Origin of the sequence: Sphingobacterium gobiense, assembly GCF_002980575.1 — a bacterium.
In the GTDB taxonomy this organism is placed as follows: Bacteria; Bacteroidota; Bacteroidia; order Sphingobacteriales; family Sphingobacteriaceae; genus Sphingobacterium; species Sphingobacterium gobiense.
On record NZ_PVBS01000006.1, the window covers coordinates 57,672 to 102,679 of the forward strand.

At 42.7% G+C, this 45,008-nt stretch carries 30 protein-coding genes and 3 tRNA genes (1 of these 33 only partly in view); 31 read left to right on the plus strand and 2 right to left on the minus strand.

The genetic code is table 11. The features are described 5' to 3' along the window. The 12 genes from C5749_RS18985 to C5749_RS19040 all read left to right on the plus strand — a co-directional run. On the plus strand, nt 1-958 hold the end of the coding sequence (locus C5749_RS18985; protein ID WP_105727803.1) for a bifunctional glycoside hydrolase family 9 protein/polysaccharide deacetylase. It extends 1,502 nt beyond the left edge of the window; only the last 958 of its 2,460 coding nucleotides appear in the window; the start codon falls outside the window, past its left edge; it ends in the stop codon at nt 956-958. A gap of 76 nt (nt 959-1,034) precedes the next feature. Then, entirely contained in the window at nt 1,035-1,850 is an 816-nt protein-coding gene (gene murQ / locus C5749_RS18990) for an N-acetylmuramic acid 6-phosphate etherase (RefSeq protein ID WP_105727804.1), read from the plus strand. A 9-nt stretch (nt 1,851-1,859) separates the two neighbouring features. Continuing rightward, nucleotides 1,860-3,329: a sodium:solute symporter gene (locus tag C5749_RS18995; RefSeq protein ID WP_105727805.1), complete on the plus strand. Its 1,470-nt coding sequence runs from the start codon at nt 1,860-1,862 to the stop codon at nt 3,327-3,329. Between the two features lie 56 nt (nt 3,330-3,385). Then, a tRNA-Val gene (locus tag C5749_RS19000) sits at nt 3,386-3,460 on the plus strand. 74 nt (nt 3,461-3,534) lie between these two features. Beyond that, on the plus strand, nt 3,535-4,350 hold the full coding sequence (locus C5749_RS19005) for a purine-nucleoside phosphorylase (protein ID WP_105727806.1): 816 nt from the start codon (nt 3,535-3,537) through the stop codon (nt 4,348-4,350). 52 nt (nt 4,351-4,402) lie between these two features. Next, nucleotides 4,403-6,403, plus strand: coding sequence for a putative porin (locus C5749_RS19010; protein WP_245893849.1), 2,001 nt, complete (start codon nt 4,403-4,405; stop codon nt 6,401-6,403). Between the two features lie 332 nt (nt 6,404-6,735). Beyond that, nucleotides 6,736-9,903, plus strand: a complete 3,168-nt coding sequence (locus C5749_RS19015; protein WP_105727807.1) for a SusC/RagA family TonB-linked outer membrane protein — start codon at nt 6,736-6,738, stop codon at nt 9,901-9,903. Nucleotides 9,904-9,920: 17 nt separating this feature from the next. Next, nucleotides 9,921-11,345 carry a RagB/SusD family nutrient uptake outer membrane protein gene (locus C5749_RS19020; RefSeq protein ID WP_105727808.1) on the plus strand — a complete coding sequence of 475 codons (1,425 nt, stop codon included), beginning with the start codon at nt 9,921-9,923 and terminating at the stop codon, nt 11,343-11,345. A 60-nt stretch (nt 11,346-11,405) separates the two neighbouring features. Then, complete coding sequence (locus C5749_RS19025) at nt 11,406-14,570, plus strand: SusC/RagA family TonB-linked outer membrane protein (RefSeq protein WP_105727809.1); 3,165 nt, start codon at nt 11,406-11,408, stop codon at nt 14,568-14,570. A gap of 5 nt (nt 14,571-14,575) precedes the next feature. Beyond that, complete coding sequence (locus C5749_RS19030) at nt 14,576-16,177, plus strand: RagB/SusD family nutrient uptake outer membrane protein (RefSeq protein ID WP_105727810.1); 1,602 nt, start codon at nt 14,576-14,578, stop codon at nt 16,175-16,177. Nucleotides 16,178-16,193: 16 nt separating this feature from the next. Next, nucleotides 16,194-17,096: a DUF5017 domain-containing protein gene (locus C5749_RS19035; protein WP_105727811.1), complete on the plus strand. Its 903-nt coding sequence runs from the start codon at nt 16,194-16,196 to the stop codon at nt 17,094-17,096. After that, complete coding sequence (locus C5749_RS19040) at nt 17,093-19,471, plus strand: cellulase family glycosylhydrolase (RefSeq protein ID WP_105727812.1); 2,379 nt, start codon at nt 17,093-17,095, stop codon at nt 19,469-19,471. Before C5749_RS19035 ends, C5749_RS19040 begins: the two co-directional genes overlap by 4 nt. Nucleotide 19,472: 1 nt before the next feature. Here the strand turns inward: C5749_RS19040 and C5749_RS19045 are convergent, their stop codons facing one another. Next, nucleotides 19,473-20,213, minus strand: a complete 741-nt coding sequence (locus C5749_RS19045) for a GntR family transcriptional regulator (RefSeq protein ID WP_105727813.1) — start codon at nt 20,211-20,213, stop codon at nt 19,473-19,475. Nucleotides 20,214-20,313: 100 nt separating this feature from the next. Between C5749_RS19045 and C5749_RS19050 the strand changes: the two genes are divergently transcribed. From C5749_RS19050 to C5749_RS19130, 17 genes are all read left to right on the plus strand, one after another. Next, a complete protein-coding gene (locus C5749_RS19050) occupies nt 20,314-21,516 on the plus strand; it encodes an MFS transporter (protein WP_105727814.1) in 1,203 nt (400 codons plus the stop codon). A gap of 97 nt (nt 21,517-21,613) precedes the next feature. Continuing rightward, the gene (locus C5749_RS19055; protein WP_105727815.1) at nt 21,614-23,095 is read left to right on the plus strand and encodes an L-fucose/L-arabinose isomerase family protein; all 1,482 of its coding nucleotides are present in this window, start codon (nt 21,614-21,616) and stop codon (nt 23,093-23,095) included. A gap of 4 nt (nt 23,096-23,099) precedes the next feature. Then, on the plus strand, nt 23,100-25,622 hold the full coding sequence (locus C5749_RS19060) for a hypothetical protein (protein WP_105727816.1): 2,523 nt from the start codon (nt 23,100-23,102) through the stop codon (nt 25,620-25,622). Nucleotides 25,623-25,637: 15 nt separating this feature from the next. Next, the gene (locus C5749_RS19065; protein WP_105727817.1) at nt 25,638-26,351 is read left to right on the plus strand and encodes an SGNH/GDSL hydrolase family protein; all 714 of its coding nucleotides are present in this window, start codon (nt 25,638-25,640) and stop codon (nt 26,349-26,351) included. Nucleotides 26,352-26,391: 40 nt separating this feature from the next. Next, on the plus strand, nt 26,392-28,719 hold the full coding sequence (locus tag C5749_RS19070) for a glycoside hydrolase family 3 C-terminal domain-containing protein (protein WP_219848034.1): 2,328 nt from the start codon (nt 26,392-26,394) through the stop codon (nt 28,717-28,719). Nucleotides 28,720-28,749: 30 nt separating this feature from the next. Then, on the plus strand, nt 28,750-30,171 hold the full coding sequence (locus C5749_RS19075) for a glycoside hydrolase family 140 protein (protein ID WP_181151532.1): 1,422 nt from the start codon (nt 28,750-28,752) through the stop codon (nt 30,169-30,171). A gap of 21 nt (nt 30,172-30,192) precedes the next feature. Further along, nucleotides 30,193-30,675, plus strand: coding sequence for a gluconate 2-dehydrogenase subunit 3 family protein (locus C5749_RS19080; RefSeq protein WP_105727820.1), 483 nt, complete (start codon nt 30,193-30,195; stop codon nt 30,673-30,675). Between the two features lie 30 nt (nt 30,676-30,705). Further along, entirely contained in the window at nt 30,706-32,421 is a 1,716-nt protein-coding gene (locus C5749_RS19085; protein ID WP_105727821.1) for a GMC oxidoreductase, read from the plus strand. 200 nt (nt 32,422-32,621) lie between these two features. After that, nucleotides 32,622-32,696, plus strand: a tRNA-Val gene (locus tag C5749_RS19090). Between the two features lie 12 nt (nt 32,697-32,708). Next, a tRNA-Val gene (locus C5749_RS19095) sits at nt 32,709-32,783 on the plus strand. Between the two features lie 213 nt (nt 32,784-32,996). Beyond that, nucleotides 32,997-33,551, plus strand: coding sequence for an RNA polymerase sigma factor (locus C5749_RS19100; protein WP_105727822.1), 555 nt, complete (start codon nt 32,997-32,999; stop codon nt 33,549-33,551). A 65-nt stretch (nt 33,552-33,616) separates the two neighbouring features. Then, nucleotides 33,617-34,528, plus strand: coding sequence for a FecR family protein (locus C5749_RS19105; protein WP_181151533.1), 912 nt, complete (start codon nt 33,617-33,619; stop codon nt 34,526-34,528). 31 nt (nt 34,529-34,559) lie between these two features. Beyond that, nucleotides 34,560-37,916 carry a SusC/RagA family TonB-linked outer membrane protein gene (locus tag C5749_RS19110; RefSeq protein WP_105727824.1) on the plus strand — a complete coding sequence of 1,119 codons (3,357 nt, stop codon included), beginning with the start codon at nt 34,560-34,562 and terminating at the stop codon, nt 37,914-37,916. A 6-nt stretch (nt 37,917-37,922) separates the two neighbouring features. Beyond that, nucleotides 37,923-39,821, plus strand: coding sequence for a RagB/SusD family nutrient uptake outer membrane protein (locus C5749_RS19115; protein ID WP_105727825.1), 1,899 nt, complete (start codon nt 37,923-37,925; stop codon nt 39,819-39,821). Nucleotide 39,822: 1 nt separating this feature from the next. After that, nucleotides 39,823-40,737: an endonuclease/exonuclease/phosphatase family protein gene (locus tag C5749_RS19120; RefSeq protein WP_105727826.1), complete on the plus strand. Its 915-nt coding sequence runs from the start codon at nt 39,823-39,825 to the stop codon at nt 40,735-40,737. Nucleotides 40,738-40,748: 11 nt separating this feature from the next. Then, nucleotides 40,749-41,876, plus strand: a complete 1,128-nt coding sequence (locus C5749_RS19125; protein ID WP_105727827.1) for a SusE domain-containing protein — start codon at nt 40,749-40,751, stop codon at nt 41,874-41,876. Nucleotides 41,877-41,878: 2 nt separating this feature from the next. Further along, a complete protein-coding gene (locus C5749_RS19130; protein ID WP_105727828.1) occupies nt 41,879-42,991 on the plus strand; it encodes a discoidin domain-containing protein in 1,113 nt (370 codons plus the stop codon). Between the two features lie 126 nt (nt 42,992-43,117). On the opposite strand, the gene C5749_RS19135 is transcribed toward C5749_RS19130, so the two are convergent. Next, the gene (locus C5749_RS19135; protein ID WP_105727829.1) at nt 43,118-43,576 is read right to left on the minus strand and encodes an Lrp/AsnC family transcriptional regulator; all 459 of its coding nucleotides are present in this window, start codon (nt 43,574-43,576) and stop codon (nt 43,118-43,120) included. Nucleotides 43,577-43,728: 152 nt separating this feature from the next. Between C5749_RS19135 and C5749_RS19140 the strand changes: the two genes are divergently transcribed. Further along, the gene (locus C5749_RS19140) at nt 43,729-44,805 is read left to right on the plus strand and encodes a PLP-dependent cysteine synthase family protein (RefSeq protein ID WP_181151534.1); all 1,077 of its coding nucleotides are present in this window, start codon (nt 43,729-43,731) and stop codon (nt 44,803-44,805) included. Beyond that, nucleotides 44,802-45,008 (plus strand): hypothetical protein (locus C5749_RS19145; RefSeq protein ID WP_146113796.1); only part of this gene is annotated, 207 nt, incomplete at its 3' end. The genes C5749_RS19140 and C5749_RS19145, both read left to right, overlap by 4 nt.

The window sequence follows — 45,008 nt, forward strand, 5'->3', positions numbered from 1 at the left end:
GGGAGACACGCCTGTAGATCCACATTCTGCTTTCACGCATCTACATCATTATCCTATTGATGGAGGATTGGTGGATGGCCCGGTATACACCTCCATATATAATAACTTAATCGGTATACAATTGCACGAAGAAGATGAATACGAGGCATTCCAGAGCGATCTAGCCGTCTATCACGACGACTATGGAGATTATAGTACGAATGAACCCACCATGGATGGTACGGCTTCCCTGATTTATTTATTGTCATCGCAGGAATCGTCACATCACGTAAAAGATGAATATGGAGCAGTCGTACGAGGAAATAGTGATAAGAAACATGTCAGTCTCGTATTTACTGGCCATGATTTTAATGATGGAAAAGAAGTGATAGAGCGTACGTTGCGAAAGCAGCAAGTTAAGGCCGGCTTCTTCTTGACAGGTGACTTCCTACGGAATAAGGAGAATCATGATTTTATCGATAAGATAAAGAAAATACATTACATCGGGCCACATTCAGATAAGCACTTACTTTATGCACCGTGGGAAAAAAGAGATAGTACGTTGATAAGTCAGGAAGATTTTCTCAAAGACATAAACGATAATTATGTCGCTCTAGCGGCCCATGGTATTCGAAAGGAGGAAGCTGCGGTGTTTATGCCTTCCTATGAATGGTATAACCACGATATTGTCCGTTGGACGAATGCCGAGCGTGTACAGGTGGTAAATTATACCCCGGGTTTACGAACAACAGCGGATTATACCTACCCTCAAATGGGCGCGAGGTATATATCTTCGGACAAAATTTTTGAACAATTATTGCAAACAGAGGACGAGAAAGGACTAAATGGTCATATAATTTTGATACATTTAGGCGTTGATACACGGAGGGAAGACAAGCTGTACAATCGGTTGGAAGATGTTGTTAAGATGCTGAAGAGTAAGGGATACGAGTTTTTGCGCATCGACGAAGTGATTTAATTAATAGAATTTATGCATGTTTATGCGTGTTTTAGATTAAAATTTGCACTTTTGTGTTGGAAGTAATAGAATTTAAATGGTAAGAGTTACGGAAAAGGAGTCGAACTATCAAGACTTAGATAAAATGTCGGTCAATGCGTTATTGACCAGCATGAACAAAGAAGATAAAACAGTGCCGTTGGCCGTAGAACAAGCGATTCCGCAATTGGAAGCATTGGTGAAAATTACGGTCGAGAAAATGAAAAAGGGAGGACGCTTGTTTTATATAGGGGCAGGAACGAGCGGTCGTTTAGGAATCTTGGACGCTTCGGAATGTCCACCGACTTTTGGCGTTCCGTTTGACTGGGTAATCGGATTGATAGCTGGTGGAGATTCGGCCATCCGTAAAGCTGTGGAGTTTGCTGAAGACGATATGGAACAGGCTTGGAAAGATATGGAAGAATATGATGTCGATAAAAACGATGTGATCATCGGTGTCGCAGCCTCTGGAACGACGCCCTATGTCATTGGTGGATTGCGGCGCGCAAATGCGGAAGGACTGGTAACGGGTTGTGTGGTATGTAATAGTAGTTCACCTATCGCAGAAGAAGCACAGTATCCAGTAGAAGTGATCGTAGGTCCCGAATTTGTTACGGGATCAACACGTCTGAAATCAGGTACAGCACAAAAGCTAGTGCTCAATATGCTAAGTACTTCCGTCATGATCCAGCTTGGACGGGTAAAAGGAAACAAAATGGTCGATATGCAATTATCTAATATCAAATTGGTTGCCCGCGGAGTACGGATGGTCATGGAAGAGACAGGTCTCGACCAAGAGGCAGCTTCGGCATTGTTGGAGCGTTATGGCAATGTACGCAAAGCGATTGAAAGTTACCAATCTTTAAAATCTTAAAAACCACGCATGTCGCCAATCACACTTTTAATATTTTTGTTTGTGTACTTCGGTATATTACTGGGCGTATCTTATTTTACATCGCGTAAAACTTCCGATAATGCTACATTCTTCGTGGCGAACAAAAACTCTAAATGGTACATGGTCGCTTTTGGGATGATCGGGACCGCCTTATCGGGCGTGACATTTATCTCCGTTCCAGGAGCCGTAGGTGTTTCAAACTTTAGTTATTTTCAATTCGTGTTGGGGAATGCCCTTGGTTTTTTGGTGATTGCCTATGTCTTATTACCGCTGTACTATCGGATGAATCTTACTTCCATTTATACTTATTTGGAGGACAGGTTGGGGCATAAAAGCTACAAGACAGGTGCGATGATTTTCTTGGTGTCCAGAACTATTGGATCAGCATTTCGTTTGTATTTAGTGGCCATTATTTTACAGAAATTCATTTTTGATGCGTGGAACGTGCCATTTGGTGTAACAGTAGCAGGCTGCCTGATATTGATATGGTTATACACGAACAAAGGCGGGCTTAAAACCATAATTATCACCGATATGCTCCAAACATTCTGTTTGTTGTTAGCGGTAATGCTATCGATTTATTTCATGGCCGACGGGTTGGGTATTTCTGTTTTAGACGCATTTGAGAGCGTGAAAGAAAGTTCTTATTCGCAGATTGTCGTGTGGGAAGATTTATTGGGGGATCGAAATCATTTCTGGAAGCACATCATCGGTGGTGCATTTGTAACCATTGCCATGACTGGGCTCGACCAAGATCTGATGCAGAAAAACTTAAGCATGAAGACGATTGGTGAAGCACAGAAAAATATGCTTACGTTTACGGGAATATTTGTTGTTATCAACTTATTCTTCTTAGCCGTCGGTGCATTGCTTTATATTTATGTGGCGGAAAAAGGGATTGATATCAGCATGTTTCGCACACCGGATTACCTCTACCCGGAGATAGCGCTAAACCACCTGTCTTTAGCAGCAGGGGTTATCTTTATGATGGGTTTAACGGCCGCAACCTTCGCCACGACCGATTCCGCTTTGACGGCATTGACAACCTCATATTGCGTGGATTTTCTCGGATTTAATAAAACTATAGATCCGAACGCCAAAGCATTGGTGCGCAAACGGAATATCGTGCACTTGGCATTTAGTATCGTGATGCTGCTGGTTATCTTGATATTTCGTTTATTGAACGATGATTCCGTGGTCACTGCTATTTTTACAGCGGCAAGTTATACCTATGGCCCGCTGTTAGGTCTATTTGCCTTTGGCATCCTCACCCGAAATAAGGTAAAGGATAACTTGGTGCCTTACTTCTGTATCTTATCGCCGATTTTATGGTATGTGTTAAACACGTATTACGTTATTCCGCATACAAACTATCGTATAGGCTTTGAATTGATTGTTTATAATGGGTTGACGATATTTCTGATGTTGTGGGCTACTTCGCCCGGTAAAGTGAAATAAATTTTAATTTTGATTTCACATTAACTATCTTTGAGCCACTCAAACAACTTCGATCAGGGAAATTAGCTCAGCTGGTTTAGAGCACTACCTCGACAAGGTAGGGGTCACTGGTTCGAACCCAGTATTTCCCACAAAAGAGAGAGACTTTTAAAGTCTCTTTTTTTGTTTTCACTTTTTGATTTTTACTTTATACCTTTAGACCTATATGTATCATTTAATAGCAGAAACCGTAACCACCATTCGTCGTAAAATTGGGGATTTCTCACCAGAATTTGGCATTATTTTGGGGACAGGCCTTGGAAAACTGGTCGAAGAAATAGACATACACTTTCAGATGATGTATTCCAATATTCCGAATTTCCCTATTTCCACCGTTGAATTTCACAGCGGAAAATTAATTTTCGGTGTGTTGAATGGGCGTCGGATAGTAGCCATGCAAGGGCGGTTTCATTATTATGAAGGGTATGATATGCAGACGATAACATTTCCTGTTCGGGTTATGAAAGCTTTAGGTATCCAAAAGCTATTTGTATCGAATGCATCGGGATCCCTTAGTTCCAGCATTCTCAAAGGCGACATCGGTATCATAGAAGACCATATCAATTTACTTCCTGATAATCCGCTGCGTGGACATAATGATGATGATATGGGTCCGCGTTTTCCCGATATGAGTGTGCCATATAACAAGGACATGATACAGCAGGCATTGGAGATCGCTGACCGTTTAAAATATAGAGCACACAAAGTTATCTACGTATCAACGACTGGCCCTAATTTGGAAACAAAAGCGGAGTATCGTTATATGCGTATCATTGGGGGCGATATTGTAGGCATGAGTACGGTGCCGGAAGTTATCGTGGCAAATCACATGAGCTTGCCGGTTTTTGCTATTTCGGTTGTGACAGACGAAGGATTTCATGCGGAGCTAAAACCGGTTTCTTTTGCCGAAATAGTGCAAGTAGCAGCAGAGGCAGAACCAAAAATGACAAAGATTCTAAAAGAATTGATAGCGTTGCAATAAATGTCAATTTTAGCTTTATTTTTGCTCTAAGATATAGAACAAATTGGTATTGATGGACAGTTACTTGAAGAAGGTTTTCCTTTTAATTTCTTTTATCCTCGTAGCGACGACGTATGTTTCTGCACAGATGGAAGAGGAGTTTAGCAGTGCGTTGGATTCGGCTCGTGCCAAGGAAGACAATAAGAAGGACTCTGTTGTGTTTACGGCAAAATACGTGCGTTATGCTACGCTCGATATGCTAAAGAAGAGCACGCGTACCGTACAGATTGATACTACGCACGTTAATTTTCAATATTATAACAAACAAAACGTTCCATGGGATCCTACAATTAATCTCGGGTCTTATGGCTTGGCCTCCCGCGACTTGTTGTTCAACCCGAACAAAACGATAGGTTTCCAGCCCGGATTCCATGCACTGGAAAGATATTTGATAAAATCTGATTCTATTCAATATTTTCGCGCAAGAGCGCGCTATTCCGAATTATATGCTGTAGGTTTCTTTTTCAACGATCAGGTTTTTCGGGCCCGAATAGCGCAAAATATCAATCCACAATGGAACGTCGGTGCGGAATATTACGCCACCAATACGGATGGTTATTATTTCAATCAGGCATATAATGATCGGAAGGCGGCGGTATTTACCTGGTATGAGTCAAAAAGTCTGCGTTACAACTTGTTGATGAATGCCACATTCAATAACTTAAACTCGCCCGAAAATGGATCGGTTGTAGACCGGAATGTGTACATGCAAGATGTTTTTAAAGACACCTCCAGTATGTCCAATATGGGTTACCCAGTCAGATTGCGAGGACAGCAAGCAAATCGGCCTCACCATAAATGGAAAGACAACGGTGTCTTTCTGCGGCAATCTTACTATTTAGGTAGATTAGATACGCTAAACCAAGGAACTCCGGATATGGAGGTACGCCCTACGAATACGGTTGCACACAACTCATCTTTTCGTCAAAGGAGATTTACGTTCTTCAAAAATGAAGCGGACCCAGAGGGAGCATTCCCTTATGGCGATTTTATCCACGTGGAAGATACCACAACAGTCACCAACATTACTAATGAATTTACCTACAGCTTTTATTTGCGAGGCAAGGGAGTATTTAAAAATGAAGCTAAACTTGATCTAGGGTTTCAGAACGACCTAATCTGGTATAGGGATAGTCTGACGAACGAATTTTTCCAAAACAGTATGCTAAAGGGTACGCTAGGTTATCAATTTAGTGACCGTGTTCAATTGCAAGGGGATGTAAACCAGGTTGTTGTAGGTCGTCATGCGGGGGATTTTCTGTATGAAGCGAACGCCGATATTTTGTTGAGCGAAAATGTGGGTAGGGTGCGGATCGGTGCCTACTCGCAAAATAAATCGCCAGAAATGGTGTTTAATCTGATGAACTATACGTATCATCAGTGGGATCATAGCTGGGAAAAAACCAAGACGCAAAATCTCTCTTTTGCCTACACCAACAATAAGCTTGGTTTTTCAGGTAAAGCGGAATACTTTTTAATGGATAAATACCTCTATTTTCGCGAAATCGATAACCCTGATAATGATGAGTTATATATGCGGCAGATCACCCCGGAGCAATCTGGCAATATGAATTTATTGAAAGTCTCCGTCAGTCAGAAATTTCGTTTGGGACGCTTCCATTTTGATAATATGGGCGTATATCAGAAAACAGATGCACAAGATGTGCTGGCCATCCCCGAATTGTATACTTGGCACAGCTTCTACTACGCCAATAAGTTATACAACGTGATGGATTTCCGGTTGGGGACCGATGTTCGGTTCAATACGCCGTTCCGTTCGCCTTCGTACGCCATTAACGTTGGGCAATTTTACAACGATAATGTGGGCATAGAGTATTCTACCTACCCCATCGTGGATTTTTGGTTTACGGGTAATATCGATCGTGTGAACTTATTTATCTCGTATAATTTTGCTAATCAGTTTGTTTATCCTAAGGGATATTACACGGTACGTCGTTACCCTATGCAGGATGCGAACTTACGGTTCGGGGTGTCTTGGAAGTTTTATGATTAATCGATAGCTCTTTTCTCCTTCTAAATATTCTTTGCTTCCGAACTATCGTCGGGCGGATGCCCCATGATAATATTATGATAACGCGTTAGGGCAAGATATGTATTTATTACCCTTGTAGCCATTCTCCGCAATCTGTCATTATATTTTTCAAAAAATTTTTGTTTTCTAAAAAAAAGCTATATGTTTGTTTTATATTAACATAGTGCGTTAAGCTAATGTAGCCTTAATGCCTTGTTAATATATGATTATAAACTTTCGGAGACTTTAAAAGATAGCTTAAAATATAATTTTAATCTAGATAGTGCGTAAACCTATTCATGTTATAAAACGTTATGGACAAAAAATATTTTATCAAATCGCTGTTTGGATGCCTCCTAATATGTGTTCTTTCTAGTTTTGCTGCAAAAGCACAGTTGAGGACAATTACAGGAAAGGTGGTGGACGCCGGCATGTTAGTCCCTTTGCAGGGTGTAACCATTAAAGTTAGTAGTGGCAGTCAGGCAGTGAGTACGAATAATTCCGGGGAATATTCGATAGAAGCAAAGACGGGCGATTTGCTACAGTTTAATTTCTTGGGTTACGACCCTGTTGAAATTGTTGTTGGAAAAGAAAGTGTCTACGATGTAAAGTTAATTGGATCTGCTGAGAGTCTGGATTCTGTGGTGGTCGTAGGTTATGGTACACAGCGGAAAAGAGACATAACAGGCTCGGTAACTAGTTTATCTCCACAAGACCTGCAACCGGGACCCGCGGCTAGTTTCGATCAGATGATGCAGGGAAAAGTAGCGGGCGCACAAATTACACAAACGACCGGAGCCCCTGGAGGAAATGTCAATGTTGTTATTCGCGGAATTAATTCGATTACGGGCGGAAACCAACCTTTGTATGTGATCGATGGATATGCTATCGGTGCAGGTGGAAGTGGATCAGATGTGTCTAGTTTTAACGGAAATTCCTATTCATCAGAAGGAATGGCCAATAACACCGCCTCTAAAATTAATCCGTTGAGTAGTATCAATCCTGCTGATATTGCATCCATTGAAATTTTAAAGGATGCCTCCGCCACTGCTATTTACGGATCGAGAGGAGCCAATGGTGTAATTATCATTACCACAAAGAAAGGAAAAAGAGGAAGTCCTACCGTTCATATGGAAGCGGCGGGAGGTTTTCAGAACGTGGCTAATAAGCTGAAAATGATGAATGCGCAGCAGTTTGCAGAATTTCATGCGGAGGGACGAGACAACGCGTGGGTTTATGCGGGAGGGAATGCGTCAGATCCGAATGATGTAAGAACGGGAGGGACGCGGGTACGCCCGGAGTTTCGTAATCCCGAATCATTGACTACAAATATAGATTGGCAGGATCAGATTTTTAGAACGGCCCCATTGCAAAATTATCAACTTTCGACGACGGGGGGAGGTGAGTCGGTAGATTACATGGTTTCTTTAGGCTATTATAATCAACAAGGAATAATCAAAAAGTCCGATTTCAATAAATATAATATGCGTTCTAATATAGATATTAGGTTATCTAATCGCTTGTCTCTTGGTGTATCCTTGGCGGGCTCCTATACACATGGGAATTTTGCACGTGCCGAAGGGCATTTGGGAACAAGGGGGCTCGTTGCCGCTGCTTTGGCAAATTCGCCTGCGATGCCTATTTACCAAGCAGATGGTTCCTATAGCTCAGAGTTATTGGATCCATTAGGTGTACCGGTGGAGAATCCCTATTTAATCCTTGATGAATTTAGTGATAAGCGGAATTCCGCGAATATTTTTACCAATAATTATCTTCAGTATAATCTTTTAGACGGATTGTCGATAAAAACGTCCATAGGGGTGAATTATGTGACTGGGTCGACCCGCCTCTGGAAATCATCGCAGATTGGTGAGTGGGGGGCTAAAACGAGCCCGGCAACTGCTGGCGCTCACAACAGTGCTTTATTAAATTGGTTAAATGAAAATACGGTGAACTATACGACGAACTTCGGAGAGGACCATAAAGTAGATGCAGTTGTAGGGTTTACGGCGCAGAAAGAAAGCCTAAATATGCTGCGGGCTGGGGCGATGGATTTTCCGACGGATTTGATCCCTTATTTGGCCGGTGGAAATGTGAATGCGGGAACGAATTATATCACAGAATGGGCCATGTTGTCGTGGTTAGCTCGGGCCAACTATAGTTTTAAAGGAAAATGGTTATTAACAGGTACCGTGCGTCGGGACGGAAGTTCAAGATTCGGGATTAACAATCGTTGGGGTACCTTCCCCTCCGCGTCTTTAGGGTACAGGCTATCAGATGAAGAGTTTATGAAATCGCTTTCATTTATAGATGACCTGAAACTGCGCGTAAGTTATGGTGCGTCGGGTAATAATTTGATAGGAAATTATGCACATATCGGGCTGTTGGGTATTGTTCCTTATGTCGGTAATGGGCAACCATTGCTTGGTGTAACACCGCAAACCCTCGCCAATGAGAACCTAACGTGGGAGCGATCTTTACAGACCAACCTGGGGCTCGACTTGGCACTATTTAATCATCGTATAGTCTTGACGGTGGATGCGTACCGCAATATGAAAAAGGATTTGTTGTTAAATACTTTATTGCCCGCAGCTACTGGGTTTAGTTCCGTGACACAAAATATCGGTGAGCTTGAAAATAAAGGTTTGGAGATTGCATTAAATACACGGAACATAGCGAGCGGATCTTTTCAGTGGAATACCGATTTTAATATAAGTTTCAACAGAAATAAGGTTCTGGCTCTAAATACTTCATCAGCCAGGATATTAAGTTCGGCTTATCAAGCAACAGAAGTAGGGCAGCCCATTTCCAGTTTCTTCTTGCTGGAAGCAACTGGTGTATTTAAAAACTGGGATGAAGTGCACGCCAGTCCATTGCAGCATCCGAACACGCAACCGGGAGATCTCAAATTTAAGGACGTAAACGGTGATGGGCGGATCACAGACGATGATAAAACCTTTGTTGGCACGCCGTGGCCAAAATATACTTTTGGATTCAATAACCAATTTACCTATAAAAATCTTTCTTTGGGTGTGAGCTTAACAGGTTCGTATGGTCAGAAAATGTATTTTCAAGGCGCAGAGATTATCATGAATTCCGCTGGCGTCCAAAATCAATTGGCTGTAGTCAATGATCGTTGGAGATCAGAAGAAAATCCCGGCAACGGTTTTGTGCCAAGAGCGATACGTAATGATTATGCCAGGGGGATTGGTATTAATTCCAGGTATCTGTTCGAAGCTTCATTTGTCCGGATTCGGAATGTTAATTTAGCATATAAGTTGCCGTCCAATATATTCCGTTCTAAATTGCCCGCAATCGATATTTTTGCCGATGTCTCGAATGTGTATGCGTTTACGGATTACCCTGGTTATGACCCCGAAGGAAGCTCTACAGGAGATAACATTGCTGCGAGTGGTATAGATTATTTTTCATATCCATTACCTCGAACCTTTACGTTAGGCATTAGAATGAATATACGTTAACAAATAATCTGATCAAGATGAAAAAATATATCGTTTGTATTATGTTGCCGCTGTTTTTTTTGAGCTCCTGCAACAATTTTTTAGAACTTTCGCCCGAACATCAAATCAACGAAAACAATTTCTATAAAACGGAAGCTGATTTTGAAAATGCGCTGGTGGGCGTTTATGCATCTTTTCGGGGAATATATACGCATGAGATTTTCTATCTCGTGGAATTGACTTCGGATAATACTGAGGTATCTATATCTTCCTCTTCCGTTGCTGAAATGGAATTTGATGAGATTAATATGACACCCTCCAATACGATCGTTCAGGGGTTTTGGACAAAGGTGTTGTTTACAATCGCACGTGCAAATATCTTGCTCGAACGATTGGAACAGGCTAGCTTAAGTACGGTAAGCAAAGCAAGGATTGCCAGTGAAGCAAAATTTATTCGTGCATATAGCTATTTTTTGATGGTGCAAATTTTTGGGCGATCTCCTATTACTTACGGAGAATTTAGGAGCCCTGAAGATATAGCGGATACCGACTTGTCGCTGAAATCTTCGGAAGAGGTGTATGCACAGATTATTAAAGACTTAAAAGAAGCAGAAGAATTAGTAGTTGATGATTCCCAAGAAGATAAAGGAAAGGTTTCTTTGGGTGCCATACAAGGATTGTTAGGCAAAGTCTATCTAACTCGTCATCAATATGCAGATGCTATACGTACGTTGGGAAGTCTGATTGAAGCAAATACATATAGTTTAGAACCTAATTACAAAACCCTTTTTAGTCCAGGAAATAACAATACCAAAGAATCCCTATTCGAATTAAAGTTCATCTCCGGTTTTAACCAAGGTAACGAATATTCGGTATTATTTACACCAGCTTCAACAGGGCTATTAGCGAATAATCAGCAGGGCTCCGGAAGAATTACACCATCGCTCGATCTGATGGAGGCTTACGAGGAAGGCGATGCAAGAAAGCAAGCTTCCATAGGGGATACGATTCGACCCAATGGGGTAAAGGAATACAGCCGTCACGGGTTGAAGTTTGTGGATCTAAATGCAGAAAATCCAAGAGATGGCTCTGTTAATTTCACCGTTTTACGCTATGCTGATGTTCTTCTCATGTATGCTGAAGCATTGAATGAAGATGATGATATAGATAGAGCACAAACGTATCTTAATATGGTTCGTTCCCGCGCAGATCTGGAAAAGCTGGAAATAAGCGATAAAGAGGATATGCGTGAATCCATAGCGAAAGAAAGAAGACTGGAATTGGCGTATGAGGCGCATCGTTGGTTCGATTTGTTGCGAACAGGAAAAACTCAGGAAACCATGAATGCATTTTTTGTGGGCAAGGGCTTAAATTTTACAGTGCAAAACCATGAATTGCTATTTCCTATTCCACGTAGAGAGATCGATATCAACCCAGAATTAGGGCAAAATGACGGCTACTAACTTGTATAAGACATTAACCTATGAGATTATGAATAGATTTATTACACCAAATATAGCTAAATGATGAAGAAAATAATATCATTAATAAGTTGCAAACTGATACTTTTTGTTCTGTTGTGCAACAGTTTGGCGTATGCCCAGCAAACGTCAGGTTTAATTCCGATTTCCGGAAAAGTAGTCAATCAACAAAATGAAGTATTGGAGGGAGTAAGTGTCTCTGTTAAGGATCGCACTACTGCTGTGAAGACGGACGCGGGGGGCTTGTTTTCTTTGTTTATAGAGGGTGAGGAAGCTGTTCTAGTCTTTTCCTCTTTAGGCTATGAGAGACTGGAAATAACAGTAGGGCAGCAACGCTTTTTTAATGTTATCCTAGCCGCCAAATCCACCGCGCTGGATGATGTGGTAGTCATCGGTTATGGAGAAACGACCCGGCGAGATGTGACCGGGTCGGTAGGTTCTGTTAATATGAAAGATCTGGCGCAGGCGCCCGTAAAATCCTTTGATGAAGCTTTAGCCGGTCGGGTGGCAGGTGTCACTGTAACGGCAAATGACGGACAGCCTGGATCAAATACTAATATCGTTATACGGGGATCTGGTTCAATCACGCAAAATACGGCTCCACTCTATGTAGTAGATGGGTTTCCCTTGGAAGATGCCAATAGTAACAGTATCAATCCCGGAGATATTGAATCTATTGAAATACTCAAGGATGCTTCAGCTACGGCAATATATGGAGCACGGGGAGCAAATGGAGTTATCATGATCACTACAAAAAAAGGGGTGGCTGGAAAACCGGTTGTAAACTACAATGCATATGGTGGTTTCGCCGAAAACCCGAAGCCTCTTAAATTGATGGGGGCTTATGAATTTGTAAAGTATCAGTATGAACTGGAGCCTCAATTTACGACCGATTATTATTTGGCAGGGCGTACATTGGAAAGTTATCGGGACGAGCCTAGTATAGATTTGCAGGATCAGATATACAAACAAGCATTTGTACACAATCACGAATTGTCTGTACGGGGAGGGAGTGCCGGCACGACCTACTCACTCTCCGGAAATTTGTTAAAAAACAATGGATTGGTTACCAATTCGGGATTTGATAGAAAACAGCTTCGATTTCAGTTTGATCAACAATTGGGTAAAAAACTTAAGATCGGAACAATTGCAAATTATAGCGCGAATAAAACGTATGGTATCATCGTCGGAGAACCTTCGATGCGCATTACCTATAGTGGTTTAAGCTTGTTGGCTTCGGTGTGGGGATTCCGGCCAGTAAAAGGTCTGAATGAATCGCTATTGGAAGATCTGTTTGATCCGACGGCTCCCGAAAATGACTTCCGTGTAAACCCTATTTTATCTACCCAAAATGAGCTCCGGGAGACTTTTGTCAATACCTTGACTTTAAATGGATACGGCGAATATTTGTTTAATCCGAATCTCGTTTTCAGATCTTCGGCTGCTTACACCAATGTGATGGTTCGGCAAGATATGTTTTTCAACTCCCTAACAGCAAACGGAAACATAAGACGTAACGAAGGCGTAAACGGCTCTATTGCGTTTCGCCCAAGAACGACTTGGGTGAATGAAAATATTCTTACCTACAAAAAGTCCTTCAAACAAGGACATACACTCAACGCGGTCGGTGGTTTTTCTTTGCAGCAATACGATAGTGGAGATTACGGTTTCCAGGGATTGAATGTGTTAAATGAATCACTAGGGATAGATGGCTTGGATGAAGCCGGAACGAATGTTGGATTCTCATCATCTTCCAGATGGGCTTTGATGTCGTTTTTAGGAAGATTCAACTATGGATATAAAAACAAATATAGATTAACCTCTTCCTTTAGGTATGACGGCTCTTCGAAATTTGCACCGGGTAAGCGGTGGGCCTTTTTCCCGTCAGCAGCATTTGCCTGGACCGTGTCAGAAGAAGATTTTTTAAAAGATGTTTCTTTCTTGCATAATGCCAAAATAAGAACGAGTTATGGGGCTACTGGGAATAACCGGGTATCCGATTTTCCGTACATCACACAGTTAAGTGTTCCAAGATTTGGAGGGTATTCCTTTAATAATGCCGCTCCTACACGTGGAGCATTGCTTTTGCAATATGGTAATCCCGATTTAACATGGGAAACTACTGTCCAGGGCAATATCGGTTTAGATCTCTCCTTTTGGGAAGGAAGAATTGAATTTGTAGCAGATATCTATAGAAGAAATACAAAAGATTTATTGTTAGACGCAACACTTCCATATGCTACAGGTTTGACGAGCAGTGCCACTAACTTAGCTACGGCTTACAAGAATATTGGTGAGCTGCGCAATCAAGGTTTGGAACTGACGTTAAATACAACCAATATCGATAATGGCAGATTTAAGTGGAGTACAAATTTCAATATCAGTTTTAACCAAAATAAAATTATCGCTCTCAACGAAAACCAAACAGCGTTACTGAGCCCGGTAGCATTTGATACCGATTTTAGAAATGTATTCCCTTACATTTCTGTTTTAGACGGCCCTTTAGCACAGATGTACGGATTGGTATGGGATGGCGTCTACCAATATAATGAATTTGATCAAGTGCTGGGAAACTATGTATTAAAGGATTATATTACTACAAATGGTCAACCACGGGAGAATATTCAACCTGGAGATATCAAATATAAAGATATAAATGGTGATTTGGTCGTCAACGAGATGGATTTTACTGTAATCGGAAGAGGATTGCCTATCCACGTGGGAGGTTTTACCAACCGTTTTGATTATAAGGGTTTTGACTTGAATGTATTCTTTCAATGGTCTTACGGAAATGATATTCTCAATGCGAATAGATTGATTTTCGAAGGAAATGCAAAGAGACATCGTTCCTTAAATCAATATGCGAGTTATGAGAATCGATGGACACCTGAAAATCCAAGCAATGAACTTTTTAGGACCGGTGGACAGCGCGACACTTACTATTCGAGTCGCACGGTAGAAGAAGGTTCATTCTTGCGTCTTAAAACAGTCTCCGTGGGATATACCTTTCAAGATCATGTGTTAACCCGTTTGAAAGTAAACTCGCTTAGATTATATGCCTCTGCACAAAACCTACATACCTGGACAACCTATTCAGGATCAAATCCAGAGGTATCCGTTCGCCACTCTGCGTTGACACCCGGATTTGATTTTTCCGCATATCCCTTGGCCCGGACGATAACCTTTGGTTTGACCACAACTTTTTAACGTAAATGATGATGAGATTCACTTATATTTTAATTGCACTGTTGATAGGAACATCTTCGTGCAAAGATTTTCTCGATACAAAACCTACTGATTTTGTGACGCCGTCCTATGAGACGGTCAACGATTTCGAACTAGCACTTGCGGGCGTGTATGACATTCTTGGAAACCGGACATTTTACGGCGATGTGTGGCCTTATTGGCTCAATGTAAGTACCGATATCGAATACACCAATACCGGGTCTGCCAATGCTACTGTATATATATACGGTCCGGCGGAAGCAAACGTGACTGATTTTTGGAAAGCCTTGTATACAGGTGTATATCGTGCCAATCTTATCTTGGATGTGGTAGACGGTACGGATTTGGACGAGGACCCTAAAAACAGAATAAAGGGGCAGGCCTTGTTTCTGCGGGCATATTACTACTTCATGTTAGTAAGCAATTACGGTGATATTCCTTTGTATCTAAGCGCCAAACCCTCCATCAATGAAATGGATGTACCGAGAACGCCTATGAAAGAAGTTTATAACTTGGTTGTGACGGATATGCTGGAGGCCGAGCAATTGGTAGACGAAGTGGAAGGAGGGAATACCGAGAAGACCGTGAATTTTGGAGGAAGGGTGTCGCGGTCTGCTGTACAGGGTGTGTTGGCGAGGGTATATCTCAAAATGGCGGGGTATCCTTTGATGGACCAGTCTAAGTATGCTGATGCTCTAAAGTGGGCGCTAGCTGTAAAAAATTCAGGATTACATAGCCTGAATCCCGATTATACTGATGTGTTTATTAAATATGCACGGGATGAATACGATATCCGAGAGAGTATTTGGGAAGTCGAATTTTATGGGAATACGCAGGGTGCTATGCAAGAGTACACGTATTATATAGGTGCAAGAGGGGGGATACGTACACAAGATGCCGAACTTGGACGTAGCGGAGGGTTAATCAACGGTAGCGGTAAACTGTTCGATCTTTATGAACTTGATCCTAATAGCACAACCGTACCGCTGAAAGATTCCTATGATTTAAGACGTGACTGGAACTTGGCTCCCTATACCTATGTGGGTACGCCGGGTGTAAAAACACCCAATAACGATCGATGGAGAAGAAACATGGGCAAATGGCGACGTGAATACGAGGTCGTGTCACCTAAAGATATTTCTACCTCACCTCAGAATTTTCCGATTTTACGTTACGCGGATGTCTTGCTCATGGCTGCTGAAGCAGAAAATGAATTGAACGGGCCGGTTAATGCGTATCCCTATATCAACGAGGTGAGAAGACGCGCATACGGGCTTCTACTGCCTCAGCCGCCTAACCCAAATGTAAATGCCGATCTAATGGGACTATCGAAAGATGAGTTTAGACAAGCTGTAAAAGATGAACGAGCCAGGGAGTTTTGTTTCGAAGCATCGCGGCGCACAGATTTGATCAGATGGGGCAACTTTGTAGGAGATATGAAAGCATACATCACATGGGCATTAGCCAATGGCGGTGTAGAGGGGCATGTGCTTGGTTCACGAAATGTCTCCGACCGCAACGTGTTATTACCTATTCCTACGTATGATATGTCTTTAAATAAAGCGTTGACACAAAACCCAGGTTATTAATTTTTAAGACTTAATTATGAAGTATATACATCACATCCTATCCATGGTTCTTTTTATTGGCTTGATATCCTGTGAAAAGAACCTGCAAGTAGACCCGCCCGATTTTGAGGTGAGGTTGAGCAAGACAACCTATAAGGTAGGAGACACCATCCATTTTGAATTTTCCGGCGCTCCCGATAATATCACCTTCTATTCCGGCTTGCCCGGTGCCGACTATAGGTTCAGAGAACGTACGCAGGTGGAAGGTGGCATTCCTAAGGCCAAGGTTATCACGCAGTATGGAGGAGGAGGGAATCAATTAGAATCACTTCGATTAATGGTGAGTAATGATTTGGAAGAACTTACGGCGGAAGGAATTGCGCAGGCAATCTGGACAGACGTCACTTCACAGGTTGATATCGCAACAAATCCGACAGTTGTCGAATCAGATTACTTGGATTTGTCGCCATGGGTCGATACCGAAAAGCCTTTTTTTATAGCGTTCAAATTTGTAGGCGAAAAAGATCCCATTACCGTACCTGGAAATTGGATTGTCCGCGAATTGCAGGCTGTTACGGAACTTCCGGATGGTTCAGAAATTCCAGTGGCCGACCGCGTAAATGCCGGTTGGAGCATCATTGATGTGCTGAACCCTGCTTCTGTATGGACCATCCGGGCAACCGATGTGGTGATTATCGGTGGTGGTCGTAATGCGGATCCCAGTGAAGATTGGCTGATTACAAAGCCGCTCTATTTTACAAAGGTGCCGCCGGATACAGGGACTCCAATTCAAAATATAGGTTCCAATCTTCTTTCGGATTATTCCTATACATATACGACTCCGGGAACCTATCACGTTGCTTTTTTGGCTTCGAATGCGAGTGCCGACGATTACAAATCCGTAGTGCGGGAATTTGAAATTACGATAGTGCCTGAATGATGAAGCATGTATATGTAAAATACGGTTTTAAGATGATGTTCTTATGGGTGTTGATAACCCTTATCGGCAGTGTCTATGCACAAAAGAAAGAGGACAGTCTATTCAAATCGGGAGATAAGATTGCGTTTATCGGAAACAGCATTACCCACAATGGCGATTTTCATCATTATATTCTGCTGTATTATGCAACCCGTTTTCCAGACAAGAAAGTCACTTTTTACAATCTGGGGATTAAAGGTGACAACGCCAATAGTTTCCTGCGTAGGATGGATGCCGATATCGTGCCACATAAAGCAGACTGGTCTATCGTCATGGCGGGGATGAACGATGTCAATCGGGGTTTGTACGCGCCGGAAAAACAAAATGAGCCGGATATTCAGCAACGGAAGGAGAGAGCGTTGAAAGATTTTGAATCGTATTACGATTCGTTTTTGACGCGTTTAAAACGGACAAAAACGAATATAATCTTACAGAAACCGAGCATCTATGATCAAACCGGAGATTTGACTGCTGTCAACTTGTTGGGCGTAAATGATGCATTGGAAAGATGCGGTAAAATCGTCGATAAGCTAGCAAAGAAACACCAGGTCATGGTAATCGACTATTGGACGATTATGCATGAAGTTAATACGAAGTTACAGCAAACGGATGTTAAATCTACTATCATCGGTCAAGATAGGGTTCATCCGGGCCCGCCGGGACATTTTGTGATGGCCTATACTTTCCTTAAAGCGATGGATGTCCCCAATAACGTGTCATCACTTACAATTGATAAAGGTAGCATAACGGATGTTAAATATGGTGCAGTCAGTAATTTAAACATGCAGGAAGACGAGCTGACATTTGATTATCTGGAAGAACGCTTACCTTTTCCCGTGTCTCCCGAGGCAGAAAGTGCGTTCGCCCTTGTCCCTTTTGTTGATAATTTTAATACACAGTTACTACAAGTAAAAGGGTTAGACGAGGGCGTGTATGCGCTTACGATTGATGATATCCTCATCAGCAATTTTACACAGGAGGAATTGGCGAAAGGTATAAACTTGGCGGAGAGAAAAAATACGCCCCAGTATCAACAAGCATTAAAAGTCTTTAAGGAAGCGGTAGCTTATCGTAACGTGCAGCGGCAGTTGAGGGAAATTAAATTTGTAGAATTTAGTTATCTTCCTAAAGAACTGTGGGATGGAGATCTCGAGCCAATTAAAACATTTATTTCGGAATACCTTTCTTTTTTACAGGTGTCAAAAGATGCCCGCTACGAAACATTCCATAGCATATTTGAGGCATATTTGAAAAACAAACCTCAACAAATGGATTTGGAAAAGCAAGCGAACACTTTACCAGAAGCAATCTATCAGCTTAATCAGCCGCAATCGCACCGCTTTCGGTTGGCAAAGGCTGACTTAGATATGCCAGATCGTAGTGAAGCTCCTTTTGGGGTAAATTTAGCGGGAGCTGAATTTGCGCATCAGAAAACTCCTGGTGTTTACAATCGTGATTATACCTATCCCACCGTTGCTGAACTGGATTACTTCAAATCAAAAGGATTAACCCTCTTCCGCCTGCCATTTTTATGGGAACGGATACAACACGAGCTGGATGGCCCATTAGATGAAGCAGAAGTAGGAAGGATGATGGCTTTTATCGACGCCGCACGGGAAAGAAACCTCTGGGTTATTTTGGATATGCATAATTATGGACGCCGATTTGTAAATGGTACCCGGGAAATTATCGGTTCCTCCAATCTGCCTATTAAGCACTTTGAGGATGTCTGGGGAATACTTGCAGAACAATTCCGAACGAAAGAAAATATCTGGGCATATGGATTAATGAACGAACCACATGGTATGTTAGATTCCGTACCTTGGTTTAATATAGCACAACAGGCTATTTTTAAAATCCGGGAAATGGATACGAATACACCGATTATGGTAGGAGGCGATAGCTGGAGTTCTACACACCGTTGGCAGCAAGCCAGTGGAAATCTAAAAGATTTGATAGACCCATCCGCCAACCTAATTTTTGAAGGACATCTCTATTTTGACAAAGACGCTTCTGGGACGTATAAAGGCACTTATGATGAGGAAGGGACAACACCAGAAACTGGGATTGTTCGGGCACGTCCGTTTGTAGAGTGGCTGAAAGAAAATAATTTAAAAGGTTTTGTCGGAGAATACGGTGTTCCGGATGATGATCCCCGTTGGTTGGTGACGCTTGATAATCTGCTGAACTACCTCAAAGATAATGGCGTGAATGGGACATACTGGGCTGCCGGACCGTGGTGGAATACGTACAAATTAGCGATAGAACCAAGAGATGGGATAGATCGCCCGCAGCTAAAAGTACTCTCAAAATACTTGAAAGTCAATGAGAAATGATTTAGTAATTCGGATGTGCGATAATGCCAAACTGGTACTTATCCCCGCTATAAAAAGAATGCTCTATTTCAATAATGTTTCCGTCCTCTGCTATGACGGCTCCATCCAGGATGAAAATAGGGAGCGGTTGGTCATTTTCAAAGTAATTATCCGGTGTGTTGTTGTCAAATATCGTCGTCTTAAGCGTTTGTTCTATTGTCTTAATCTTAATATGATAGGTTTGCTCGTATGTTTTGAAAAAGGAAATTTCCGGCGAGAGCCGTTCGATTTTCGGACATTGTTTAAGGGATATATAGCGTGTTTCGTCTTTCAGGATATCGTCATCAGCATAGCGAAGGATACGGATTTTCAAAACAGGGCCTTCGAGCGTCAGTTGTTTATGTTGAATCATGGTAGAAATACCCTCTTGTAATATCGTTTTTTCAATGACAATATTTTTAGGCTCAAACCCCTCCTGCGTTAAGCTTTCATTGAATCCTTTCCGTGTGGATTCAACAGAACCCAACGTGCGGACAATTTTGTGGTCGCCGGTACGATTAAGCACGAACGTACCCTTGCCTTTAATTCGACGCACCCAACCAAGTGTCTCTAAGTTTAAAAGACTCTTTCGTGCTGTTGTGTTGCTGACTTTAAAAGTTTTGATTAACTCATTTTCTGAAGGAACCTTATCGCCGGGTGCTAAATCGCCTTCTTTGATGCGTTTGATGATTTCTTCGCTGATGAGAATAAATTTGGGATCCATATATAGTATAAAACGATTCTGCTACAAATATAAAATAATTAGTTTGTGTAACAAATGTGTTCACTATGTTTGGTTACCTGCAACTTAATGCGTTAACAAGATGAAGAATAAAATAGCTTGGTTAGTGTTGGTCCTGGTCTTTATTGCGACAGGATTGAATTTTTTGGATAGGCAAGTCTTGTCCATGACAATAATTAAAATCCAGGAGGAATTCCACATTACAGATGTACAATATGGTTGGATAAATACGAGTTTTCTGGTCAGTTATGCATTAATGTTTACCGTAGGGGGACGTATTATCGATACCGTCGGTGGAAAAATTGGTCTGGGCTTGGCGGTGTTGATTTGGTCTATTGCCTGTTTTCTGCATGGCGTCATGCAAAATTTCTATCAGTTACTTGCGTTCCGTTTTCTCTTGGGTTTTGGGGAAGGCGGGTGTTTTCCCGGAGCGGCGAAAGTAGTCTATGAGTGGTTTGACGAAAAGAAAAGAGGGATGGCCAACGGTATTGCCATCGGTGGATCAGCAATCGGTGCTGTTTTGGCACCACCTTTAACCATCTATGTAGCCTCCAGCTTTGGTTGGAGAGCAAGCTTTATTATTCCAGCTATCGTCGGGATGATTTGGGTTGTTAGCTGGTTTCTGATCCCTTGGAAAAAGTATATCGGAACGCCCAATGAAAAGACCGTATCTTCCGGTGTTTCTTTTGCAAGAATTTTGAAAAACAAATACTTATGGGTTTTTGTCAGTATACGATTCTTACTTGATCCAGTGCTTTATTTTTTGATGTTTTGGGTGCCCAAATATCTGAGCGAGTACAGAGGGATGTCTTTTGAGCGAATCGGTGACTCGTTTTGGATTCCCTTTTTGGCACTCGGAATTTCGAACATCTTTGGCGGTTGGATATCTGACAAATTAATACAGCGCGGTATTTCCATCAATAAAGCAAGGAAAGGGGTTATGGGAATAGCGGCGGGATTAACACTCTGTGCACCTTTTATCGCGTTTGTCGGGTCTTATCAGCTTGCCATAGCATTACTAACGTTGTTGCTATTTGCGCATGGATTTTGGATTACGAACTATATTACTGCTATTTCCGATATTTTCGGAAGTAAAGCGACATCGACCGTCGTAGGGTTGTCCGGCACCGCGGGTGCGTTGTCCAGTTTGTTGATAAACCCGTTTATCGGAGAAATCGTGACACGCTATTCGTATACACCGTTATGGGTCACGGCAGGGTTAATGTATCCATTAGGTTTCCTTCTCTTTTTGGTGTTTATCCCCCGGATTAAAGCATTGTTTTAATGACGGAATAAAATAGTTGGATTTTTTTTGTGAAATAATCATTTAATGACTATGTTTGAAGTTAAATAACTTAGTGCGTTAAGTATAAACTATAATTATGGAAATAAAATTGGATTCAAATACGGCCTTCTATAAACCGTTATCAAAGAAAGTAGGCAAGGCGCGTATCGGAGTTTTTGGTGTAGGATATGTAAAATATTGGGCACAATTTGATGGATTGCTTGCTGATATGCAGGAGAAACAAGCCGTGTTTATGAACATGGTGGAGCGATTTGATGTTGAAGTTGTCGACTTCGGTATGGTAGACGATGCGCAATCAGCGTATGATCTTGTGCCCCGACTCTTGGGTGCCGATCTGGATCTTATTTTTTGCGATATGCTCACTTACGCTACTTCGAGTACCTTCGGAGCAATAGTAAAGAACATCCAGGTACCATTAGTCTTGGTTGCATTGCAGCCGGATAAGGCACTCAATTACGAACAGGCGTCCACCTATAAGCAACTTTTTAACGATGATATTTGTTCGTTGCCGGAATTTACAGGAGTAGCCGTGCGGTTAGGACGTCCGGTACCCGATGTTATTATCGGAACATTATATGACGATGCAGAAGCCGTGGAAGAGATTGGTAAATACTGTCGCATCGCCAATGTGCTGCATAGCTTGAAGAATGCGAGGATTGGGCATATCGGACACCCCATTGAAGCTATGTTGGACATGCATACGGACTCTACTATGCTGACCGCCCATTTCGGCTTGCACGTGGTGCAATGTGAATCGCATGAGATTATTCAGCAATATCAGGAGGTCGATGTGATCGATCTGGAACGAGAAAAGGAATTTATATTGGATTTCTTTGATACCCCTGATCCGGTTTCCGATCCAATATCGGATAAGCTTAAACCTGCCGATCTGGAAGTAGCAGCAAGAGTGTCGTTAGCGTTGAAAGCGTTTGTAGCGACGAAGAAACTAGATGGTCTGGCTTATTATTATGAAGGTGCAACACAAAGTACGGAGCAACTCGTCATGTCAAACCTGATTGTCGGAAACTCTCTTCTTACTGCAGCGGGGTTTCCAATGTGTGGAGAATCTGATTTAAAAACCTGTATAGCCATGATGGTGATGGATCGATTGGGTATTGGCGGTAGTTTTGCGGAATTTCATCCCGTGGATTTCAACGAAAATTTTGTGTTGGTTGGTCATGATGGGCCACACAATGTGACCATTGCAGAGGGTAAGCCGATATTAAGAAGCCTAAAAAAATATCATGGTAAACCAGGGTTTGGGGCAGGCGTAGAATTTAAAATTAAAGAAGGACCGATTACCATGTTAAGCATCAGCTCTACATATGATGGGCGATTCAAATTCATCGTAGCGGAAGGCGAATCTGTTGCAGGGCCTATACCGCCTACCGGTAATACGAATACACGTGGATTCTTTGGAGATGATATACGTCAATTTTTGAAAAATTGGGTTGCCGAAGGGCCTACACATCATTTTGCGCTCGGGATAGGGCACCACGCGGACACCATCTTAAAGATCGGAAGATACCTTAATATAGAAACCGTTTTTGTAAAATAAGAATATGAAGGGATCAAAAATTTATCTGACGTTGATGCTATTTCCGCTCTACATGCTATTTGTTTCCTGGCTGGAGAAGTATCCCAAAGAGCCTGTAAAGTTTCAAAATATCACGTTGGAGACATCGTTGAAACCATTTAAGCGGAAAGATCGAGCGTATATCGAGCAGGTGGCAGAACGCATGTTCAGGCAATGGGGGAATTTATTGGTTCACACAGATACCGTTTCTATTATGCTGTGGATATCCGATGGTTCAGAAATATTGGAATATACCGGAAAACTGGATCAATCGCTAGAATGGGCGAAGTACATCGGAAATCCCAACACGAATCATGAAATAGGCGCTGGCCCGAAAGAACTCTCCCTACATGAGCGGGCGTATCTTTATATGGACGACCCGCCCGATTTTTCTTATGCAGATCTGAAGTTGATTATCGAAATCTTGCGCGAAAAGGGGAGGAAATTCACGGGCAAAGAGATAAAAATAGGTGCGACCTTTGATCCCGGGCCTGAATTTGCTAAGTCTGAATTTAAATACGCGAGACATCCTGAAATATTGGAAGGTAACGCCATGGGGCACAAGTCATTTGTCAGTTGTTATGCTATATTAAGTGCAGATGATGTCTCCTACGCGTCGTACCCCAATGGAATACCAGATCAAACACCATTTGGGACTTTTTTTGGTAAGCAGAGCCAGCATTTTCTACAAGATCTGAATTTTGATTTCCTTTGGCTAAGTAATGGATTCGGATTTGGTGTGGAGCCTTGGTCTTCTACCGGTGCGGTTTTTACAGGAAAAGGCTTTTTAAAAGAAAAATTGGAAGATACGCGCCAAAAGATTATTAATTTTTGGACGCTATTTAGAAAGGAGTGCCCTGATTTCGAAATCCAGACCAGAGGTTCCAATCTGTCTACTGGCATCGATTTGGCGCGGGATGGGGTGGATTTGAGGGCTATATATAAGTCCGGATTCGATATCCTGCCGCCGCCAAATTCTCCTTGGGCAGCCATTGATGGTGATTTTGGACTGGAGATGGTGGGGTATATGTCCCATATTGCCGATTTGCCAGACGATCGTTATGTCTATCGGTTTTATACCCACGATCCGTGGTGGCTGAATAGCCCATGGTTGGATAGATATGGGCGTTTTCCGCACGATATCTACATGCCGATGTCCGTAGCTCGGATTGACGAAAAAGGCCAAGTCAGACTTCCTACTACCTTGAACTTTTTGACGATTGATGATTCATTCGGAAACATTCCGGATGTCGTTCCAAATGAAGTAATTCCCCATATTTTAAGAGGCCGGGAAGATTCACCCACCGCCGCCGGGCCCTTGGTCTGGGTATATCCGTTTGACGAATATCACGATTGGGCAAGAGAGCAGCAGGAGCTGTTGCCGGAAATATACTATGGCGATTGGTTTATCAGGCAAGCGATCAACCACGGTTTGCCTTTAAACACGATCACGTCGACGACCAATTTTGCGAAGTTGTTGAAATCGGATCCCGACTATTACCGAGAGTCCATAATACTGACCATCGTTCCTGATGCAGGTTCCGAGCAGGAGCATGTGTTGACATCGTTTATTAAAAACGGCGGGCAAGTTATGCTATATGGGCCTGCGGATCGAGCCAGTGACGTTTTTAAAGATCTATTGAACCTTAAAAATATGAGCGGGTTAGAAGGCAATCTTCGCTTAGCTAACCATATCGAACTCGATAAGGTGCAGGGCGATATCCCTACGAATATTAAACACAATCCACTATTCTCAGGCGGTAGTATGCGCACCGCTGTTGCCAATACGAAAGATCCATATACGAAACGTTTGGTACATGTTACGCAAGGAAATGAGAAGCGAGATCAAGTATGGTCGAGATCACTACCGGATTGGAAAGGCGGTAAAGTGGTGTATATTCGGGGAACAAATTCGAGTAGTTTCCAGGGAGGGATGCTTTTGCGGCCGGACAATCCAGAAGAATGGGCGATTAGTCCAAAACTGGCACGCCAAGCCTTGAAAGAGTTTGATTATTTGTTTTCCTTTGAAAAAGATGATATTTCCATCAAGAGCCCTATGCTCAGTATTGCCCGAAGTCACAATGGCTTTTTCTTTTCGGGTTATACTCCAAATACAACGGTGGTGCAAAGATTTAAATTTCCACAAGGAGCCCCCATATTGCATGGGTATGATAGCAAAATAGAAAACGGCATGACCACCTATCAGCTCCCGACGGCTTGGCATAATGAGGTTCGTGTTTTTGTGGAACAAGAGGACGGCATCGTGTCATCCAAAGAGATGCATTCGGGCGAATTGGGAATCAGCAGGAGAATTCGAATAGCTGGATTGAAGAACGCGACGCTTCGGATCTATCCGGAAGAGCATATCACTGCCGAAAATTTTAGAGTGTACCTCAATGCAGGCTATCCATGGAAGACGGGACATCAAACGTTTGAATTGGGGAACCCTAAATACGGGTACCATTTTGTAATCAAAGATGTGACAGGGCATGTCACCGTCGCGTGGTGATTAAATGAACACACAATGCTAAAGAAAATATTTTTTAATACATTTTGTCTTTTTATGTGCTTGGCAAGCAATGCCCAAGCACAAAAAGGCGCTATAGATAATCTCGCAGCACTGAAACAAGAGCTGACGAAGGTCTTTCCGCATAACCGAACGATAAATCTTGTTTTCCATGGACATTCCGTTCCATCTGGTTATTGGTCGAATCAGGAAGTACATACGTTAGATTCTTACCCTTATATCCTACTTGGTTTGCTAAAGAAGGAATATCCGAAAGCGGTGATTAATATTATCACTACTTCTATTGGAGGAGAACACGCCGAAAAAGGTGCTGCTAGGTTCCCATCAGATGTATTGCCTCATCGGCCGAATGTTGTTTTCATTGATTATGCACTAAACGATTTAGGGTTAGGGCTGGAGCGGGCGAGCACGGCGTGGGAAAAAATGATAAAAGAGGCAAAATCAAATGATATACCAGTTGTGCTATTAACACCTTCTCCTGATCAACGACAGGACATGGGTAATACGGAAAATGTGCTCCGTCAGCATGCCCAGCAGATTAAGAGGTTAGCGGCAAAATATGGATTGCCTGTTGCGGATTCGTATACCGCATTTGAATCTGTATTTAAAGAGAAAGGAACGATTGCACCACTCATGTCGCATGTTAACCACCCTAATCGCTTGGGGCATGAGTTGATCGCAAATGAAATTTTTAAGCTTTTAAAAAGATAAGATACGGACGAAGTACTTATAAAAAAACTAAATTATGCAAATGAGTAATCAACATATCGGATTTTATTTCATCGCCATCATGTTTGGGCTAATAGGTACTATGCAAGAGGCTCTGCCCCAACAAAAGTACCCGCAATTTGGTATAGATCCTTTAAAAGAGGTTATCGCGGCGATGACGATAGACGAAAAGGCCTTAATGGTGACCGGAGCAAAACGTAGGGAAGTCTATCCAACAGCCTTGCCGGGCAAAAAACAGAAAAATATTGTAGCGGTAGGCGGATATACCTATCCTTTTCCGCATTTAGGTATACCACCAATTTATCTGTCTGATGGGCCGGCGGGTGTACGTATTGCACCAAGACGTTTAGGTGACGACCAAACGTATTACGCTACAGCTTTTCCAGTGGCGACATTGGTGGCTTCAGGATGGGATACTTCCTTATCTAGGGAAATAGGAGAAGCCATGGGACACGAAGCGCTTGAATATGGTGTGGATATCTTACTGGCCCCTGCCATGAATATTCATCGGGATCCGTTAGGCGGTAGGAGTTTTGAATATTATTCTGAAGATCCGTTGTTAACAGGAAAGATGGCATCAGCATATGTACAGGGAATCCAATCTCAAGGCGTTGGAGCTTCTATAAAGCATTTCGCAGCCAATAATCAAGAAACGAGTAGACGGTATATCAACACGATTGTATCAGAACGCGCATTGCGGGAGATATACTTGGAAGGATTTCGTATCGCGGTACAGGAAGCGAAACCTTGGACGGTCATGTCCTCTTATAACAAAATAAATGGTGTATATACGCCGCAGAGTAAAGAATTGCTCGTCGATATCCTGAGAAAAGAATGGGGGTTCGATGGTTTCGTGCTGACGGACTGGTATGGTGGCGACGATCCTGTTGAACAGATGAAAGCACATAATGATTTGCTGATGCCGGGGTTACAAGTATGGACGGATACGATTGCAGATGCATTGCGCAACAGAAATCTTGGCATGGAGGTAATCGACCAAAATATAGAAAATATACTCAACGTAGCATTAAAAACAGGTACGGTAAAAGATTATCCCTATACAGAGAAGCCTGATTTTGAAAAGAGTAAGGAAGTCGCGCGGCGGGTAGCGCGGGAGAGCATGGTTTTGTTAAAAAACGAACAAAATACGTTGCCTATCCAGACCGGATCTACATCAATAGGCTTGTTTGGTAATTATAGTTACAAAAATCTGCCCGGAGGTACAGGGAGCGGAGCGGTCAATTATGAGCACGCTGTATCCGTCGCAGAAGGATTGAAAGCGGCGGGATTTGGGCTGGATCCGGTTTTAGAAGGGAACTATATGACCTATCTGGAAAAAGGAAAGCGTATGTTGGAGAAGGCGGACAGTCTAATAACGGCCATGCCCCCAAGGGATAGCATTTTAAGTGAATTGGAATGGGATAGTCGTGAAATCGAAAGAAGCGCTAAGGAAACCAATATGGCCATTATCACGATTATGCGCATCTTTGGTGAAGGCGGTGATCGTCAGGTCGACCATTTTCATCTAACAGCGGAGGAATTAACGTTAATCGATCGCGTATCGAACGCTTACCATGCGCAACAGAAAAAGGTGGTTGTTCTGTTAAATATAGGTGGTGTTGTGGAAACGGCATCGTGGAAAGATAAGGTAGATGGTATATTGTTGACCTGGCAATCTGGTCAAGAGGGCGGGCATGCTGTTGCCGATTTGGTCAGTGGTAAATTCACCCCTTCGGGAAAACTTCCCACAACATTTCCGGTACGTTATGCCGATGCTCCGTCTGCCAAAAACTTCCCTGGTACACCTATCGAGAATCCAACAGCAGTTGTTTATGAAGAGGATATCTATGTAGGTTACCGATATTATGATACATTTCGTGTTCCAACATCGTTCCCCTTTGGCTTTGGGCTCTCCTATACCTCATTTGCGTATACTGATTTCAAAATCAAAAAAAGAAATGGAGAGAACGCGGAGCTATTGATTACCGTAGAGAATACGGGTCGATATCCGGGAAAAGAGATTGTTCAGGTATATGCCACGGCACCGTCAGGTAAATTGGAGCATCCCGAAAAGGAACTGAAAGCTTTTGCGAAAACGAGATTGTTGCAGCCCGGTGAGCGAGAAACGCTTCGTTTTGAGATTACACCTCGGATGCTTTCTTCTTTTGATACGGACGCTTCTGCTTGGGTGGCAGAAAAGGGTATTTATGATTTGAAAGTAGCGGTATCTTCCAATACGATAGTAGCAAATGGCAAATTCCACTTATCGAAATCGCAGATAACGGAAAAAGTAAGTAAATCGTTGGTTCCGCATGTACCGATAAATACATTGCGGTCAAGTAAGCCATAATAGACGGGGAACGAATTAAAAATAATGGTCATGATGAAATTGGTTTGGATCGTTATATGGATGCTGAGCTTTATCCATTTGAAAGTAGGGATAGCACAACAACTAACTGTGTTACCATCGAAAAGCTATTTGCAAACATCGGATGGAAAACCATTTATATGGATTGGTGACACGGCCTGGGAGCTATTTCATAAATTAAATAGAGAAGAAGTAGATCACTATTTGACCATGCGGCAGAAACAAGGATTCACCGTCATTTATGCAGTAATATTAGCAGAACATGAAGGGTTAACAGTACCCAATGCCTACGGGGAAGTGCCTTTGCGTGGACAGAATCCGGCTACGCCTAATCTTCGATACTTTGAGCATGTAGATTATGTCATCAATAAAGCACAAAGTTTGGGGCTTCGTTTAGCAGTACTACCTACTTGGGGGAATCATGTTCCAAATGCAAGAGATGGTAAGCGCTCCTATATCTTCACGCCTAAAAACGCTTATCAATACGGTAACTTTCTTAGTGATCGCTATCAGGATAAACCGATTATTTGGATACTTGGAGGAGACCGTAATGTAGACGACAACCAAGCAAAGTATATTTGGGATAGATTAGCAGAAGGTTTACAGCAACGTAATGATGACAAGCAATTGATAAGTTATCATCCGGCTGGCGAAAGCAGTTCCGCTTATTGGTTTCATAAATCTACTTGGTTGGATTTCAATATGTACCAGACAGGTCATGCCCGTCGATCGATGCCCGGTTATCAATATGCAGAGGCACACCGTCTGTTAGATCCCAAAAAACCGTTTTTAGATGCAGAACCGGCCTATGAAGATATTCCTATAAAGTTCTGGGAATACTTATCAAAAAGGCCAGCAGAGGAACTTATCGGATCGGTATTCGATACGTCGGGTATAATTTTAGACCGGGATTATTTCGACGCAGGATTTTTTACCGATAAAGACGTACGCCAACAGGCCTATTGGGGGCTTCTGTCGGGGGCCATGGGTTTTAGCTACGGAAATAATGCCGTATGGCAATTTGTAGACGCAGGGAAGAAATGTGTGATTCCTAGTTTATATACTTGGCGTGAAGCACTCACAAGACCAGGTGCCGAACAGATAAAGCATCTTCGGTTTGCTATGGAGAACTGGCATTTTCCCGACTTGTTTTCAGATCAATCGCTAATTTATGGCGTTAATCGACCCGGGACATCACACATCAGGGCAGCGACGAATGCAGATATGTCCTGTGTATGTGTTTATACGCCAGTTAGCCAAGTGATTGTGTTGAATTTGCCCTTATCTGCCGACACCATTTATAAAGTCAGCTGGTTTGATCCTCGCAACGGTGGGATACAACAGGAAGAAAAAATACTATCCGGCGGTCCGGTCGAATTTATTCCACCGGCTGCGCTGGATGATTGTCTTCTAATTTTGGAATTAAAGAAGTAGCGTTTTTCAAAGAATCAACATATGCAACGTAGAACAGCTGTAAAGCAATTATTTTTCATAGCAGGAGGAATAGTACTGTTTCCGTCATGTTGGGGAGGGGCGAATGAAGCTTCTATCGCCCTGCGTAAATTGCATATTAATGCTGAGCAAGAAAATCTCCTCGCCGAAATAGTAGAATCCATTATACCCGAAACGGATAGTCCGGGAGGAAGAGCACTTCATCTGCACCTTTTTGTACTAAAAATGATCGATGATTGCCATAGCGAGGAAGACCAGCAGGTTTTTGTCCAAGGGCTGAAGGATTGGGATCAGGAGATGAACAATTTTGTGGGGAAATCTTATCTGACGGAAATCGAGAAAGATAAAGCGCATCCTTTGTTCGGCTTTTTTATGATGACGAAAAGAAGGACGATACAAGGATACCTGAACTCCGAATATGTGATGAGAAATAAAGTGATATACGAACTGGTTCCGGGTCGATATAATGGATATGCAAAAGTTTGAATGAATAGCAGTAAAACAACTAATTAAGGAATGGCGAATATCAATATAGATAGCATAAAGGAGTGTACTTTTGACGCTATTGTCATCGGATCGGGGATCAGCGGTGGCTGGGCGACAAAAGAACTCTGTGAAAAGGGTCTGCGGACATTGGTTTTGGAAAGAGGACGGGATGTAAAGCACGTTAAGGATTATCCCACAACGAACATGTATCCCTATGAGTTTGAGCATCGACTAGAAATGTCTTATGAAGACAAGCAAAAGAATCCGATTGCCAATCGCTGTTATGCTTATCGGGAAGATTCGCAGCACTTTTTTGTGAAGGACGATGAACACCCCTACATTCAGGAAAAGGAGTTCGATTGGATTCGGGGGTATCAGGTAGGAGGAAAGTCTCTTTTATGGGCAAGACAGGTGCAGCGGTGGAGTGATTTTGATTTTGAAGGGCCGGCCAGAGATGGGTTCGCTGTGGATTGGCCAATACGCTATCGTGATCTCGCTCCGTGGTATGACCATGTAGAACGCTTCATTGGTGTCGCAGGCAATCGGGATGGGGTGGCCGAGCTTCCTGACGGAGCGTTTTTACCTAGCTATCCCTTAAATGCCGTAGAGGATCATTTTAAGCGCGTAGTCGCATCAAAATATGCGAACCGTCACGTAGTAAGCGCGCGATGTGCCCATTTATCTCAACCGGCGCCGATCCATTTGGAACAGGGACGTGTCCAATGTCAAAATCGTGTGCTTTGCCAGCGAGGTTGCCCCTTTGGTGGATATTTTAGTAGCAACGCGTCTACATTGCCATGGGCAGAGAAAACAGGCAACATGACGCTTAGACCATTTTCTGTCGTAGAATCCATCCTCTATGATGAACAAAGGGGCAAAGCGGTAGGTGTACGGGTAATTGACGCCAATACGAAGGAAGCAACTGAGTTCTACAGCCGGGTGATTTTTGTCAATGCCTCCACGTTGAATTCAAACCTCATTCTTCTCAATTCAATTTCAAGCCGCTTTCCTAACGGATTGGGCAATGATAATGGATTGCTCGGTAAGTATATTGGATTCCATAGTTATACCGCGGTCATAAGTGGTGAATACGAGGGCGAACTGGAATATCGTACAGATGGACGAAACCCGGCGGGAGGGGGATATATTCCCCGGTTCCGTAATATCTACAAGCAGGAAACGGATTTTTTGAGAGGATGGGCAGCGACATTTAATGCCAATAGAAATCCATATACAGATACTTCTGGTGTAGGTGCTTCTTTAAAAGATCAATTGCTGCATCCAAAGTTGGGAAATTGGCGTGTCGGCTCGCATATGATGGGTGAAACTATTCCTAAAGAAAGCAACAAAGTTTGGCTCGATGCGATAAAAAAGGATCAGTGGGGAGTCCCATTGCTGCATATCGATGTAGCATACGATGACAACGACTGGAAAATACGAACAGACTATTTTGAGCAGATGACAGCGATGTTTGAGGCAGCAGGTTTCCAGAACATCAAAACCAGAAACGATGACCGACGTCCTGGAAACGATATACACGAAATGGGTGGGGTGCGGATGGGGCACGATCCCCAAACCTCCTTGCTCAACAAATGGAACCAACTGCACACCTGTGAAAATGTATTTGTAACCGACGGCGCTTGTATGACATCCACGGCTACACAGAACCCATCGTTAACCTATATGGCACTGACAGCAAGAGCTGTTGATTACGCGTTTACGTTGATGAAAAAAGGTGTTTTGTAAGCAATAAGGACAATATTGTTATAAAGAATACGAATCATCAGGAAGTGTGTGATTAAGGTGTGATTGTTTTAATCGAAATAGACGCGAAATTATATAATTGGTAACTAAAGGGTTGTTATCCGATCATAAAAAATATCGAAAAATAATTTTGCAAATCAGATTTTACCCCTATATTTGCACACGCTATAAGCAAAAGGCTTGGAGAATTAGCTCAGCTGGTTCAGAGCACCTGCCTTACAAGCAGGGGGTCACTGGTTCGAACCCAGTATTCTCCACATAAGAACCTCGGGAGATTAGCTCAGCTGGTTCAGAGCACCTGCCTTACAAGCAGGGGGTCACTGGTTCGAACCCAGTATCTCCCACAACCCGAAAAGTCGTTTTTCTTCACGAAAAGCGACTTTTTTTGTGCAGTATCGTGGAATCAGGTCCCTGAGCGGCCGCGCCTTCTTATGATTTTGTTTTTTAGCTTGTATTTCCTATTATTGCGCTTTACATAATGCTAACCATATGTTCACGATAAGTTTATTGTGTTTTGGGTTATTTGTCGATCTGGTAATCGACGGAATAGGAACAAAATGAAGACCTCAGAGGAAAAACTATTATGTAATGCCGAACAATCCGGTTTTGACAAATTCTACAACACGAATTTTTTAAAAGTCAAAACCTCTCTCCTATTTCTGGGAGTTGAGGAAGAAATGGCGAAAGACATTACACAGGAAAGTTTCCTTCGGATATTACTTTTATGGAACAATTTCGAAAATGATATCGCTAGGCGATCGTTCTTAAAACTGACGTCGAGGAACCTGTGGATTGACAAGTATCGGAAAATCAAGCGGGAGGAACAATTTTGCTCTTTATTTGAAGAAGGAAGCCGACTACTAGAAGAGCAAATGGATTTTAAAGAGTTACAAGAAATTACCTATCAAGCGTTAGATCAATATGAGGAAAATATGCGATTAATGTATTTTGAAATCAAATTGAACGGTGCTTCCTATAAAGATGTTTCCCAAAAATATCAAGTGAATATAAAGACCTTAGAACGCTATATGACGAAAATGTCAAAAACCGTACGACTTTATCTTAAAAAATACTATCCTCATCTCGGTATCCTCGCCGTATTCCTGCTCTGACACCTTTCGATAATTTTTTAATGAAAAGGTGAGGGAATTCTTTTTCTCATTCGTTTAAGATGGTGATGAGAGAAAAAGACACTATTGTTTACGATTTTTTAGCAGGCCGACTTTCCGCCCGTGAAAGAAATCGGTTTGTGAAATTGATGAGATATAGCAAAGACGTTCGCGAGCTTTCTGATTGGCATGAGGCTGTTTATAAACAAATTGAGGTCTTAAATCCAGAAGAGCTTCAGCAGCTTTTACAGCTGTTAGAACAGGAACAAAAGAGCACACTTGTCGTGTCATTCTGGAAACCCTACCTAAAGTATGCAGCTATTTTTATAGGTCTACTAGGCGGATATCTTATCTATACACATTATCAAGAAGTAAATATTGAAACACAATCACAGCAAGCTTTAGCTTCCTTGCAAACGATAGATCTGGCAGATGGATCTGCGGTAGATTTGGAAAAAAATAGCTATATCGAAACCATTCGATTTGACGATGAGATACGAGAAGTCACTTTAATCGGTACAGCCTCCTTTCGTGTAAAACCGGGTCAAAAGCCTTTTGTGGTACATACGCCTGATGGGTATACAACTAGGGTCCTTGGAACGGAATTTAAGATACAGTCGCAGCATAATCTTTATCAGGTGACGGTTGATAAAGGACGAGTCGCTATCGACCATGGAGGATCAAATATCGGAATGCTACAGAAAGGTGATTTTCTCAAAGTAGAAGATGGTAAAACCAATCTAAGATCTTCTGTAGTTCCGTTGACGTTTGACAATAAACCACTGAGCGAGGTGGTGCAGGTAGTAAACGACGTGTATGATACCAACATTAGATTGGATGCATCCATTAACGACCAGATTAAATGTAAGGTTTCTTTTGATACACAACTGACAATCCTAGATATAATCGAAGTTTTGTGTGAGATACATAACTTCTCTTATCAGATACAAGACGACCAAGTGAGTATAAAATCTAAATAATTTAAATTAAGTAATTCATAACCTAAAGAGAATGAAGCTAATGAAAGTGTCGTTGACCTTTATCTCCTTGATTTTGGTTTGGTCTAACGGACTAAGCCAAGGGTATAGGCAGGAAAGGATATCAGTAGACAATCCACACTCAACATTGCTAAGTGTTGTCAATCAAATCGAATCCCTTTATAACGTTAGTTTTGCTTATAATCCAGAAGATCTAAAAAGGGTTACTGTCGAAAAACGTTATGATAACACCTTGCTACCCTCCCTTTTAGATGACAAAGGCTTTCGTATTGTAGAGAAAGCTGGAAATATTGTTATTTCGAAAAAGACGAGCGGGAAAGTGCCGGCAAATAAAGGGGCTAGCGAAAAACAAACCAGGATAACGGGCACAGTGACCAATGCAGCAGGCAACAGGCTGACTGGGGTCACTATTACGGTAAAAGGGACAGCACTTTCTACTACAACAAATGATCATGGAAACTATATTATTGAAGTATCGTCGCCGGATGCTATCCTGCAGTTCTCCATTGTGGGCTACCTTCCACAGGAAATGATCATTGATGGGCGATCGAATGTAGATGTGCAATTGCAGGAACAACAGGAAAATATTGATGAGGTAGTTGTCGTTGGATATGGGACGCAGCGGAAAGAAAGTGTTATTGGTGCTATTACCACCATCAAACCTGAAGTACTGCAGTCGAACCAAACACGTTCCATCTCTAATAGCTTAGCTGGGCAAGTAGCAGGGGTAATCGCCGTGCAACGGAGCGGAGAGCCGGGGTATGACAATTCAGATTTTTGGATTCGGGGGATTAATACTTTTGGGGCAAATGCATCACCTTTGGTGCTTGTGGATGGCATTGAAAGGAGTTTAAACAATATATCGCCCGAAGAGATTGAATCCTTTTCGATTTTGAAGGACGCAACTGCAACAGCAGTTTATGGCGTGCGTGGTGCGAATGGGGTTATTCTTATTCAAACCAAGAAAGGGAAACAAGGGCGCCCGCGTATGACCATCAAGAGTGACTACGGTTTTGCGCAACCAACCAAGCTTCCGGAATTTGTGGGTGCGGCGAAATATATGGAAACTATTAATACGGCTTATGAATATTCCGGTCTCTCACCATTATATTCGGAGGAAACCATTCACCGGACTCGTATAGGATATGATGCTGATTTATACCCTGATGTGAATTGGATGGATGCCGTGACAACGCCCTTTTCTGGAAATAGTCGGTTGAGTTTTGACATTAATGGGGGCTCGGAAAGGCTTCGATATAGTTTAATCGCGGCCTATTTTAATGAGCAGGGTATGATTGCTGTTGACGACAAGCAGAATTACGATTCCAAACTAGGCGTGCAGAAATATAATCTGCGTAGTAATGTGGATCTGGACTTGACGCCCTCTACCAAGCTGGCGGTAGGGATAGGAGGCTATATTACCGAACGACAGGCACCTGGAATAGGGATCAGTACAATCATGAGTCGCTCTATGGATACTCCTCCAAATGTTCACCCGGTCGTCTATTCCAATGGACAGATTCCCCGAATAGACGCGCGGTATAATCCTTGGTCGGATGCGACGCAATCAGGTTATCAAATGCGTTATGAAAGCAATCTGGAAACAAATTTGAACATTATACAGGATTTTGGAAAACTGGTGCCCGTGCTGGATGGGCTTAAAGGGAGTGTTCTCGCCTCTTTTGATGCTTTTAATAGACATTCACAGAATCGGACAAAAACGCCACGAACGTTTATTGCTCGGGGAAGAAACGAGGAAGGTGAGTTATTAACGCAGGAAGTAGGTCAGGGACAAGAGTTCTTGAACTATTCGAGAACGTCGGGAGGAAATCGGACCATTTATTTTGAAAGCAGATTGAACTATGACCGTACCCTGAACGGTATCCACCATTTAGATGGCTTGATTTTGTTCAACATGCGGGATTATGTAGCGCAGGATGTTAATCAGGCAATCGACGCTTTGCCTTATCGGAATACCGGTATAGCGGCGAGGACAGCCTATTCCTTTGATGACCGTTATTTTGCTGAATTTAACTTTGGCTACAATGGTTCAGAAAATTTCATGCGTGGGTATAGATTTGGTTTCTTCCCTTCTTTCGCTATGGGTTGGATGCCATCAAATGAACGCTTTTTTGAACCTTTGTTGAATACCGTTTCTAAGCTAAAAGTACGAGGCTCGTGGGGCTTGGTCGGGAATGATAGAATATTGGGCGACAATAGTGACGATACGCGCCGGTTCGCGTATATCCCTCTGATAGATCCAATAAGTGGCTATTCGTTTGGTTATACCAATAATTTCAGTTTTGGCGGATGGAGAGAGGGAGACTTCGGTGTCGAAAATATGACTTGGGAAACGGCTGAGAAGATGAACGTCGGTATGGAACTCGGGTTATGGAATAATGCGATTCATATCCAGGCAGATTGGTTTAGAGAGAAGCGACGTGATATATTTATGCGGCGGAAGACAATCCCGGAAACTGCCGGTTACAGCAAAATGCCCTTTGCGAATTTTGGAAAAGTAGATAATCAGGGGTTTGAAGTAGAAATGATGGTAAATCATCGCTTCAATGATGATTGGTTTATTTCGGCAAGAGGGAATTTTACCTATGCGAAAAATACACTAGTCGAATATGATGAACCGGAAAACCTAAAAACGACGAGCAGAGCACGCACAGGCCAGCCACTCAATCAACATTTTGGATTGGTAGCAGAAGGACTATATACCTACGCTGATTTTGTAAATGAATCGAATGGGGTTCTGAAAGAAGGTCTGGCACAACCTGCCTTCGGGCCGGTTCGGGCCGGGGATATTAAATATAAGGATATTAATGGCGACGGGGTTATTGATGCTTATGACGAAACAGCGATAGGAAAACCACATGTGCCGCAAACTATCATTGGTTTTGGACTCAATACACGCTTTAAGAATTTTGATTTAGGCTTTTTGTTTCAAGGAGCAACAAATTTTACCAATATGTTGCAGGGAGCTACGCTGGTACCAGGTAGCGGGGGAGGAGGTACAGGTAATATCTATGCCAATGTAGATGATCGATGGACGCCAGAAAATCCCTCAAGCAACGTGATATGGCCTAGGTTGTCAAGCAATCAAAGTGCAAATAATATGCGTTATTCAACTTGGTGGCTGGTGGACGCTTCTTATCTGCGATTAAAGAATCTGGAAGTGGGATATACGCTTCCTAAGCGTGCGCAAGAGAAAATGCTAATGAAAAATGCACGTGTTTTCTTACGAGGTAGCAATTTGTTGACGTTCTCCTATTTCAAAATGTGGGATCCCGAAATTGGCTCGCAGAACGGACTGAAGTATCCGCTTCAGCGAATTGTGTCGGGCGGTATTGAAATCACTTTTTAATTTAAAATGATGAAGAAATTATTCAATATAATATGTGCTGTTACCTGTCTAACCCTTGTGTCATGTGACAAGTTTCTGGATAAAATGCCGGATGATGCCATTACGATGGAAATGGTTTTTAACGATAGGGTGCGTACACAGGAATGGTTGGCAGGAATTTACAATAAAGTGCCTGATCCCTTGATGGACTACACCCGACAGTGGGGATTGACTTTTTTTACGGATGACGCACAAATAGCCATTGCAATGGGGCAGTTTAATGAGTACTGGAGGTGGGTTGTTGCCAACAACCAAGGGGGAGTAAACCCCACCATGTTGCCGCCAATTGATATCTGGGGGAATGCCTATAAAGATGTGCGGTCGGCCTATCTCTTTATGGAGCATGCAAAACCGTTGGAAAATCAAGGGCTGACCCCAGCAATGGTAAGGCAAATGAAATTGGAAGCTCGTTTTTTGGTTGCCTTTTATTACCATAAGATGTTTGAAATATATGGTGCTTTTCCGCTTGTTACCAAACTGGTGGATGCGGATACACCATTAGAAGAGGTGGCCATAGCCCGAACACCGGTAGATGAAATTGTGGCGTGGCTGGATAGGGAATATCAAGAACTTGCCGCGTTGTTTCCTGCAGCGTATGCGAATGCCGATGAAATGTTTGGAAGACCTAACAAAGGGATTGTGATGGCGCTAAGAGCCAGACTGTGGCTATATGCGGCATCGCCGCTCTATAATGGCAACACAGATTTTGCAGGCTTAATCAATCCCGACGGGCGTGCTATTTTTCCACAGACTTATGAAGAAGGAAAGTGGCAGAAAGCTGCTGAAGTGACCAGAGAATTTTTAGACTTTGCAGAATCGGGACGCTATAGCTTGTATATTGAACGGCATCCGAATGGGAATATTGATCCGTTTTTGTCTTTTCAGAATCTATTTTTACAGACGGGGAATATTAATCCAGAGATTATTTTCGGTCGGGCTACCAATGCCAGAAGTTGGTTCAATTCGATTGGAAACCCTCGTGGTTTCGCAGGAGGTTCGGGGTATTATGGCTCTACGCAAAACCTAGTGGATGCTTTTTTCATGCGAAATGGCGTATCACCTATAACCGGTTATACTGCAAATGGCGCACCGATTATAAATTCGGCTTCTGGATATCTGGAAAGCGGTTTTAGCAATGCTGCTGTAAACTATCCGAATACGCGGTATAACCTCGGTGGGAGTGCGGGAACAGAGGGGCTGGTGTCCGAAGCCGGAACCTATAATATGTATATCAACCGGGAACCACGGTTCTATATCACGGTATGGCACGATAATCAATGGATACCACGAGCGGCAAGAAATACGGAGTTTAAAAGTGGTGGACTTGATGGAGGTCCCACGCACGATTCCCCGCAAAGTGGATACCTCAACCGAAAAGGTGTCAATCCCGCAGCAGACCCACGAAATAACAATGTGCCGTACCAACCGGCTATCCTGTTGCGCTTGGGGGAGTTCTACCTCAATTATGCGGAAGCGCTGAATGAATCGTCGCCGGGACATCAGGATATTTTAAAGTACGTAAACCTTATCCGGGAGCGTGCGGGAATTCCAGCTTATGGCAATGGGGGTGACCAAATTGCTGTGGCTATGGATAAGGAAAGTGTGCGGGAGATTATCCGCAAGGAAAGACGGGTAGAATTTGCATTGGAAGGAGATGTCCGCTATAACGATATCCGCCGCTGGAAAATAGGAGAGGAAATATTTAGAACGCCTATATACGGAATGAATAGGTCCGCTCAAGATAATGCGTTCTACACACGCACGGTTTACATGCGTAGAGCATTCACGAAGCGGAATTATTTGTGGCCGATTTATCAACATTATATCGATAATAACAGTAACCTAGTTCAAAATAAATATTGGTAGTATGGAGAAATTGAAAAATAGAACACTTTTATTTTTAGTGCTTTGCTTTGTTGTCGGATGTTCCGGTAAGGAAGGGTTGATGCGGGATTTTGATGATGCAGGCCATACACCCCAAGGCGAACAAGATTATAAAGTGGCAATGAACGTAGGCTCCTATAACATCCGTTTATTGACCAACGCAGATCAGGGTGACCTGGCGTGGGCAAACCGAAAGCAATGGGCACGTAAGATTGTTGATGATTATGATTTTGATGTTTTAGGAACCCAAGAAGGGTATCTCTCGCAGATAAGAGATCTGGTAGAGGAGAAAGATTACGACTATGTTGCGGTAGGTAGAGATGACGGGAAAAATCAAGGTGAAACCTGTGCTATACTCTTTAAGAAAGAAAAATTTACTTTATTGGCAAACGGTACTTTCTGGCTTTCGACTACTCCGAATGAACCATCTTATGGATGGGACGCAAATATCCGGCGTATTTGTACTTGGGTAAGGCTGAAAGAGAAGGAAGCAGATGAAGAGTTCTTTGTATTTAATGTGCATTATGACCATCAAGGGACGGTGGCACGAGGAGAATCGTCCAGATTGATGTTGAACAAAATACGGGAGATTGCTGGTAACGGCGCCCGAGTGTTTATGACGGGCGATCTGAATGCCGAACCCAATGCAGAACCGATTACGGTCTTGTTGGGCGATAATATTTTATGGGATTCCAGAATACTGACCCAGACGCCCCCTACAGGGCCGGAAGGGACATCCTACGGTTATAACTTAAATACGCTCCCTACATCACGTATCGATTATGTTTTCGTTACCCGGTCGATAAGTGTGTTGAGCTATGTGACAATAGATGATGACTTTACGACAGGTAATATCGCATCAGATCACTTGCCTGTGTTGATTAAAGCGGCTTGGTAAAAATAAGGAACATGATGAAAAGTTTATTAACAATATTATTGGCTGTCTTTTGTTTGATAGGTTGTCGTGATGAAGCTGTGAGCCCCGAAATAGAAGACCTTATTGGAGAATACCGGGAAGACGATGCTATCCGTTTGGAAGTATCTTCCCGCTTTATTGAATTAGACCCCTTAAAACGTCGCGATCAGGCACTTTTGGTTACCTGGGAACCTCTTACCGATATTGAACAACAGTATTCCGTAAAGTACCTTTTTAAAATTTATTTGACTGAAAATGGTTTTCCCACATCTGTCGTTTCGGAAGTATTACCGGAAGGGATGAATTATAAAGTATTTACCCATCAGGAATTGGAGAACCTGATTAGAAGGGTATGGGGTAGACAGGATAATCAGGATGTATCTGTGAGTATTCGTGTTATAGCACAAATCATCTCAGAAGAGAAATTTATCAAGCCCTTATATGCTACACAGGAGTTTGTTGTGAGACCTTTTAACCTGGAGCCAGCCCCAATGTTTATGTACGGAGATGTGTTCGGTACCGGAGGAATATCCAATATGATTGCATTGGAGGAATACAGCGCAGGTGAAATCTATATCTGGAGAGGAAAGTTGTTGCAAGGTACATTTAAAATTGCACAGAAGTTAGGTGAGGAATATCCGGCGTATGTCAAAGGTGAAGGAGATCATATGGAATTAATAGAAGCGCCGAATGCTGATACAAAAGGATTTACGATTCCACATGATGGGAACTATCGAATTTTAGTGGATCGTCTGAACGAAAAAATAAGTATGGAAGAAGTACCCCATTTAGAGTTGTATTTTGGGGGATCTGCTACGCCAACAGCATTCAATCAACCACCTAAACCCCTGGTGTGGGACGTTTATAAGCCGCATATTGGCACGATCACAACAGACCTTAGCGCTGGAGAGTGTAAATTTTCGACCGAACTCAATTTTTCTGGTGGAACACTCCAATTGCGCCCGAGAAAACCGGACGCATCTATCGTATCGGATATAGACATAATCGCATCAAACAACAATCCGGATTGGAAATGGCGGGTGCAGGCTAATCAGGCAGGGACATACCGGATAACCTTGGATGTAAAGAGTATGAAAGTTCAATTTTTAAAACTTAATTAACCATGAGCATACGTTTAAAGATTGTTGGGATATGGCTGCTGACCATTATGATATTGACAGGTTGCCGCCGGGATAACGAAAAAAATGGTGTGGAGCAGATAAACGGTGTGGAGGGTTTGACGGCGGCATCGGCCGCAGAAGCAATCGTGTTGTCTTGGAAGAATCCGGCAGCACGTCTATATGATAAAGTAGATATCTGGTACTTTGTGGATGGTAAAAAGGAAGTAGTGACGGAAACTATTGAGGAGGAATTCAGTCAAGTGGTATTGTCTGTTCCTGATGAAAATGTTTATAAGTTCTATGTACAGGCAAGCTCTTCGGTCACGCGTCAGCTATCAGAAATACAATCGGTCAAAGGTCGTATGCTTGTTTTTTCTCAACCACAAGAAGAACTGGAGGAGATTTTAAACAGTGTGGTGGTATACGGCGGTGCTGGCGGAATCCGGCTGCTTTGGGATAACCCGGGGGCGTTGCCTGCCAGCATCCGTATAGATTATGAAGATGGTAAAGTCGATTTGGAAGCTGACCGCTTGACTAAAGAATATACCATTGATGGTCTTCGGGAAGGGAGATCGTATATGGTAATAATAAGCATGGTATATGATGGGGAGTTGACTGCAATTGCGAAAAATCTATCCGTCATTCCAGAGCCTGGATATGCGAAGCTCCGTCCGGAGGATTGGAGCATAATTGCATCGTCGACAGATGCCCACGGAGGTGTTGTGCAACCGGAGAACCTGTTGGATGGTGATCCACATACCTATTGGCAGTCGCAGCCGGGGTACCCACATCATGTGATTATTGACCTGCAGCGCATCCGAAAAGTTGCGGCAATTACCTTGGTACGTAAGTTTGGCGACAGCACCAATTCCTCATGGGATAATAATATCTCACTGAGTAAGGACGGAGTGAATTATAGGAATATATATCGATATGTAAAATCATCTCCTGATCCAAATCCCATTTTTTCTATCGAATTTAATCGAACGATAGAAGGAGAGCAATTATACATGCTGCCCGCAATGGAAGAAGCGCGTTATATTCGTGTCGATATGGTAAGAGGTTCCGGAAACCGGATAGCGCTGTTTGGCGATATCAACGTTTATGGCGAATAAGAGCGAAAGTACACAGATTACACCTCGCAATCTTATGATCATAGAAATCATCTGATAAGCTATGTAGCGTTTTTCCGAATATATGAACGGGGGGTTACGTTCACGTTACTTGACGAGACCTGAATTTTATATCGGATACGCCGTTTCGCTCTTCGTTTCCGATAACACAAAATAAGTCTGTACGGTGTTTACCTGGGGCAGCACGGCTAACTTATGGCGCAGGAACATATGGTATGCTTCCATGTCTTTGGTAGCTATACGTAACATAAAATCGTAAGACCCCGCCATTTGGTAACACTCCATAACCTCGGGAAATTTGGCGACTTCTTTTTCGAATTCATTCAGTACTTCCGCGGTATGGGCCTTTAAAAAAACCTGCGAAAAAGAAATGAGATCAATCCCTATTTTTTTGCGATCCAGTATAGCGACCGTGCGTTTTATATATCCATTGGCTTTCAGCTTCTTCACACGTTCATGGACGGCCGCGATGGATTTGTTAAGATGATAGGATAATTCTTTGTTACTGAGCGAAGCATCTTTTTGCAAGAGACGCAATAGCTTCTTGTCCACGATGTCTAATTCCATAACCACTTTTTTCTTGATTTAAGATTCAAAAAACAATGTTAGTGATAATATTTATTGTTTTTGGTAAATTTTCAGTAATTTTTTCTAAAGTTTATGTTAATGGTTGAATAATATCTTGTTTTCTGTCAATTTTGCGAGATAAGTATTGTATTATGGAAGAGGTAATCAGTGAATGTCTGTCGCCAAAATTGGACAGTAAATTTAAGCATTTGTGGTGCTTAGTGGGAAATACCCCGATGCTCGAATTACACTATGTGTATCAAGGAAGGCCGGGTGTGATTTACGTGAAATGTGAAAATTATAATCTGACTGGAAGTATTAAAGATCGTATGGCTTTGTACATCTTGTATAAAGCTTATATGAACTGTGCGATTCGCCCGGATGACGTTATCGTGGAGGCGACCAGTGGAAACACAGGAATCGCTTTCTCGGCTATTGGAAAGGCGTTAGGACATCAGGTGAAAATTATTATGCCGAACTGGCTTAGTAAGGAACGTATCGATATCATCAAGAGTATGGGCGCGGATATACAGCTGATATCTAAAGAGGAGGGTGGTTTCTTAGGTAGTATCCGCTTAAGTGAAGAGCTGGCAGCGGCTGGAGGTGTATTTTTACCTCGTCAATTTGAAAATCAATATAATGCGGAAGCGCATGAATTAACAACGGGCCGGGAGATTGCTATGCAACTGCGGTCGATAGGCAAAGTCGCTGATGCCTTTGTAGCCGGGGTTGGGACCGGAGGAACAGTGATGGGAGTTGGTCGCTATCTTCGTCAGATTAATCCTGAAGCAAAAATACATCCATTAGAACCAGCGGAAAGCCCTACCTTAACAACCGGTTACAAGGTCGGTTCGCACCGTATTCAAGGTATCTCCGATGAGTTCATTCCGGCGATTGTTAAGCTCGATCAATTGAATGAGGTGATTCAGGCATCGGATGGCGATTCCATTGTTATGGCGCAAAAGCTGGCGCAGCAGCTGGGACTGGCTGTAGGGATATCTTCCGGAGCAAATGTGATAGGAGCTATTAAGCTGAAAGAACAGTTGGGCCCAGATGCAACAGTCGTAACATTGCTCTGCGACGATAATAAAAAATACCTGAGTACGGACTTAGTGAAAGAAGAAGCTATCCAGGAGAGTTTTATTGCTCCCGACGTGCAATTTGAAGGTTTTCATCCGATCAGCCGTTTGAAACAGCCACTTACTATAATCGAAAACCAAAATATATGAAAAGAATAGGTAAGTTATGCGTATGGTTAATCTGTATAATCCCGCTATTTGTTGGAGGACAAGAGGTTGATACGTTAATGTCATTAGACAATATAGAATTTGTAGACGGTTCTGCTGGATCGGAGGACGACACCCTGCTGGAAGTTCCTGATGACCTGATGTTCAGGGACGGCGCGGCAGGTGAGAACATGGAAGCTGACACA

What these genes read in the sequence shown, in the direction of transcription:
- murQ (WP_105727804.1), top strand. Translation starts at nt 1,035, where the DNA reads ATGGTAAGAGTTACGGAAAAGGAGTCGAACTATCAAGACTTAGATAAA.
- C5749_RS18995 (WP_105727805.1), top strand. Translation starts at nt 1,860, where the DNA reads ATGTCGCCAATCACACTTTTAATATTTTTGTTTGTGTACTTCGGTATA.
- C5749_RS19005 (WP_105727806.1), top strand. Translation starts at nt 3,535, where the DNA reads ATGTATCATTTAATAGCAGAAACCGTAACCACCATTCGTCGTAAAATT.
- C5749_RS19010 (WP_245893849.1), top strand. Translation starts at nt 4,403, where the DNA reads ATGGACAGTTACTTGAAGAAGGTTTTCCTTTTAATTTCTTTTATCCTC.
- C5749_RS19015 (WP_105727807.1), top strand. Translation starts at nt 6,736, where the DNA reads ATGGACAAAAAATATTTTATCAAATCGCTGTTTGGATGCCTCCTAATA.
- C5749_RS19020 (WP_105727808.1), top strand. Translation starts at nt 9,921, where the DNA reads ATGAAAAAATATATCGTTTGTATTATGTTGCCGCTGTTTTTTTTGAGC.
- C5749_RS19025 (WP_105727809.1), top strand. Translation starts at nt 11,406, where the DNA reads ATGATGAAGAAAATAATATCATTAATAAGTTGCAAACTGATACTTTTT.
- C5749_RS19030 (WP_105727810.1), top strand. Translation starts at nt 14,576, where the DNA reads ATGATGATGAGATTCACTTATATTTTAATTGCACTGTTGATAGGAACA.
- C5749_RS19035 (WP_105727811.1), top strand. Translation starts at nt 16,194, where the DNA reads ATGAAGTATATACATCACATCCTATCCATGGTTCTTTTTATTGGCTTG.
- C5749_RS19040 (WP_105727812.1), top strand. Translation starts at nt 17,093, where the DNA reads ATGATGAAGCATGTATATGTAAAATACGGTTTTAAGATGATGTTCTTA.
- C5749_RS19045 (WP_105727813.1), bottom strand. Translation starts at nt 20,213, where the DNA reads ATGGATCCCAAATTTATTCTCATCAGCGAAGAAATCATCAAACGCATC.
- C5749_RS19050 (WP_105727814.1), top strand. Translation starts at nt 20,314, where the DNA reads ATGAAGAATAAAATAGCTTGGTTAGTGTTGGTCCTGGTCTTTATTGCG.
- C5749_RS19055 (WP_105727815.1), top strand. Translation starts at nt 21,614, where the DNA reads ATGGAAATAAAATTGGATTCAAATACGGCCTTCTATAAACCGTTATCA.
- C5749_RS19060 (WP_105727816.1), top strand. Translation starts at nt 23,100, where the DNA reads ATGAAGGGATCAAAAATTTATCTGACGTTGATGCTATTTCCGCTCTAC.
- C5749_RS19065 (WP_105727817.1), top strand. Translation starts at nt 25,638, where the DNA reads ATGCTAAAGAAAATATTTTTTAATACATTTTGTCTTTTTATGTGCTTG.
- C5749_RS19070 (WP_219848034.1), top strand. Translation starts at nt 26,392, where the DNA reads ATGAGTAATCAACATATCGGATTTTATTTCATCGCCATCATGTTTGGG.
- C5749_RS19075 (WP_181151532.1), top strand. Translation starts at nt 28,750, where the DNA reads ATGATGAAATTGGTTTGGATCGTTATATGGATGCTGAGCTTTATCCAT.
- C5749_RS19080 (WP_105727820.1), top strand. Translation starts at nt 30,193, where the DNA reads ATGCAACGTAGAACAGCTGTAAAGCAATTATTTTTCATAGCAGGAGGA.
- C5749_RS19085 (WP_105727821.1), top strand. Translation starts at nt 30,706, where the DNA reads ATGGCGAATATCAATATAGATAGCATAAAGGAGTGTACTTTTGACGCT.
- C5749_RS19100 (WP_105727822.1), top strand. Translation starts at nt 32,997, where the DNA reads ATGAAGACCTCAGAGGAAAAACTATTATGTAATGCCGAACAATCCGGT.
- C5749_RS19105 (WP_181151533.1), top strand. Translation starts at nt 33,617, where the DNA reads ATGAGAGAAAAAGACACTATTGTTTACGATTTTTTAGCAGGCCGACTT.
- C5749_RS19110 (WP_105727824.1), top strand. Translation starts at nt 34,560, where the DNA reads ATGAAGCTAATGAAAGTGTCGTTGACCTTTATCTCCTTGATTTTGGTT.
- C5749_RS19115 (WP_105727825.1), top strand. Translation starts at nt 37,923, where the DNA reads ATGATGAAGAAATTATTCAATATAATATGTGCTGTTACCTGTCTAACC.
- C5749_RS19120 (WP_105727826.1), top strand. Translation starts at nt 39,823, where the DNA reads ATGGAGAAATTGAAAAATAGAACACTTTTATTTTTAGTGCTTTGCTTT.
- C5749_RS19125 (WP_105727827.1), top strand. Translation starts at nt 40,749, where the DNA reads ATGATGAAAAGTTTATTAACAATATTATTGGCTGTCTTTTGTTTGATA.
- C5749_RS19130 (WP_105727828.1), top strand. Translation starts at nt 41,879, where the DNA reads ATGAGCATACGTTTAAAGATTGTTGGGATATGGCTGCTGACCATTATG.
- C5749_RS19135 (WP_105727829.1), bottom strand. Translation starts at nt 43,576, where the DNA reads ATGGAATTAGACATCGTGGACAAGAAGCTATTGCGTCTCTTGCAAAAA.
- C5749_RS19140 (WP_181151534.1), top strand. Translation starts at nt 43,729, where the DNA reads ATGGAAGAGGTAATCAGTGAATGTCTGTCGCCAAAATTGGACAGTAAA.